The organism is Burkholderia sp. Se-20373 (assembly GCF_017104705.1).
Classification (GTDB): domain Bacteria; phylum Pseudomonadota; class Gammaproteobacteria; order Burkholderiales; family Burkholderiaceae; genus Burkholderia.
In genome coordinates, this window is the sequence record NZ_JAAGPH010000004.1 from 1 (window position 1) to 56,767 (window position 56,767).

Annotated in this window: 54 protein-coding genes (1 of these 54 cut by a window edge); 36 read left to right on the forward strand and 18 right to left on the reverse strand. The window is 67.0% G+C overall.

Annotated elements, in window-relative coordinates:
• Positions 1-386 (reverse strand): GntR family transcriptional regulator (locus tag G3N96_RS02010; RefSeq protein WP_241022423.1); only part of this gene is annotated, 386 nt, incomplete at its 3' end.
• A 204-nt stretch (positions 387-590) separates the two neighbouring features.
• Between G3N96_RS02010 and G3N96_RS02015 the strand changes: the two genes are divergently transcribed.
• From G3N96_RS02015 to G3N96_RS02035, 5 genes are all read left to right on the forward strand, one after another.
• Positions 591-1,334 carry an SDR family oxidoreductase gene (locus tag G3N96_RS02015; RefSeq protein WP_206136056.1) on the forward strand — a complete coding sequence of 248 codons (744 nt, stop codon included), beginning with the start codon at positions 591-593 and terminating at the stop codon, positions 1,332-1,334.
• Positions 1,335-1,414: 80 nt separating this feature from the next.
• Complete coding sequence (locus tag G3N96_RS02020) at positions 1,415-2,452, forward strand: LysR family transcriptional regulator (protein WP_124579487.1); 1,038 nt, start codon at positions 1,415-1,417, stop codon at positions 2,450-2,452.
• 42 nt (positions 2,453-2,494) lie between these two features.
• Positions 2,495-2,686 (forward strand): hypothetical protein, encoded by a 192-nt coding sequence (locus G3N96_RS02025; protein WP_206136057.1) that lies wholly within the window; start codon positions 2,495-2,497, stop codon positions 2,684-2,686.
• Between the two features lie 244 nt (positions 2,687-2,930).
• Entirely contained in the window at positions 2,931-3,641 is a 711-nt protein-coding gene (locus G3N96_RS02030) for a lytic polysaccharide monooxygenase auxiliary activity family 9 protein (RefSeq protein ID WP_241022424.1), read from the forward strand.
• 524 nt (positions 3,642-4,165) lie between these two features.
• A complete protein-coding gene (locus G3N96_RS02035) occupies positions 4,166-5,290 on the forward strand; it encodes a chitinase (protein WP_241022425.1) in 1,125 nt (374 codons plus the stop codon).
• A 164-nt stretch (positions 5,291-5,454) separates the two neighbouring features.
• On the opposite strand, the gene G3N96_RS02040 is transcribed toward G3N96_RS02035, so the two are convergent.
• The gene (locus G3N96_RS02040; RefSeq protein WP_206136058.1) at positions 5,455-6,456 is read right to left on the reverse strand and encodes a fatty acid desaturase; all 1,002 of its coding nucleotides are present in this window, start codon (positions 6,454-6,456) and stop codon (positions 5,455-5,457) included.
• Positions 6,457-6,512: 56 nt separating this feature from the next.
• Positions 6,513-7,472: a hypothetical protein gene (locus G3N96_RS02045; RefSeq protein ID WP_346778866.1), complete on the reverse strand. Its 960-nt coding sequence runs from the start codon at positions 7,470-7,472 to the stop codon at positions 6,513-6,515.
• 770 nt (positions 7,473-8,242) lie between these two features.
• On the opposite strand from G3N96_RS02045, the gene G3N96_RS02050 reads away from it, so the two are divergent.
• From G3N96_RS02050 to G3N96_RS02080, 7 genes are all read left to right on the forward strand, one after another.
• Positions 8,243-9,124 carry an endo alpha-1,4 polygalactosaminidase gene (locus tag G3N96_RS02050; protein ID WP_206136060.1) on the forward strand — a complete coding sequence of 294 codons (882 nt, stop codon included), beginning with the start codon at positions 8,243-8,245 and terminating at the stop codon, positions 9,122-9,124.
• Positions 9,125-9,452: 328 nt separating this feature from the next.
• On the forward strand, positions 9,453-9,926 hold the full coding sequence (locus G3N96_RS02055) for a hypothetical protein (protein WP_206136061.1): 474 nt from the start codon (positions 9,453-9,455) through the stop codon (positions 9,924-9,926).
• Positions 9,927-10,069: 143 nt separating this feature from the next.
• Positions 10,070-10,540, forward strand: a complete 471-nt coding sequence (locus G3N96_RS02060; protein WP_206136062.1) for a universal stress protein — start codon at positions 10,070-10,072, stop codon at positions 10,538-10,540.
• Between the two features lie 65 nt (positions 10,541-10,605).
• A complete protein-coding gene (locus tag G3N96_RS02065) occupies positions 10,606-10,881 on the forward strand; it encodes a DUF1488 domain-containing protein (protein ID WP_124579476.1) in 276 nt (91 codons plus the stop codon).
• 180 nt (positions 10,882-11,061) lie between these two features.
• Complete coding sequence (locus G3N96_RS02070; RefSeq protein WP_206136063.1) at positions 11,062-11,496, forward strand: Hsp20/alpha crystallin family protein; 435 nt, start codon at positions 11,062-11,064, stop codon at positions 11,494-11,496.
• A 257-nt stretch (positions 11,497-11,753) separates the two neighbouring features.
• Positions 11,754-12,404, forward strand: coding sequence for a BON domain-containing protein (locus G3N96_RS02075; RefSeq protein ID WP_039353456.1), 651 nt, complete (start codon positions 11,754-11,756; stop codon positions 12,402-12,404).
• A gap of 50 nt (positions 12,405-12,454) precedes the next feature.
• Positions 12,455-12,694, forward strand: a complete 240-nt coding sequence (locus tag G3N96_RS02080) for a hypothetical protein (protein WP_206136064.1) — start codon at positions 12,455-12,457, stop codon at positions 12,692-12,694.
• A gap of 98 nt (positions 12,695-12,792) precedes the next feature.
• On the opposite strand, the gene G3N96_RS02085 is transcribed toward G3N96_RS02080, so the two are convergent.
• The 4 genes from G3N96_RS02085 to G3N96_RS02100 are packed head-to-tail and all read right to left on the reverse strand — an operon-like array spanning position 12,793 to position 16,989.
• Positions 12,793-14,559, reverse strand: a complete 1,767-nt coding sequence (locus tag G3N96_RS02085) for a SulP family inorganic anion transporter (RefSeq protein ID WP_206136065.1) — start codon at positions 14,557-14,559, stop codon at positions 12,793-12,795.
• On the reverse strand, positions 14,556-15,584 hold the full coding sequence (locus G3N96_RS02090) for a TIGR00730 family Rossman fold protein (RefSeq protein WP_206136066.1): 1,029 nt from the start codon (positions 15,582-15,584) through the stop codon (positions 14,556-14,558). Before G3N96_RS02090 ends, G3N96_RS02085 begins: the two co-directional genes overlap by 4 nt.
• Positions 15,585-15,606: 22 nt before the next feature.
• Positions 15,607-15,942: a c-type cytochrome gene (locus G3N96_RS02095; RefSeq protein WP_124579468.1), complete on the reverse strand. Its 336-nt coding sequence runs from the start codon at positions 15,940-15,942 to the stop codon at positions 15,607-15,609.
• Between the two features lie 45 nt (positions 15,943-15,987).
• Positions 15,988-16,989, reverse strand: coding sequence for a nitroreductase family protein (locus tag G3N96_RS02100; protein WP_206136067.1), 1,002 nt, complete (start codon positions 16,987-16,989; stop codon positions 15,988-15,990).
• A gap of 175 nt (positions 16,990-17,164) precedes the next feature.
• Between G3N96_RS02100 and G3N96_RS02105 the strand changes: the two genes are divergently transcribed.
• On the forward strand, positions 17,165-18,154 hold the full coding sequence (locus G3N96_RS02105) for a zinc-dependent alcohol dehydrogenase family protein (RefSeq protein WP_206136068.1): 990 nt from the start codon (positions 17,165-17,167) through the stop codon (positions 18,152-18,154).
• A 23-nt stretch (positions 18,155-18,177) separates the two neighbouring features.
• Here the strand turns inward: G3N96_RS02105 and fnr are convergent, their stop codons facing one another.
• On the reverse strand, positions 18,178-18,951 hold the full coding sequence (fnr, locus tag G3N96_RS02110; RefSeq protein WP_124579462.1) for a fumarate/nitrate reduction transcriptional regulator Fnr: 774 nt from the start codon (positions 18,949-18,951) through the stop codon (positions 18,178-18,180).
• A 337-nt stretch (positions 18,952-19,288) separates the two neighbouring features.
• Positions 19,289-19,936: a response regulator transcription factor gene (locus G3N96_RS02115; protein WP_206136069.1), complete on the reverse strand. Its 648-nt coding sequence runs from the start codon at positions 19,934-19,936 to the stop codon at positions 19,289-19,291.
• 322 nt (positions 19,937-20,258) lie between these two features.
• Here G3N96_RS02115 and G3N96_RS02120 point away from each other — a divergent pair, with 322 nt between their 5' ends.
• The gene (locus G3N96_RS02120; RefSeq protein ID WP_206136070.1) at positions 20,259-20,729 is read left to right on the forward strand and encodes a universal stress protein; all 471 of its coding nucleotides are present in this window, start codon (positions 20,259-20,261) and stop codon (positions 20,727-20,729) included.
• Positions 20,730-20,777: 48 nt separating this feature from the next.
• Here the strand turns inward: G3N96_RS02120 and G3N96_RS02125 are convergent, their stop codons facing one another.
• The 4 genes from G3N96_RS02125 to G3N96_RS02140 all read right to left on the reverse strand — a co-directional run bounded on the left by G3N96_RS02125 (position 20,778) and on the right by G3N96_RS02140 (position 24,228).
• On the reverse strand, positions 20,778-21,611 hold the full coding sequence (locus tag G3N96_RS02125) for a universal stress protein (RefSeq protein WP_124579450.1): 834 nt from the start codon (positions 21,609-21,611) through the stop codon (positions 20,778-20,780).
• On the reverse strand, positions 21,608-22,111 hold the full coding sequence (locus tag G3N96_RS02130; RefSeq protein WP_206136071.1) for a universal stress protein: 504 nt from the start codon (positions 22,109-22,111) through the stop codon (positions 21,608-21,610). The genes G3N96_RS02125 and G3N96_RS02130 overlap by 4 nt, the downstream gene beginning before the upstream one ends.
• 69 nt (positions 22,112-22,180) lie before the next feature.
• Positions 22,181-23,380 (reverse strand): acetate/propionate family kinase, encoded by a 1,200-nt coding sequence (locus G3N96_RS02135; RefSeq protein ID WP_206136072.1) that lies wholly within the window; start codon positions 23,378-23,380, stop codon positions 22,181-22,183.
• A gap of 8 nt (positions 23,381-23,388) precedes the next feature.
• A complete protein-coding gene (locus G3N96_RS02140; protein ID WP_206136073.1) occupies positions 23,389-24,228 on the reverse strand; it encodes a universal stress protein in 840 nt (279 codons plus the stop codon).
• Between the two features lie 153 nt (positions 24,229-24,381).
• On the opposite strand from G3N96_RS02140, the gene G3N96_RS02145 reads away from it, so the two are divergent.
• The 5 genes from G3N96_RS02145 to G3N96_RS02165 are packed head-to-tail and all read left to right on the forward strand — an operon-like array spanning position 24,382 to position 29,539.
• Positions 24,382-24,918 (forward strand): hypothetical protein, encoded by a 537-nt coding sequence (locus G3N96_RS02145; RefSeq protein ID WP_206136074.1) that lies wholly within the window; start codon positions 24,382-24,384, stop codon positions 24,916-24,918.
• On the forward strand, positions 24,908-25,654 hold the full coding sequence (locus tag G3N96_RS02150; protein WP_046546572.1) for a beta-ketoacyl-ACP reductase: 747 nt from the start codon (positions 24,908-24,910) through the stop codon (positions 25,652-25,654). Before G3N96_RS02145 ends, G3N96_RS02150 begins: the two co-directional genes overlap by 11 nt.
• Entirely contained in the window at positions 25,651-27,468 is a 1,818-nt protein-coding gene (locus tag G3N96_RS02155; protein WP_206136075.1) for an alpha/beta fold hydrolase, read from the forward strand. Before G3N96_RS02150 ends, G3N96_RS02155 begins: the two co-directional genes overlap by 4 nt.
• The gene (locus tag G3N96_RS02160; protein ID WP_206136076.1) at positions 27,465-28,457 is read left to right on the forward strand and encodes a bifunctional enoyl-CoA hydratase/phosphate acetyltransferase; all 993 of its coding nucleotides are present in this window, start codon (positions 27,465-27,467) and stop codon (positions 28,455-28,457) included. The genes G3N96_RS02155 and G3N96_RS02160 overlap by 4 nt, the downstream gene beginning before the upstream one ends.
• Positions 28,458-28,498: 41 nt before the next feature.
• On the forward strand, positions 28,499-29,539 hold the full coding sequence (locus tag G3N96_RS02165; RefSeq protein ID WP_206136077.1) for a zinc-dependent alcohol dehydrogenase family protein: 1,041 nt from the start codon (positions 28,499-28,501) through the stop codon (positions 29,537-29,539).
• A 71-nt stretch (positions 29,540-29,610) separates the two neighbouring features.
• On the opposite strand, the gene G3N96_RS02170 is transcribed toward G3N96_RS02165, so the two are convergent.
• Positions 29,611-31,014 carry an MBL fold metallo-hydrolase gene (locus G3N96_RS02170; protein ID WP_206136078.1) on the reverse strand — a complete coding sequence of 468 codons (1,404 nt, stop codon included), beginning with the start codon at positions 31,012-31,014 and terminating at the stop codon, positions 29,611-29,613.
• Positions 31,015-31,542: 528 nt separating this feature from the next.
• Here G3N96_RS02170 and G3N96_RS02175 point away from each other — a divergent pair.
• The 9 genes from G3N96_RS02175 (at position 31,543) to hutC (ending at position 41,538) form a co-directional block, all read left to right on the forward strand.
• Entirely contained in the window at positions 31,543-32,190 is a 648-nt protein-coding gene (locus tag G3N96_RS02175) for a BON domain-containing protein (RefSeq protein WP_206136079.1), read from the forward strand.
• A 43-nt stretch (positions 32,191-32,233) separates the two neighbouring features.
• Positions 32,234-34,147 (forward strand): ATP-dependent zinc metalloprotease FtsH, encoded by a 1,914-nt coding sequence (gene ftsH / locus G3N96_RS02180; RefSeq protein WP_206136080.1) that lies wholly within the window; start codon positions 32,234-32,236, stop codon positions 34,145-34,147.
• Between the two features lie 265 nt (positions 34,148-34,412).
• Positions 34,413-35,546 carry a TIGR03364 family FAD-dependent oxidoreductase gene (locus G3N96_RS02185; protein WP_346778867.1) on the forward strand — a complete coding sequence of 378 codons (1,134 nt, stop codon included), beginning with the start codon at positions 34,413-34,415 and terminating at the stop codon, positions 35,544-35,546.
• Between the two features lie 427 nt (positions 35,547-35,973).
• Positions 35,974-36,834: a transporter substrate-binding domain-containing protein gene (locus tag G3N96_RS02190; protein WP_124579758.1), complete on the forward strand. Its 861-nt coding sequence runs from the start codon at positions 35,974-35,976 to the stop codon at positions 36,832-36,834.
• 92 nt (positions 36,835-36,926) lie between these two features.
• Positions 36,927-37,649 (forward strand): ABC transporter permease subunit, encoded by a 723-nt coding sequence (locus G3N96_RS02195; protein ID WP_039353368.1) that lies wholly within the window; start codon positions 36,927-36,929, stop codon positions 37,647-37,649.
• A 10-nt stretch (positions 37,650-37,659) separates the two neighbouring features.
• On the forward strand, positions 37,660-38,406 hold the full coding sequence (locus tag G3N96_RS02200) for an ABC transporter permease subunit (RefSeq protein WP_206136082.1): 747 nt from the start codon (positions 37,660-37,662) through the stop codon (positions 38,404-38,406).
• Positions 38,407-38,433: 27 nt separating this feature from the next.
• Positions 38,434-39,225, forward strand: coding sequence for an ATP-binding cassette domain-containing protein (locus G3N96_RS02205; protein WP_206136083.1), 792 nt, complete (start codon positions 38,434-38,436; stop codon positions 39,223-39,225).
• A 7-nt stretch (positions 39,226-39,232) separates the two neighbouring features.
• On the forward strand, positions 39,233-40,726 hold the full coding sequence (gene hutH, locus G3N96_RS02210; protein ID WP_206136084.1) for a histidine ammonia-lyase: 1,494 nt from the start codon (positions 39,233-39,235) through the stop codon (positions 40,724-40,726).
• Between the two features lie 56 nt (positions 40,727-40,782).
• Positions 40,783-41,538, forward strand: coding sequence for a histidine utilization repressor (gene hutC / locus G3N96_RS02215; RefSeq protein ID WP_206136085.1), 756 nt, complete (start codon positions 40,783-40,785; stop codon positions 41,536-41,538).
• Positions 41,539-41,858: 320 nt separating this feature from the next.
• On the opposite strand, the gene G3N96_RS02220 is transcribed toward hutC, so the two are convergent.
• From G3N96_RS02220 to G3N96_RS02235, 4 genes are all read right to left on the reverse strand, one after another.
• A complete protein-coding gene (locus tag G3N96_RS02220) occupies positions 41,859-43,046 on the reverse strand; it encodes a DUF883 domain-containing protein (RefSeq protein ID WP_206136086.1) in 1,188 nt (395 codons plus the stop codon).
• Positions 43,047-43,075: 29 nt separating this feature from the next.
• A complete protein-coding gene (locus G3N96_RS02225; RefSeq protein ID WP_241022426.1) occupies positions 43,076-43,759 on the reverse strand; it encodes a hypothetical protein in 684 nt (227 codons plus the stop codon).
• Between the two features lie 19 nt (positions 43,760-43,778).
• Complete coding sequence (locus G3N96_RS02230) at positions 43,779-44,924, reverse strand: hypothetical protein (protein WP_241022427.1); 1,146 nt, start codon at positions 44,922-44,924, stop codon at positions 43,779-43,781.
• A gap of 693 nt (positions 44,925-45,617) precedes the next feature.
• Positions 45,618-46,322, reverse strand: a complete 705-nt coding sequence (locus G3N96_RS02235) for a hypothetical protein (RefSeq protein ID WP_206136089.1) — start codon at positions 46,320-46,322, stop codon at positions 45,618-45,620.
• Between the two features lie 118 nt (positions 46,323-46,440).
• On the opposite strand from G3N96_RS02235, the gene G3N96_RS02240 reads away from it, so the two are divergent.
• The 8 genes from G3N96_RS02240 to G3N96_RS02275 all read left to right on the forward strand — a co-directional run.
• Positions 46,441-46,836 carry a hypothetical protein gene (locus G3N96_RS02240; RefSeq protein ID WP_241022428.1) on the forward strand — a complete coding sequence of 132 codons (396 nt, stop codon included), beginning with the start codon at positions 46,441-46,443 and terminating at the stop codon, positions 46,834-46,836.
• A 609-nt stretch (positions 46,837-47,445) separates the two neighbouring features.
• Positions 47,446-48,939 carry an NAD-dependent succinate-semialdehyde dehydrogenase gene (locus tag G3N96_RS02245; RefSeq protein WP_241022436.1) on the forward strand — a complete coding sequence of 498 codons (1,494 nt, stop codon included), beginning with the start codon at positions 47,446-47,448 and terminating at the stop codon, positions 48,937-48,939.
• A gap of 29 nt (positions 48,940-48,968) precedes the next feature.
• Entirely contained in the window at positions 48,969-50,135 is a 1,167-nt protein-coding gene (locus tag G3N96_RS02250; RefSeq protein WP_206136090.1) for an iron-containing alcohol dehydrogenase, read from the forward strand.
• Between the two features lie 52 nt (positions 50,136-50,187).
• Entirely contained in the window at positions 50,188-51,651 is a 1,464-nt protein-coding gene (locus G3N96_RS02255) for an NAD(P)/FAD-dependent oxidoreductase (RefSeq protein ID WP_206136091.1), read from the forward strand.
• Between the two features lie 12 nt (positions 51,652-51,663).
• Entirely contained in the window at positions 51,664-52,647 is a 984-nt protein-coding gene (locus G3N96_RS02260) for an alpha/beta hydrolase (protein WP_124579408.1), read from the forward strand.
• A gap of 339 nt (positions 52,648-52,986) precedes the next feature.
• Positions 52,987-54,477, forward strand: coding sequence for an NAD(P)/FAD-dependent oxidoreductase (locus tag G3N96_RS02265; RefSeq protein WP_206136092.1), 1,491 nt, complete (start codon positions 52,987-52,989; stop codon positions 54,475-54,477).
• A 32-nt stretch (positions 54,478-54,509) separates the two neighbouring features.
• Positions 54,510-55,460: an alpha/beta hydrolase gene (locus tag G3N96_RS02270; protein ID WP_206136093.1), complete on the forward strand. Its 951-nt coding sequence runs from the start codon at positions 54,510-54,512 to the stop codon at positions 55,458-55,460.
• Positions 55,461-55,682: 222 nt separating this feature from the next.
• Positions 55,683-56,767: the 5' portion of a choline dehydrogenase gene (locus tag G3N96_RS02275; protein ID WP_206136094.1), read on the forward strand. It continues 544 nt past the right edge of the window; the window shows 1,085 of its 1,629 coding nt (coding positions 1-1,085); it begins with the start codon at positions 55,683-55,685; its stop codon lies off the right edge, out of view.

Here is a 56,767-nt window from a genome sequence, read left to right on the forward strand (position 1 = left end):
GGGATCGACGGGGCGGAAGGGGCCGAAGGGGCCGGGGGCGACGCCCGAGGCGGGGGCGCCGGTTCGCCGGGCCGGTTCGGCGGTGTACCGGTGCGCGGAGGCGACGCCCGGGTCAGCGCGATCGGCAAGGACGGCGAGACGAACGTGCCTGCCGCGCCGCGCATCTGCAGATAGCCCTCGTCGACCAGGATCGTGTAGGCCTGTTCGACGGTGCCGCGCGCCGTGTTCAGTTGCGTCGCCAGGCCGCGCAGCGCGGGTACGCGGTCGCCGGGGCGCAGGTGGCCGGCCGCGATCGCGGCCCGGAACCGCTCGCAAATCTGCAGATAGAGCGGCAACTGGTGCTGCCGATCGATTTCGATGGTCAGTGCAAGGGTGGGTTCAGACATCACGGCCTCTCGGGTAACGCAGCAGGGACGGGATCGGATCCAGCTTGGACTAGTCCGATCGCCGATTCTTGGCACTGATGGATAGGACATGATTCTTCCACAATTGCGTCACGCGATGCGACGGACATGGCCGCCTTCTCCGGATCCGGCACCCGTCATGCCCGGTCGCATTCCCGTCAAATCCAATCGTCAGGAGATTGTGCGATGAAAATCGTTGTCATCGGTGGTTCGGGCCTGATCGGCTCGCGTGTCGTCACGCTGCTCGCCGAAGCGGGTCATCAGGCGCTGGCCGCCTCGCCGCGCACCGGCGTCAATACCGTCACGGGAGAGGGGCTGACCGATGCATTGACGGACGCCGATGTGGTCGTGGACGTGGCGAACGCGCCGTCGTGGGAGCCGCAGGCGGTACTGGACTTCTTCCGCACCTCGGCACGCAATCTCGGCAAGGCCGAAGTGGCCGCGGGCGTGCGCCATCACGTCGCGCTGTCGATCGTCGGCTGCGACCGGATGCCGGAGAACGGCTATTTCCTGGCCAAGGTCGCGCAGGAACAGGCAATCGAAGCGGCGGGCGTGCCGTACACGATCGTGCGCGCGACGCAATTCATGGAATTCATCGGCGGCATTGCGGACTTCAGCACGCAAGACGGCACGGTCCGCATCGGCGATGGCCTGTTTCAGCCGATCGCCGCGGAAGACGTGTCGGCGCTCGTCGCGCAGATCGCGCTCGCCGGGCCGCAGAACGGCACGGTCGAGATCGCGGGCCCGGATCGCGCGCCGTTCGCGGAGATCGTCGCGCGCTACCTGAAATCGGTCGGCGATCCCCGCGCGGTGGTGACCGATCGCGAGGCCCGCTACTACGGCGGCCGCGTCGAGGAAACCTCGCTGGTGCCGCTCGGGGATGCGCGACTCGGCCGCATCGGCCTCGACGCGTGGCTGGCGCGAGGCTGATTCGCGTTCGCACATGTGACGGTTCGCAGGCGCCCGCGGATCGCGGGCAATCGGGATGATTGGCATGGGGGCAGCGGAAAATGAATCATTCGGAACCATCGGAGTACGGCGTGCGGCGCGACCTGGCCGGTCGCGCCAATGCCCTGTCGGCGAGCTTTGGTGCGAGCTATGCGGGCATCCTGGCATTCGTTGCCGTGGCGAGCGAGGGCAGCTTCACCAAGGCCGCCGAACGGCTCGGCGTCGGGCGGCCGGCCGTGAGCCGGAACGTCCAGAAGCTGGAGGCGCAACTGAGCACGCGGCTGTTCCAGCGGACCACGCGCACGACCGAACTGACGTGCGAGGGCCGGCGATTCTACGAGAACTGCCATCAGGGCGTGGCGCAGATCGTGGAAGCCATGAACGACATGCTCGAGTTGCGGCAGGGGCCGCCGCGCGGCCTCATTCGCATCAGCTCGGCCGTGGGCTTCGGCAGGAAGATCGTGGCGCCGCTGCTGGCCAGATTCACGGACGCGTACCCGGACATCGACATCGACCTGCTGCTCGACGACCGGCCGATCGACCTGGTGTCCGAGCGGATCGACGTGTCGTTCCGCAACGGGCGCATCGAGGATTCCAGCATCATCGCGCGCCAGTTGATTCCGATGCAGATGGCGCTCTGCGCGGCGCCGTCGTACGTGGCGACGCACGGGCTGCCGCAGAGCCTGGACGACCTCGACCGGCACGCGTGCATCAATTTCAGGTTCGCGAGCGGACGCCTGTTCGAATGGGAGTTCAATGTCGACGGCCGCCCGCGGAAGTACCTGCCGACCTCGCGCCTCACGTTCAACGACGCGGACCTGGTATTGCGCGCGGTGCTGAACGGAGCGGGCATCGCACAGTTGGCGGGCTACCAGATCCGCGACCATCTCGCATCGAAGGCGCTCGTCGTCGCGCTGGCGAAGCATGTGCCGGAAGATCGCGGCCACTACATCTGCTATCTGAGCCGGCAACACCTGCCGACGCGCATCCGGATCTTCGTCGATTTCATGACCGAGCAGATTCGCGCGCTCGACCTGAACTGCATGACGCAGTTCAACCGGGATCTCACGGTTGCTGCGTCGACGGGATTGGCTGCTTGAAGCATAAAGGGCGGTGAGGAAGCGGGCGGCCCGTCGGCTTCCATGGACCTCTTCCACTGGCCGCGTTTTTTCATCGGTCGCAGCAACGACGCGCGACGAACGGCGAGTCCGGCGCGCAAAGCCGCCCGCCGGATGATCGATAACTGCGTTTTAATGAATGGGCGGTTTATTCAATATCGCGCAATTGAAGTCGAGCTAAAACAGGTTGAAATGAAAAACGAATCGGGCGTTTGATTAAAATTAAAAAACGATCAATACGGAACGTTTATTTTTCCGGGTTTAGCGGATAAGGTTCGGTTCGGTGAAAGTGATTTGTCAGAAAGCGCGGCGCTTCATCATCGCGTGCCGCGGTTTCATCTGGTTTGCCGCTTTTGCCGATCAGTGTGCGCGACGACGTGTCGACAGGAACCCCTGCCGGGGATCCCGCGGCATGCCCGATACGCGCATATCCGTTCCGACATCGACGTCATGAGGGCTCATGAACAAGATCATCCGCAGATACGTTGCTTCCGTGGTGCCATGCGCGTTGACCGGCGTGGCACTGCTGGTCGCGGCGGCCGGTGCTCACGCGCACGGCCGTTTGACCGAACCGCCTTCGCGTATCGTGCTGTGCACGCAAGGGCAGAATCCGAACTGCCAGGTCGACGCCTGGCACGCGAACGCGATGGAGAACGGCAAGTTCTTCCCCGCGACGCAAAGCGGCCTGTCCGATCCGTTCGCGCCGGCCGACGCGAAGAATGCCGCACCGCCGCCGGACGGCGAAATCGCCGGCGCCAGCACGAACGGCCCGCTGCCCGTGCTGAACGAGCAGTCGCCGAGCCGCTGGCAGAAGATCCCGCTGCGGCCGGGCGCGTTGCAGAATTTCAAATGGGAATTCAGCGCCGTGCACAAGACGCGTCGCTGGAACTACTTCGTGACGCGCGCCGACTGGAACCCGTCGGAAAAGCTCACGCGCGCGCAGTTCGAGCCCACGCCGTTCTGCACGATCCAGAATCCCGGCCAGCCTTACTGGGACCCGAACGCGAACCTGGTGCCCCAGCAGCCGACCATTCATCAATGCCGGTTGCCGGTGCGTAGCGGGTACCACGTCATCCTCGCGGTGTGGGAAGTCGCGGATACGGCGATGGCGTTCTATCAGGTCGTCGACGCGACGTTCACCAACGGCGATACGACACGCAGCCCGTTCTGATACCGCTGCAACCTGACACGCCCGGCGATGCCCGGGCGTCATGAACGGAAGCACACCGCTCAAGCGCGCGGATGCGCTCGCCGACCGACCGGGCCGTGTCCCGCTCGGCTTGCCGAAGCAGCACCATCATTGCCCCTCCACCCACCCGCGCGACGCCGTCGTACGGCCGGATCGCATCGCCTGAATTTCGTCGCTTTGAACAATCGGTCGGATGGCTGCGAGCTATCCGTTTGAATGATCGAATCGCGACAATTGCAATATTGCGACGCGATCGCGTGAATATTTCGGGGTTCGATATTGATGGAAATAATCGATTCCAGGGTTGATGCCTGATGATTATGTAGTATAACAAATCGAAGTGCCGGCGCTGAATTGAAGGATCACTACATCGGCCGTCGAATTGTTTTCCGTCGTTGAGATAAAGACGGAATCAATATCGGAATTTGTCTTCAAGCGGCAATTTGTCAGGTTGATTTCTTTTGAATTCGACCTGGGCGGAGCGTTGTCAATCGAAAGGGGAAATCATGGACCAGACCGGAATCGAGGGCATGAAAATGAAGCGCAACCCGCACACCGGAATCATGCGGCGATCGACCTTGAAGGGCGCGCTGGCGCTTCTGTTGGCAGGGTCGTTTTTAGGCGCCGGCGCGGCCGCGGCGGGCGGGACGGGTACCGGCACGGCGCCGGCATTCGTCTATAGCCCGTACAAGGACGCGACGATTTCGATGAACTGGAACACCAACGTCATCTCGACGAACGTCACGGGGCAGTTGAGCCCCGTGCTGTCGGTGCTGCCAACCGGTGTCCGTACGATGACGCTCGCGTTCGCGACCGGTGAATGCGGCAGCGAGAACTGGGCAGGCGTCGACGGCGGCGCGATGGCGGCTGCCAATGTGCCGCTGTTCACCGCGGCCAACGTGAATTACGTGATTTCCACCGGCGGCGCGGCCGGCATGTTCACGTGCGGGACGGATGCGGGCATGGCGGCCTTCATCGATCGTTATGCATCGAGCAACCTGATCGGGATCGATTTCGATATCGAGGGCGGGCAGACGCAACAGGTGATCAACGATCTCGTCCAGCGCGTGGCCGTCGCCCAGCGGAAATATCCCGGCCTGCGCTTCAGCTTTACGCTCGCGACGCTGGCCCCTTCCCAGCAGGGCGCGACCACGGCCAGCTCGTGGGGCGCCAGCGCCCCCGACAGCTTCAACATCTACGGCGACTGGGTCATGCAGGCGATCCAGGCGGCCGGCCTGAAGAACTACACCATCGACCTGATGACGATGGACTACGGGTCGGCTAGCGCGGGGAACTGCGTGGTCGCGAACGGCACCTGCCAGATGGGACAGTCGGCGATCCAGGCGGCGATGAACCTGCACGATCACTGGGGCGTCCCGTACAGCCAGATCGAGCTGACGCCGATGATCGGCGGCAACGATGTGGTCGGCGAAACCTTTACGCCGGCGGACGCGGACACCGTCGCGCAGTTCGTGAAACAGAATGGTCTCGCGGGTGTCCACTTCTGGTCGTTCGACCGTGACGTCGATTGCCCGCCCGGCGCCGCATCGTCGACGTGCAACTCGATCGGCGGTGTCGGGACGCTCGGTTATACGAACCGGTTTGCCAACGGCCTGGCGCCTGGCCGGTGAACGACGCCGCGCCACGGAGGAGACCATGCGGGGCCGTCCGCATCAGCAGCATCGGGATGACGTTTCCCGTGGTCTCCGATTGCCGCGACCGGCAACCGGAGGCGCCGCTGCCGTCGAGGGCCGTGCCGGCGGCGCTCGACGGATGCGCTCGCCGGGGCGGAGCGTCAGCGTCCGCCCTGGGACGACGCGCCACGCTTGTCGAAGAAGTGCCCCATCAGTTCGAGCAGCGGCCGGCGTCGCTTGGTCACGGCGAATGCCCACTCGTGGGTCTGGCGCGGCGCGTCGGCCGTCGAGACGGCATCGAGCAGCCGTTGTGCGCGCGGCAGGTCGTACCACGGCAACCAGGGGTACGCATGATGGGCGACGTGAAGGTTGAAGTTCAGGATCACCCAGCGTGACCAGAACGGAACGTTGGCGCAGCTATGCGACACCACGTCCTGCTCCCAGAGCGGCGGGCGTGCCGCGTCGTCGGCCAGCAGCGGGATCTCGGCGTGATGCGGAAGGTTGAGCAGTTCGACGGCCATCAGCAACACGATCCACAGGATCGTCGAGAACGCGAAGAGGCTGCCGAGCACGCCCGCTCGATACGCCAGCGCGCCGACCGCCGCGTAGCCGGCCAGGTAGAGCGCGCTGAATGCGATCTCGGTATTCGATTTCGCGCGATGCGCGGGCGTGTCGCGGTGCAGGAACGGTGCGATCCAGTGGCTGAGGAAATGATTGAACGCCATCATCGGGATCCAGTGCCGCCAGATGAATTCGAGCGTACGCGCGCCGCTTTCCGTCATCACGGAAAACTTCTGGATCATCTTGCGATTCTCCGGATCCCGTGTCGGATGCGCGGTCCACGCGTGGTGGCCCAGATGCGATCTGCGCCGCGGCAGATACGGCAACCCGATGATCCATCCGCAGAGATGGCCGATGGCCTCGTTGCAGGCGCGCGTACGCGATGCGGCGTTGTGCAGTGCCTCGTGCAAGATCAGATAGAGGTGAATCAGCGCGAGCGTGGCGAGGACGAGCGCTGCGATGCGTCCGGGCCCGCCGGCGAGCCAGAGCACCCACGCAGCGGCAAGCAATGCGACATCGGCGAACCAGAGCGCGAGCGTCAGGTGTCCGGTGGGTCCGTTCGGCAATGTCGCCTTGACCGAGCGCCATTCGTCTTGGGTCATGTGCTACCTCGATTGAGTGGATTGATGGGGGGCGCGGCGCGTGGCCGGCGCGGATGTCAGGTGGACAGGATGCGTTGGCCGATCTCGCGGTAGGCGGCATCGAGCACGTCGATGTGTGCGTCGAGGCCGTTCTTGCTCGCGAAGCCGTTGTCGCGCCGGGCGAGCAGCAGGCAGTCGTAGCGCGCGCCGCGGCTCCAGTGCCACGCCGGCAAATAGGCCGTGATGCGGAATCCGGCTTCGAGCATCGCCTTGACCAGGGTCAGCTTGTCGGCGAGCACGATCGCGCCGACATAGGTCGTCGCGCCGCGCCGTTTCAGGAAACGCAGCAGGTCGGCCGTGACGTCGCGCTCGGTCATGAACGGGCCGCCTGCGTGCTGGCAGAGATAGATCGCATCGGCCCGCTCGTCGACACGAAACGTGAAGTCGTCCGCGCACTCGTACCCATGCCCCCAGAAACAGGTATCGGGATAGGGTGCCGGCATCCCGGCGACACCGAGCGGTTCGAAGATCGCGCTGCGCAGAACGTCGGACTCGCGGAAGATCGGCGAGAGTGGCAGGCAATGTTTGAAGCGCGGCGAGCGGAATGTCTCGAGCGCGATGACGTGATGTTCACGCACGCCATGCGTGCTGTCGGGCGACCCGTCGTGTCCGACCACGACGCCATCGAGATGACGCAGCAACGCGCGCAGCGCGATATCGGTGCGGGCAATCGCGAATGCCAGGTCGTGATCCGCGGCCGGCAACGTGTCGATCGCGGATTGCATCAGCGCCGACAGGACGCCCAGGTGACGATGGTGCCGGGAAATCATCGCGCGGCCGTACTCCCACGAGCGATTCTGCGCGTTGTAGCTGACGCTCATGCAACCGATCGTGGCGTGCGTCTCCTCTTCGGCGACAAACCACAGTTCCGACTTGTTCGAGACGGCGCGCCTCACGTAGCCCGCATCGAGACAGGGGTGCGACGAGTCGCCGTATTCCCGTTCGAACAGCGTGCAGATTCCCGATGTGTCCGACACCGTTCCGCGGCGTATCCGGAGTGGCCGGTGGCGGGCGCCGTTGGGCTCGACGCCGTTCCCGGCCGCGGTGCTGCCATCAATTGAATTCATCGCCTTGCTTGCCCGGGTGAGGGTGGGTGGTGGCGCGAATCGAGAGGTGACCCGCGCATCGTCGGCGACGACTTTAATTATCCTTACGTTTGATTGTCAAACAAATTCAATCGATTTATTCATTGTTGATTTCATTTGAATGATGAGGGTGATGGTTGTCTAAAATGAGCGTGACGTCTTGAAGAGAATGGCAGACATCGGCTTGTGTGGCGGGTCTCCTGGGGGGTATCGCGTCGCCTGAAAATGGATTGAAGAGATGAAGGCGGTATCCGCAAATCTTCTTCAGGAATTGAATAATTCGTCGGAGTGGTTGAATTGCTGCAAATAAAAATATCGTGACATCGGTTCCTTTTTTTGTTCCTAAAAACAAGGTTGTTTTATTTTTGCTTTTGATGCGTTATAGGTTTCCAATGTAAAAGCTCCGATTTCGCCGGCTGCGGTCGCCGCGCGTCGGCGGTGCTCGACCAGCACGAGGTTGACGGCTTGCCGGCGCCCACCCTGCCCACAAAAATCGACAAATCGGAACAGATGGGCGCAGTGTTCCCGCCTACCATCCGCACGTACCTCACGCATTCGCGCACCACCGCAGTATCGGCAGAGGCATCGCCCGCATTCCGCCGCACGTGTCTCCCTCGCACCCTCGCATCCTGACAAGCCGTCCAACAGGCAAAGGATTCGCCATGTCCGCAAGATCGTTCGCTTCATTCGTGCTGATGCTGCTGCTCGCGGCGTGCGGCGGCGACTCGGATTCGTCCGCGCCCGGCAGCGCATTCGCGGCCACCGCCGTGCGCGCATCGCAGGCCGCCGCGTGGAAACCGCTTGTGCCGGGCACGAGCTGGCAATGGCAGATCGACGGCAACCGGATCAACGAGACGGTGCTGGACGGCGTGAACAACCCGCGCAAGATGTTCGACGTCGACATGGAGCTGACCGATGCCGGCACGATCCAGCGCCTGAAGGCGAAGGGCATCTATGTCGTCTGCTACATGGAGGTGGGCGGGCGCGAGGACACCCGTGGCGACGCCGGCAAGTTTCCGGACAGCGTGCTCGGCAATCCCGTCGAAGGATACGAGGATCACGAACGCTGGCTGGACATCCGCCAGACCACGATCCTGATGCCGCTGATGCTGGCGCGCCTCGACCAGGCGAAGAAGAAGGGCTGCGACGGCATCGAGCCGGATCTCGACGACAGCTATCGCCAGGAAACCGGCTTTCCGCTGACGCGTGACGACCAACTGCGGTACAACACGGCGCTGATCGCCGCCGCGCACGATCGCGGGATGTCGATGGGCCTCAAGAACGGCTCGGGTATCGCTGCCGCGATGGCGAAAGTGGCCGATTGGGCGCTCAACGAGCAATGCAACAGATTCCACGAGTGCGGTGACTACGCGAGCTTCGTCGCGCTGAACAAGGCCGTGTTCAATGTCGAGTACACGCGCCCGGACGGCATGACGCTCGCGGATTTCTGCCCGGCGGACAACCAGGCCAATTTCGACGGCATCCTGAAACTGTCGAGTGACACGCTGGCGGCGCTGCCGCGTGCGGCCTGCCGGTTCGAGTGAGCGGCGGCGCGCGTCGTCGAGTGCGATCGCATCGGCCGCGATGACGACGCGGGCATCGCGACTGCGCGCACGGACGGGTGCGTGCGCCCAGGCATCGGTGCGGCATCGACAGCATTCCGGTTCGCGGCCCGCGTCGCCCGGGCCGGCCATTGACGCAGGTCAACCGCATTCCCCACGCAGGCCATACAGTCGAGTCGAGCGCTCGCGCGATGCCGCACGCCACTGTGCGCCGCATGCGGGATGGCGGCGGCGACCGGGCCGGATTCGCGCCGGGCGTGTTCATGCCGCCCGCTGGCGGGCGGAACGCGATGCGTTGCGGGGCAGGCTGATGAACCAACGGTTATGGGCGCTCGGCGTGCTGCTTGCATTGGCCGCGTGCGCCGGTGCGGAACGGAACACGGCCTTCCGCGCGACGGAAACGCAATTGTTCGCGACGCGCCAGGCCGCGGTGCTGCAGTGTTCGACACCTGCCGAATGCGACCGCGCGTGGCACTTCGCACGCCGCTACGTCGAAGCGCATTCGTCGACCCGGATCACGCGCGCCGATGCGGACACGATCGAAACGGCGGCGCCGATTCTGGCCGGAGAAGTGTATCTGTGGGCCTCCCGAACGACGTCGGGCGGCGCGTCGATGATCCGGCTCAAGGCGATGTGCAAGGGCATGTACGCCAGCGACGGCGGCCCGGGCTGGCGGTACGACGCGTGCGCGACGAAGATCCTCGACATCGAGCGAGGCTTCCGGTCATACGGGAACCCGGCGGGTTCGTCCGACGCGCCGACGGCGCCGGTCGTGCCGCGATGATCCGGCGTCTCGCGTCCGCTCGCGTGCCGGTTTCCGCGTGATTCCGAACCGTTGACCTCCGTCAACGCCCGCTTCCGGCGAACGCCGATGATGAAAACCATGCCGAACGCCGCCGGCGCGTCGGTTCATCCAGCGAGGTCGGTATGTACACGAACATCATGGTCGCCGTGGACGGCAGTCCTTCATCGCGACGCGCGCTCGACGAGGGCTTGAAGGTGGCGCGCTCGTGCGGTGCCCGCCTGTTCGCCGTTTTCGTCGTCGACAAATCGCTGCTGATCACTTACAGCGGGCGCCTGGACCCGGATGCATTGCTCGCCGAGATCCGGCGCGACGGCGCGTCGGTCCTGCGACAAGCGGAACGAACCATCGCGCACGCGGCGGTCAACGGCGAGACGGAACTCGTCGAGACGGAGCTGGGCGAGAGTATCGCCGAACGGCTGCAGCGCTACGTCGCCGAGCGGTCGATCGATCTCGCGGTGGTCGGCACCCACGGGCGGCGCGGGGTCCGGCGGCTGTTCCTCGGCAGCGTCGCCGAACGGTTCCTGCGCGGATCGAGCTGCCCGGTGCTGCTCATGCGCGGCAGCGACGCCGCACCGGCCGCGGCGGCGGCGTAGGGCCGCCATGCACGGGGCGCCGCCAGCCGGCGCCTGCCCGCGCGCAACCTGCCGAGGTGACCATCATGCAGATCTCCTTTCCGTCCGAACATCCGACCTATTGCGGCCTGGATCCGGCACTGACCTTTCCGGCGCTGGTCGAGGGCCGCCGCGTGCACTGCGCGATCACCGCGGCAGCGCTGGAGGATCACTTCCGCGCGGCGTCGCCGCGCGAGCAGGATCTCGTGAAGGCGTTCGCCCGCCACCGTCCCGCGATCGAGCGCGCCGCACGCTGCCTGCTCGAGGAGATGGGCGGCCGGCCGATCCTGCTCCACAGCGGCTATTTCCGGTTCTGCACGTGAGCGCCCGCAGTCGTTGACGCGCATCAAGCGCGTGCCGATACGGGCACTTACGCTGGAATCCTGATGATCGTTCGTCCGTTGTGCGGCACACGGTGCCGCGCCAATCCGGTCTTCATCATGGCGTCGCGCGGGCGGGACGAACGCGCGGGCCGCCTGTCTATCGTTCAAGGAGTACGAACCATGAGCAATGTCACGCGTTACGATCCGTTTTCGATCGAACCCGTCGCCGACCTGTTTCAGGGGCTGTTCAGGCCGCTGCGCGGGATGACGCTTGCGGACGAGCCCGACCTGGCTTCGATGAAGATCGACGTGACGGAAAGCGACGAGGCGTACAAGGTCAACGCGGAACTACCGGGCGTCGCCAAGGACGACATCGACGTCCAGGTGACGGGCAGCACCGTATCGATCCGCGCGAAGATCGAGCGCAACCAGGAGCAGAAGGAGGGCGAACGCGTGATCCGGCGCGAGCGCTACAGCGGTGCGATCAGCCGCTCGTTCTCGCTGTCGGGCGAGATCGACGACGCGAATGCAACGGCGACTTACCAGGACGGCGTGCTGTCGCTGACGCTCCCGAAGAAAGCGCCGGTCGCGCAGAAGAAGCTGGCCATCAGCTGATCGGAGAGCAGGCAGCGGGCGATGCGGGCACGCGTCGTCCGAACGGAGATACCGGCGCGCGGAGCGATCCGCGCGCCGTTTCATTGTGGCGGTCGCGCGAACGCCTGCGCATTCGATCCGGTGCCGCCGGCGCGGGAGCGCTGCGTCTGCGCGTCGGGCGGCGTCCGTTGACCTGCATCAGCGATCCCCGGCCGCGCGTGTGCAACTCTGGAGATGTGCGGCGGACTGGCGCGCCGCGGCTCACAGGAGTGCAGGCGATGAAGACCGACAAGCAGTTGAAGCAGGACGTTCAGGACGAACTGGAGTCCGACCCGGCGATCGACGCGACACGTATCGGTGTCGAGGTGGTCAACCGGATCGTGACGCTCTCGGGTCATCCGCCGAGCTATGCGGAGAAGCTGGCGATCGAGCGGGCGGCGAACCGCGTGGCCGGCGTCAAGGCGCTCGTCGTCGACATGACCGTGCATCTGCCGGACGACGACGTCCGCACCGACGAGGACATCGCGAACGCGGTGCGTTCGGTGCTGCACTGGACGGTCGGGCTGCACGACGACGCGGTGAAGGTGCAGGTCGAACACGGCTGGATCACGCTGTCCGGCAGGGTCGAATGGGCGTACCAGAGCCACCTCGCCGTGCGGGCGATCTCGCAGATGCGCAGCGTGACCGGCGTGACCGACCATATCGCGGTGCAGGGGACGATCGGTTCGGCCGACATCGGCGGCAACATCAAGCGCGCGATCATGCGCCATGCGGAGCGCGAGGCGAAGCACATCGCGATCGAGGTGCGCGACGGCACGGTGCGGCTGTCCGGCAAGGTCGGCTCGTTCTCCGAGCGCAAGGCCGTGCGCGGGGCGGCATGGTCGGCGCGCGGCGTGCGTGCCGTCGTCGACGACCTGGTCGTCGAATAACGCCGGCGAGCGGCAACCGGATGCGCGGTCCGCGCGGAAGGAGGAGTCAAATGACACTGTCAGGCGAGGTGCACGACGCGGACTGGTCGGTGGCGATCGAGACGATCGCCGCCGGAACGGGCGGCTACCGTTGCAGGATCCACGTGACGCTGGTGTCGCCGGAGGGCGCGTGCGAGCGTACGTTCGCGCACAGCCGGGCCCACGACACCGAGCGCGAAGCCGCGATCGACGGGCTGCGCGCCGGGATGACGTGGGTCGAGATGATGAGGTCGAACACGTTCACGGTTTGAGGTCGCGGCACCCGTGCGCATGTCGCACGGGCGCCGGCGTTTCGTTCGCCACGCGACGCAACCGGCGTCGCATCGCGTGTGCATCGACATCGACGTGCCTAGCCGTCCGACCGATCACGGGTGGCACGCGGCGGCGCGGCGCGCGGGACCGGTTCGTCGTCGCGCGCATGCCTGCGTTGCCGCCCGACATGATGCGCGACGGCGTCGGTCACGGTCGGGAAGAAACTGGCACGACCGAACACGTCGAACAGCCCGTAGGCGCGCAGGCGATCCTTCACCGGGCCCTTCATTTCCGCGAAGTCCAGCGCGATCCTCCGTTCCCGGAGTTCCTCGCTCAGCATCACGAGCCGGTCCGCGGCGCTGATGTCGATATCGGTGACGGGCTCGGCCGCGATGACGACGCGCGCAACCGGTGGCGCGGACTTCGCGATCGCCGCGTGCAGATGCTCGCAGAAAATCTCGACGTTCGCGTAGAAGAGCGGCGCATCCCAGCGGAACAGCAGGAGCCCCGGTATCGGCACGGCGTCCGGATGCCGCGCGACGTCGTGATAGCCGCGCACGCCGGCGAGCCGGCCCAGCACCGCATCGTACGGATGCCATGCGCGCCACACGAACGACAGCAGCGACAGCGCGCTGGCGAGCAGGATGCCGGGCACGACGCCCATGCCGATCACGCCGGCGAAGCACAGCACCGAAATCAGGCATTCGCCGCGGCGCATCCGGTACAGCCGCACGACGCTGCGGACGTCCGCGATGCCGAACGCCGCGTAGATCACGACGGCGGCCAGCGCCGCGCGCGGCACGAGGGTCAGCAGCGCCGGGGCGGCGGCGAGCAGGAGCGCGATGCAGGCTGCCGCGACCAGATTCGTGACCTGGCTTTGCGCGCCGGCGGCGATCGCGACGGGCGTACGCGATGCGCTGCTGCTGACCGCGCACCCTTGCATCACGCCGGCCAGCAGATTGGCGGCGCCCAGTGCGAGCAGTTCCTGGTTGCGGTCCGGCGTATCGCCCGCGCGAGTGGACAGTGCGCGCGACAGCATGCTGATGTCGGCGAACGACACCAGCGCGACCGCGATCGCGCCGGACGCAAGCGCGACCAGGTCGGCGACGGAGACGGCCGGCAGATGCGGCACGGGCGCACCGGCAGGCAGGGCGCCGATCGTGGCCACGCCGTGCAACGGCGGCACCTGCGCGATGGCGGTTGCCGCCAGCACCGCGATCAAGACGCCGGGCGCACGCGGCATCATGCGTTTCATCAAAAAAATGGCGGTGAGCGTACCGATGCCGAGCGCGGTCGCGGCAATGGAAAACCGGTGTGCGTTGAGCGCCTGCACGATGCGCGGCACGCTGGCGAACACGTCGCTGCCCGATACCGGCATGCCCAGCAGTTCCGGCAACCGGCCGATCGCGAGCGCAATGGCGATGCCGTTCAGGTAGCCGTACTGGATCGGACGCGACAGCAGATCGGTGACGAAGCCGAGGCGGAGCGCGCCGAGCAGGATGCAGATCGTGCCGGCCGACAGCGCCAGCGCGCCGGCGAGCGCGATGGCGCGCTGCGGATCGTGCCCGGCGAGCGGGGCGATGGCGCCGGCGATCAGCGCGGCCAGTGCCGAATCCGGGCCGAGGACGAGGATCCGGCTCGGGCCGAGCAGCGCATACGCGAGCAACGCGGCGATCGACGCATGGAGCCCCGTGATGGCGGGCAGGCCGGCCGCCTCGGCATAGCTCATGCCGACGGGCACCAGCACGGCCGACAGCGCGATGCCCGCATAGAGATCGCGCGAGAACCATGCGCGCCGGTAGTTCGCGAGCATGGTGAAGCCCGGGAACAGGTGGGCAACGCGGGCGGAAAGCGGCCGGTTCATTGCGGCTTCGGCTTCGGCGTCGTGCGGCGGCGCGCCGGCCGCGCCGTGCGCCGCCGCGCATACCAGCCGCCGATCGCGCGCCAGATGTCCGGGGCGGATTCGCAGTACGTGAACAGGTCGAGATCGGCGCGAGCGATCATCCCTTCGTCGGCGAGGAAGGCCAGGTCCACCGCGCGGCGCCAGTGCGCTTCGCCGACGAGGATGACCGGCAGCGGCGGGATCTTGCGCGTCTGCAGCAGCGTCAGGACTTCGAACAGCTCGTCGAACGTGCCGTAGCCGCCGGGGAAGAATACCGCCGCCTTCGCGCGTTCGAGCAGGTGCAGCTTGCGGATCGCGAAATAGTGAAACCGGAAGCAAAGACCGGGCGTGATGTACGGATTCGGTGCCTGTTCGCGCGGCAGCTCGATGTTGAAGCCGATGCTCGGCGCGCCGCGCTCGTATGCGCCGCGATTGGCGGCCTCCATGATGCCGGGGCCGCCGCCGGTGACGATGGCGAGCCGCGCGGCGCGCGTGCACCGGTCGGCGTGGCCGACGATGCGCCCGAATTCGCGCGCGACGCGGTAATACACGCTGTGCTCGACGAGCCGGCTCGCCGCCGCGACCGCGTGACGCCGGCCCGCATCGTGCGGCCGCGCCGCGAGCAGGCGATGGGCTTCGTTCAGCCGCGCGTTCGCGACGGCCGGGGCAACGATGCGCGTGCTGCCGTAGATCACGACGGCATGGCCGATGCGTTCGTTCTGCAGGCGTTCCTCGGCCTTCCAGTAGTCGAGTTGCAGCCGGATGCCGCGCATGCCCGCGCGCTGCAGGAGGGTGGCATCGTCGTCGGCGGGCGTGCAGTCCGGGCGGTTGGCGAGACGCGGCGCGCGATGCGGGATGCGCTGGACGCGGTCGTTGCCGACGATCGCATCGGGCCGTGTGCGAGCGCGTTTGCCGGGCGCGGCCGCCGACGTCAGGGAGGCTGCGGCACGGCGGCGCACTCCACCTCGCGCGGTACCGACGGGAACGCGTTTGACGACGGTCGACATGAGCGGCTGGCTGGCGGGCCGGTTACTGGCTCAGCACCCATTGCACGAGCTGGTGCGCGTCGTCGGCGGACAGCGGGCCGCCGCGATCCTCGGCGGATGGCATCGGCGTGTCGCCCCAGTGCACGCGGCCGCCGACGCGCAGCTTGCGTTCCAGTTCAGGCGCGGCCGCCGGATCGCCGCGGTAGCGCTGCGCGATGTCGTGGAACGACGGCCCGAGGAACGTCATGTCGGATGTATGGCAGAACATGCAGTGCTGCGCATTGACGAGATCGGTCGGTTCGGGCACGGCCGTCTGCGCGGTGGCAAGGCGAGCCGCCGTGACGGTCACGCAGAAGGCGGCATAACGCAGAAAGCTCATGATTTTTCCTCGTCCGGATCAGAAAGGCAGCGCCGCCGGGCGCGCTCACGAAACGACTTCGTCGAGCGGGCGGCGCGGCGAGTGCGGCGTCTGCGGGCCGCGCCCGACCCGCAGCAGCAACTGCGGTTCGCCGTGCAGCCCGAGCATGTGACGCAGGTGGGCGCGCAGCCCGGCCGTCTCGATCGGCTGGTTCAGGTACGACGCGGTATAGCCTGCGCGCGTCGCGACGAGCAGGACGCGCTCCAGCGCCTGTCCGGCGGCGAGCCACGCGTCGCGATCGTCGCGCACGGTCGAAATGCATACGACGAGCGGCGACGCGCCGACGAGCTGGTGATGCAGCGCGGCCAGCCCGTTGCCGAGATCGAAGGTCCGTACCGCCATCGTCACGACGGGCGCCGCGAAATCCAGCAGCGTCGGCACGCCGGCCGCGAACGCCGGCATGCCGTCGGCGTGCCGGCGCGGATCGATCCAGCTCGCCAGTTCGCGGCGAAAGCGCGGGTCGGCGAACTGCTGCTGATCGGCCTCCGCGACCAGCTCGGCCACCCGAGCGCGATGCGCGATCGAGTCGATGCAGGTGATCTCGGCGCCTTCCGCGACGCCGGCCGCGATCAGCTCGCGCTGAAGGTCGTCCGGCACGGCCGTCGATTCGAACGGCGCGCGCGTCGTGACGCGCTCCGGGATCGCATCGAACAGCGCGCCGAGCGACGCGTCGGAATAGCCGTCGTCGCACACCCGGACCATCGCGAGCAGATCGGGATCGATGTCGGACGGGAACGTGCTGATCGTGTGAGCGAGCCCGGCGTGATCGAGCGCGACGCGCAGGTTGAGCAGGGCCGCCCCACAGCTGATGATCAGCTCGCGATCGAACGGATCGATGACGGGCAACGCACGGACACGATCCGCGCAGACCGCGATCGTGGGGCCGTCGACGATGAACCGCCACGGCTGCGAGTTGTGGCTGGACGGGGCCAGCACCGCGTAGGCCAGCAGCGACTTCAGATGCACTTCGGGGTGGGCGCTTGCGGCTAGTGGGGGAACGGATACCATTCGATCATCTCCTGGTCGCCACACGTCGGGCGTGATGCCCCTTCATCGTGTCAGCAACCGCCCGTCCGCCGTTGACCCACATCAAGCGCCCGTCACCGGGCCATGCGTTCGCGACGCGGAGCGGCTAGCGTGGAGAGGTGAAGCGTACGCACCGGCGTGCGCAGGGGAGGCGAGCATGCTTGCGATGATGTTTGACGGCACGACACCGCATTTGCGCGAGGCGCGCGTGCCGGATCCGTTGCCGGCGGCGGGCCAGTTGCTGATCGACGTACACGCATGCGGCGTATGCCGGACGGATCTCCACGTCGTCGACGGCGAGCTCGCGCATCCGAAGCTGCCGCTGATCCCGGGGCACGAAATCGTCGGTACGGTGCGCGCGCTCGGCGCGGGCGTGACGGGCTTCGCCGCGGGCGACCGCGTCGGTGTGCCATGGCTCGGCTCGACGTGCGGCCATTGCGCGTACTGCGCGACCGGCCGCGAAAATCTGTGCGACAGCCCGGGATTCACCGGCTATACGATCGACGGCGGCTATGCGGAGCGCACCGTCGCCGACCACCGCTACTGCGTGCATCTGCCGCGGCGCTACACCGATCTCGAAGCCGCGCCGCTGCTGTGCGCGGGCCTGATCGGTTATCGAACCTTGCGCATGGCGGGCGATGCGCGGCGCATCGGCATCTACGGCTTCGGCGCGGCGGCGCATCTCGTCGCGCAGGTCGCGCATGCCGAGGGGCGGAAGGTGTTTGCGCTGACGAAGCCCGGCGATACCGTGGCGCAGCAGCTGGCGCGTTCACTCGGTGCCGCGTGGGCCGGCGGCAGCAACGAAGCGCCGCCGGAGGCGCTCGACGCCGCGCTGATCTTCGCGCCGGTGGGTGCGCTGGTGCCGGCCGCGCTCCGCGCGGTCGACAAGGGCGGGATCGTCGTGTGCGGCGGCATTCACATGAGCGATATCCCGGGCTTTCCGTACGCGTGGCTGTGGGGCGAGCGCCGCATCGTGTCGGTCGCCAACCTGACACGTGCGGACGCGCTCGAATTCATGCGGGTCGCCGACGCGATGCCGCTGCGGGTCGAGGCCGTGCGCTACGCGCTGACCGATGCGAATCGCGCACTCGACGATCTGCGCACGGGCCGTTTGTCCGGGGCGGCGGTACTCGCCATGCGCGGCTGATGCGCGGGCCGCGCGCGGCGAGGTCAGATTCGCCCGAGGCCTTCCGGATCGACGATGCGGATCTGCTTGCCTTGCGCGGCGACGAGCCCCTTGTGCTGGAATTTCGACATCATGCGGCTGACCGTTTCGAGCTTCATCCCGAGATATTCGCCGATCTCGTCGCGCGTCATCCGCAGCACGAATTCGGCGGCCGAGTAGCCGCGCGCCTTGAAGCGCGTGGAAAGGTTCAGCAGGAACGCGGCCACGCGCTGTTCGGCGGTCATCGTGCCGAGCAGCAGCATCAGCGCGGATTCGCGCACGATTTCGCCGCTCATCATCTGGTACACGTGATGCTGCATCGGCCGCACTTCGCGACACATCTGCTCGAGCTGACCGAACGGAATGATGCAGACGGTACTGTCCTCGAGCGCGATCGCGTCGCCGTTGTGGTGCCCGGTGTGCACGCCGTCGAGCCCGAGCGATTCGCCGACGATCTGGAAGCCGGTGATCTGCTCGTCGCCGTCGCGATGCATCACGATGGTCTTGAACGATCCGGTTCGGACTGCATAGATGCTGTTGAACGCATCCCCCGCGCGAAACAGCGTTTCGCCGCGCCTGACGTGCCGCGTCGTGCAGATCATCGCGTCGACGCGCGCGAATTCGTCAGGAGAAAGGTCGGCCGGCATGCAGACGGTACGCAACGCGCACGTCGAGCAACGGGACGCGGCGCGCTTCGGTTGCTCCGCCCGTTCGACGGGGTGCAACGGGATGAACGGGCGTAACGGCATGGTCGGCGAAACTTCGGCATGGCGCTGCATGATCGGCTCCAGTACGTTGAGGACAGCGACGAGCCGCCGTGGGCGGGATCGCGCGGGTAGTAGCGCCCGCGGCCCTGACGGTTGTCGCACTCATGGTGAAGAACCGCGCCGGACGAGCCGGGAGATCTGTCCCGACGGCGAGTGCCGACTTTGCGCCGCGACGCGCGTGCTTGTTTTTCTTGATCTGGAGTATGAATGTTGCGCGGCGTCAAGGAAATCAGCAGCGATTGAAGATGCAGTAGGTCACATGGAAGCGATGTAGGCGGTTTCCTACACGGGTGCGGCATTCTGTCCGGGCGCGACGCGCGGGCGCACCGGTCGGGCGCCGGCGCCGCCGTCAGAGTTCGTCCGGGTCGTCGAACAGCTTGTGGCGCATCGCATAGCGCACGAGCGCCGTGTCGTTCGGCATTTGCATCTTCTCGAGAATCCGCGTCTTGTAGGTGCTGACCGTCTTGACGCTGACACAGAGCGCCTGCGCGATTTCGGAGATCGACTCGCCGGTGGTGACGCGCCGGAACACGTCGAATTCACGGTCGGACAGGCGCTGGTGCGGCAGCAGATCGGTCGGCTCGTTCAGGCTCTGCGCGAACTGCTCGGCCATGGTCAGGCTGACGTAGACGCCGCCCGCCGCGATCTTGGTCAGCGCCGCGACCAGCTCGGCGCTCGCGCTCTCCTTGGTCATGTAGCCGGACGCACCGGCGCGGAACGCGCGCACCGCGTATTGCTGCTCGGCATGCATCGTCAGCACGAGGATATGCAAGGCCGGCTTCTCGTCCTTGATCTGCCTGATGAGTTCGACGCCGTTGCGGCCCGGCATCGACAGGTCGAGCACCAGCACATTCGCGGCGGTATCCCGCACGCGCGCGATCGTGGACGTGCTGTCGCATGCTTCGCCCGCGACCTCGAAGCCGCTGGCATTCTGCAGGATGTGCCGCAGGCCGTCCCGGACGAGGGTGTGGTCGTCGGCAATGAGTACCCGGATCATGACAATCCCTTCCTTGCCGGATCACGTGGCGCGGGCCACGCGGCGGCATGCGTCGATCATCGTCGCGAACCGGCGCGCTCGATCGTTCGATGATGGCCGACGCCGATGACCGGACGATGTCCATCGTCGTCGGGGCGGGATCGCACGGAGTGCCGGTTCGTCGATGTCCTGAAATTGTGCGCCGGTCGCCGGCGTTCGCCAATCGGGATCGATGCGCACTGCCGCCGTCGCGTGGACTTGACCCGCGTCAACCGGAAGACGTCGGTCGGGCCCAGACTGGTTCGGCAAGCCGGCCGAAACCGGGCAACGACAGGGAGGCATCATGTACGCACGGATCTTTGCAGCACTCGACGGCAGCCGCAGTTCGCGGCTGGCGCTCGACGAGGCGATCGCGCTCGCCCGCGATTCGGGCGGCCTGATCGTCGCCGTATGCGTGGTATCGAACGCGCCGCGATTGACGGACGTCGACAGCGGCTATATCGACCAGCGCGACTCGGCGCGGCTGGATGCGGACAAGGCCGCGATCGCGGTGGCGGACGCGGAGACCGCGTTTCGCCTGTGCGGCGTGCGCGGCACCGCGCAAACGATCGACGCGTGCGGCGAGGATGTGTCGTCCGTGCTGGCGCGAGCGGCCGCGGAATGCGACGCGGACTTGATCGTGATGGGCACGCACGGACGCCACGGCGTGCGGCGCGCGGTGCTTGGCAGCGTCGCCGAATCGCTGGTGCGCACCGCCGACCGGCCGGTGCTGGTCGTGCGTGAGGGGCGAGGCGCGTGTGCGGCCGTGTTGTGACGGAAGTGGGCAGCCGCAGGCGGCTGCCCTGTCGTCGTCGGTGCGGCGTCAGTGCGACAGCAGCACCGGTACCGTCATCGTCTCGAGGATGGTGCGCGTCGCACCGCCCAGCACGCGTTCGTGCATGCGCGCATGGCTGTACAGGCCCATCACCAGCAGATCCGCATGCAGGTCGGTCACCCGGTTCAGCAGCGTCGCGCCTACGCCGACCGACCGGTCGCGCGGCGTCGTCGAGAACGACGCGCGCACGCCATGCCGTTCGAGATACGCGGCGACGTCGACGCCCGCCGGCGTCTTGTCCGGGTCGGGCTGGCCGCGCACGACTGTCTCGACGTTGACGAAGCGCGCGCGGGCCAGCAGCGGCAGCGCATCGGCCATCACGCGGGCGGCTTCGCGCCCGCCGTCCCAGCCGATCAGCACGTTCTCGCCGATCGTTCGCACGTCGCCCGCATAGGGCACGACGATCGCCGGACGGCCGCTGCCCATCACGACATCCTCGACGAAATGGCGCGCCACGTAGGTCATGCGATCGTCCGGGTCTTCCTGGCCGAGGATCAGCAGGTCGGCGTGGCGCGCGTGCAGAATGGCGGCGGCGGTCGGGTCACCGGCCGGCGCCTGCCATTCGACGCTGCGTCCCGCGCGCTCGGCGGCCATCAGGAATTTCGCCTCGGCCTCCTTGCACCGCTGGTCGCACAGGCGTTCGTACACGGCCAGCTTCAGCGGTTCGTCAGGCCGCCGCAGCGGCTCGAAGAGATCCTGGCAGACCACGTAGAGGCCGATCAAATGCGCGTTCCAGCGCGCCGCGAGTTCGAGTGCGAGGTCGACGCGGGTCGCGCAGCGCTCGCTGTCGTCGAGATGAACGAGCAGGGTCTTGTAGCTCATGACGGCTCCTTTTCGGTGGATGCGGCGGTGGTCTCGGCAGGTTTTCCGGACGGGCAGCCCGCCGGAATCATCAGCACCGGGCACGTGGCCAGCCGCAGCACGCGCTCGGCCACGCTGCCGAGGAAGAGGCGCTGAACGCCGCGCCGGCCGTGCGTGCCCATGATGATCAGGTCGGCCTCGATTTCGTTGGCAAGACTGACGATCCGGTGCGGGATGTCTTCGCCCGCCGGCGCGACGTTGGAAATCTGCGGCGTGCCGGCCACGTCGCGCGCCTTCAGGCGTCGCGCCGCGTCCTCGGTGACGCGCAGCCCTTCTTCACGAAAGGCATCGACCAGGATCGACGGATCGTAGCCGTACATGTCGTAGGCCGGCACCAGGAAATCGACGACGTAGACGGGAGTCAGCCGCGCACCCGTCTCCGACGCGATGGCCAGCGCGGCGTCGAGTGCACGGGACGACGTGTCGCTGCCGTCGAGCGCAACCAGAATGTTCGAGTACATGGCATGTCCCTTGAACGGAGGTGGATGAGATCATCATCGGCGCGTGCTCGCCGGTCGCGCTGATCTGGATCAAGCGTCGCGGTTGGCGCGCAGTACCCCGACCGCGGCGCGCGCGGCGATCCACGCTTCGTTGGTCGGCTCGACGACAACCGTGACCGCGCTCAACGCGGACGACACGACCGGCGCATGGTCCGCGTTCGCGCCCACGTCGATGTCGATGCCGAGCCAGGCGAGCGCCGCGCAGATCCGCTCGCGCAACACGGCCGAGTGCTCGCCGATGCCGGCCGTGAAGACCAGCATGTCGAGGCCGCCGAGCAGCGCGACGAGCGCACCGGCTTCGCGCACGATGCGGTGGACGTAGAGTGTCAGCGCATCGCCGGCGAATGCATCACCGGCGGCTTCGCACGCCAGCAGCACGCGCGGATCGCCGGAAGCGCCCGACACGCCCTTGAGGCCCGACTCGTGATAGAGCATGTGGCCCAATGCGTCGGTGGACAGCTTGCCGGCCTCGAGCAGGTGCAGCACCACGCCGGGATCGAGGGTTCCGCAGCGCGTGCTCATCATCAGCCCGTCGAGCGCCGAGAAGCCCATCGTCGTCGCGACGCTGCGGCAGTCGCGCATCGCGCACAGGCTGGCACCGCTGCCGAGATGGGCGGCGATCACGCGGCCGTGCGCACGCGCGCCGAACCGCTCGTCGAGCGCGACGGCCAGGTATTCGTACGACAGACCATGGAACCCGTAGCGGCGCACGCCCTGGTCGAACCATGCATGCGGCAGCGGCAGCAATTGCTCGGCGCGCGGCAGTGTGTGATGAAACGCGGTATCGAACACGGCCACCTGCGGCACGTCGGGAAACGCGTCGCGCAGCGCGTCGATCGCATCGAGGCTGTGCGGTTGATGCAACGGCGCGAGCGGCGTCAGCGTGCGAAGCGCGTCGAGCACCGCGTCGTCGACGACGACCGGGTCGACGTACCGGGCACCGCCATGCACGACACGGTGTGCAATGGCGCCCAGCGCGATATGCGGCAGCTTCACGCGGATCCACATCGCGACCTGCGCGAGCACCGCGCGGTATGGATCGCCCGTGCGCAGCGGCAGCGTGCCGCCCGGGGCGGCGTCGAAGCGGATCGACACGCCGGTGCCGGTTTCGATCGCTTCACCCTCGTGCAACGGCCGCCGCGCGGGATCCCCGTGCGGCGGATACGCGAACACCGCGAATTTCACGCTCGACGAACCGGCATTGACGACGAGCAGCGCGAGCGTACGCATCGATCGATTCAGTGCGACATCAGCACCGGGAGCGTCATCGACGCGAGCACCGTGCGCGTGGCGCCTCCCATGATCAGTTCATGCCAGCGCGGATGCCCGTACGCGCCCATGACCAGCAGGTCGGAACCCGTTTCGTAAGCGCGCGACAGCAGCGTGTCGCCGACCGACGCGCCGGTACCGGTGTCGATATCGAGCACGTTCACGTCGCGCGCATGGCGCGCCAGCATCAGCGCGGCGTCGGCGGCCGGAATGCGTGTGGTCGCCGCTTCGGAATCGCCGTCGACCACGGCGGCGACCGTCGTGCGCTTCGCATGCTCGAGGAACGGGAGCGCGTCGTGCGCGGCGCGGGCCGCTTCGCGGCTGCCGTCCCAGGCGACGAACACCCGTTCGCCGATCGACGGGAATTCGCCGGTGTATGGCCAGAACAGCACCGGGCGCCCGGCGGACAACACGAGGTTCTCCAGAAACTGGTCGTCGATGTAGGTTTCGGGATCGTTCGGGTCGCTCTGGCCCGCAATCACGAGGTCGGCAAGACGGGCGGCACGCGGCACGGCCACATTCGCGCGCTCGTCCGCGCGAACCCAGGTGGCCGGCACTTTTGCCCGCGCGGTTTCCGCATGGAACAGGCGCTCCAGTGCGCCGAGCCGCTCGTCGCGTTGCTCGCGGTGCGCGCGGAAATAGTCTGCGGAACCGGCCATCACGTAGAACGAATGCGGCTCCGGCGTGTAGACCGCGAACAGCCCGGTGAGATGCGCACCGAAGCGCCGGGCAAGACGCAACGCCAGCTCGAGACGCGAATGCGCGCGGGCGCTCGTATCGAGGTGCACGACTAGGCTTTTGTAGCTCATCGGAATCGCTCCATCGACGGGTGATCCGCCGGTGCAATCCAGTCTACGAAGCAGGGTTTCCGCGTGCTTGACTCAGATCAACGGGTGCCGTGCGCCACGGCCGCACAGTGAAATGGACGCCCATTCACCGACCGGATCGAAGGAGGGAAGACGATGAGCCCCCAGGCTTTGACCACACCGAACGACGCTTGCCGCGCGGGTTGCGATCTCGCGTTGCGCATGGCCGTGCTGGCTCGCGACTGGCAGCACGAATGGCACGCGCTGGCAGGGCGGCGCATCGAGCGGGACCGCGACGCGGTGCGCGGCCTGCAGCAGGCGCTGACCGCGACGACCGAGTGGACGGCGTTCGGCGAGGCGGCCCGGCATGTGATGCGCGACTACACGATCGCGACCGTCGCGATCTGGCAGGACGCCACCGAGCTGTGCATGCGCGGGCAGTTCGAGAGCGCGAGTGCGTGGCGCACGTGGCTGCGCGATTACGGCACCGGCGCGCTGTCGCGCTACCAGACCGACTGGTGGCCCGATCTCGGGCGGCTGGCCGTGGTCAACGAGGCGAGCATGCCGTGGCGCGACTGGATGGCCGCGTTCGAGCTCGGCATCACGGAAACCGTCGATGCGGGTGACGGGGCCGCGGACGTCCGGCGTCTCGATGGCCGCCATGCGGCGCAGGAGCACGATCATGCGCGCTGAACGGGTTGCGTTCGTCACCGGCGGGATGGGCGGCCTCGGTGCCGCGATCAGCCGCCGCCTGCACGAGGCCGGCATGACGGTGGCGGTGTCGCACACCGAACGCAACGACCACGTCGCGACGTGGCTCACGCAGGAGCGGGAGGCGGGCCGCACGTTTCATGCGTACGAGGTCGACGTGGCCGACTACGACTCGTGCCAGCACTGCGCGGCGCGCGTGCTGGCGGAGTTCGGGCGCGTCGACGTGCTCGTCAACAACGCGGGCATCACGCACGATGCCACCTTCGTGAAGATGACCAAGAGCATGTGGGATGCGGTGCTGCGCACCAATCTCGACGGCCTGTTCAACATGACGAAGCCGTTCGTGCCCGGGATGATCGATGCCGGCTTCGGCCGGATCGTGAACATCGGGTCCGTGAACGGGGAGCGCGGCGCGTACGGGCAGGCGAACTACGCGGCCGCGAAAGCCGGCATTCACGGTTTCACGAAATCGCTGGCGCTCGAACTCGCGCGGCACGGCATCACGGTCAACACGGTGGCCCCGGGCTACCTGGCCACCGCGATGCTCGAGTCGGTACCGAAGGAAGTGCTCGACACGAAGATCCTGCCGCAGATTCCGGCCGGCCGCCTCGGCGACCCCGACGAAATCGCCGCGCTCGTCGCCTTCCTGTGTTCCGATGCGGGGGCGTTCGCAACCGGTGCGGAATTCGACGTCAACGGCGGCATGTACATGCGATGAAAGCGTCCGTCATCCGTGTGCCGCTCCCGCGCGAATCGAGGCAGTCGCCGGCTCGGGACGAGCAGGAGCCGGACCGGCCCGAATGCACCGCCGCCGAGGCGACCCCCGCCGAACAATGGAACCGCGCCGCGCATGCCAACGTCGCCGCGATGACCTTCGGGCTGTCGCCCGTGTCGTTGGCGCTGGCCGTGGTCGACTGGGGCGCTCACCTGGCGGTGTCGCCGGGCAAGTGCTTCGAACTCGCGACGCAGGCGTGGCTCGCGGCCGCGCCCGCGGCGGCGGCGGAGAAAGGCGCGGCGGACGATGCCGACACGGACGGCCTGGCCGTGCATGCGGGGCACGCCGATCCGCGCTTCGCCGCGCCCGCCTGGTCGGGCTGGCCGTTTCGCACGTATCGCGACGGCTTCCTGTCGGTCCAGCGCTGGTGGCGCGAAGCGACGCGCGGCGTGCCGGGTGTCGAACGGCACCATGAGGAGCTGGTCGGCTTCGTCGCGCGTCAATGGCTCGACGCGTGCTCGCCCGGCAACTTTCTGGCGACCAATCCCGTCGCGCTCGACGCGACGATGCGCAGCGGCGGCGCGAACCTCGCGGCGGGGGCGCGGCACTGGCTCGACGATGCGAGCGCGTGGCTCGATCGCGCCGGCGGCACGCGTGGCCGCGACCCGCGGGCGTACCTGCCGGGGCGCGACGTGGCGATTACGCCGGGCCGGGTCGTGTGGCGCAACGCATTGTGCGAACTGCTGCAATACGACCCGACGACACCGCGCGTCGCGCGCGAGCCGATCCTGATCGTGCCGTCGTGGATCATGAAGTACTACATCCTCGATCTGCAGCCGCACGATTCGCTGATCCGTTTCCTGGTCGATGCGGGCTACACCGTGTTCGCGGTGTCGTGGCGCAATCCGGACGCGCAAGCGCGCGATCTCGGGCTCGACGATTACCTGCGCGACGGGTGCCTGGCCGCGCTCGACGTCGTCCGGTCGATCTGCGGCGAGGCGGTCCACGCGGCCGGCTATTGCCTCGGCGGCACGCTGCTGGCAATCGGCGCGGCGGCGCTTGCTCGCGACGGGCGCCAACATGAAGCCCTGCGATCCGTCACGTTGCTCGCGGCCGAGACCGATTTCAGCGAACCCGGCGAACTCGGCCTGTTCATCGACGCGAGCGAGCTGTCCGCGCTCGACGCGCTGATGTGGCGGCAGGGCTACCTGGACGGCGCGCAGATGTCCGCCGCGTTCGAACTGCTGAACGCGCGCGACCTGATCTGGTCGCGGATGATGAGCGAATACCTGCTCGGCAGGCGCACGAAGCCCAACGACCTGATGTCGTGGAATGCGGACACCACGCGCATGCCGTACCGGATGCATTCGGAGTACCTGACCCGGCTGTTCCTCGACAACGATCTCGCGGCCGGCCGCTACTGTGTCGACGGGCGGCCGGTCGCGCTGTCGGATCTCGACGTGCCGACGTTCGTAGTCGGCACCGAGCGCGATCACGTGTCGCCGTGGCGCTCGGTCTACAAGCTTCATCTGCTGACGCACCACGCATTGACCTTCGTGCTGACGGCGGGCGGACACAACGCTGGCATCGTGTCGGAACCCGGTCATCCGGGCCGCCATTACCGCTGCGCGACCCGCGAACCCGGCGCGCCTTACCGCAGCCCGCGCGACTTCATGCGCGACACGCCCGCGGTCGACGGATCGTGGTCGACCTGCTGGCGCGACTGGCTGCATGCGCGCTCGTCGGGTGACGTGCCGGCCCGCACGCCGGCCGCCGGGCTCGCGGCGGCGCCGGGCGCCTACGTGCTCCAGACATGAACGGGCATCGGCATCCGGATCCGTGCGGCGGCGCGTGCCTGCCCGGCCTGCTGCCGCGCGCAGACGGCGCATGGCCCGGGCTGATCGCGCGGGCACGCAACGCAGCGCCGCTCGTCGTGGCCGTCGTGCATCCGTGCGATGCAACCAGTCTCGTCGCGCTGGTCGAACTCGCCGAGTCGCCGCTGGCGGCCGCGATCGAGCCGCTGATCGTCGCGCCGCGCGACAAGGTGCTGCGTGTCGCGCACGATGCGGGCGTCGATCTGTCGCCGTGGACGATCGAGGACGTGCCGCACAGCCATGCGGCGGCGGCCCGCGCGGTGGAACTCGCGGCGGCGGGCCGTGCCGGCGCGCTGATGAAGGGCAGCCTGCATACGGACGAGCTGATGGGCGCGGTCGTCGCGGCCGAATCGGGGCTGCGCACCGACAAGCGCATGTCCCACTGTTTCCTGATCGAGGCACCGGCGTATCCGCGTCCGTTCATCCTGACCGACGCGGCGGTGAACATCGCGCCGGACCTCGCGCAGAAGGCGGCCATCACGCAGAACGCGATCGACGTCGCGCATGCGCTGGGCGTGGCGTGCCCGCGCGTGGCCGTGCTGTGCGCGGTCGAGACCGTCAATCCGGCGATGCGCTCGACGCTCGACGCGGCGGCGCTCGCGAAGATGGCCGAGCGCGGCCAGCTCACCGGCGCGATCGTCGACGGCCCGCTCGCGTTCGACAACGCGATCTCGCTGCGGGCGGCGCACGACAAGGGGATCGATTCGCCGGTCGCCGGCTGCGCCGACATCCTGGTCGTGCCCGATATCGAAGCGGGCAACCTGCTCGCGAAGCAGCTCGAATACCTGGGCGGTGCCGTCAGCGCGGGCATCGTCGTGGGCGCGCGCGTGCCGATCGTGCTGACGAGCCGCGCCGACGGCGCTGCCGTCCGGGTCGCGTCGTGCGCCCTCGCGATGGTGCTGGCACAGGCGCGGCATGCGCCGCAGTCCTGATCAACGTACCCGCAACCCTTTCTTTCGATGGAGGAACCCCGATGAAAGCACTCGTCTACCACGGGCCCGGGCGCAAGGCGCTCGAGGAGCGGCCGATGCCGGAACTGCAGTCGCCCACCGACGCGCTCGTGCGCGTGACGCGCACGACGATCTGCGGCACCGATCTGCACATTCTCAAGGGAGACGTACCGACTTGCGAACCCGGCCGCATTCTCGGCCACGAAGGGGTCGGGATCGTCGAGCAGGTCGGCACCGCCGTCGATGCGCTGAAGCCGGGCGATCATGTGCTGATTTCCTGCATTTCGTCGTGCGGCCGCTGCGAATATTGCCGGCGCGGCCTGTATTCGCATTGCACGACCGGCGGCTGGATCCTCGGCAACCGGATCGACGGCACGCAGGCCGAGTACGTGCGCATCCCGCATGCGCAGACGAGCCTCTACCGGATTCCGCCGGGCGCGGACGAGGAGGCGCTCGTGATGCTGTCGGACATCCTGCCGACCGGGTTCGAATGCGGTGTGCTCAACGGCAAGGTGCAGCCGGGCTGCTCGGTGGCGATCGTCGGCGCGGGCCCGATCGGGCTGGCGGCGCTGCTGACCGCGCAGTTCTACTCGCCCGCGCGGATCATCATGATCGACCCCGACAGCAACCGGCTGGACGTGGCGCAGCGCTTCGGCGCGACCGACTGCATCGACGGCCGCACCGGCGACCCGGTGGCGGAAGTGATGAAGCTGACCGACGGCGTCGGCGTCGATTGCGCGATCGAGGCGGTCGGGATTCCGGCGACGTTCGAGATGTGCACGTCACTGGTGGCGCCGGGCGGCGTGGTCGCGAACGTCGGTGTGCACGGGGTCAAGGCCGACCTGCACCTCGAGAAGCTGTGGGATCGCAACATCTCGATCACGACCCGGCTGGTCGACACGGTCAGCACGCCGATGCTGCTGAAGACCGTGCGCGCCGGGCGCCTCGATCCGAAACGCCTGATCACGCACCGGTTCTCGCTCGACGACGTCGAGCGCGCGTACGACACGTTCGGCCGCGCCGCGCAAACCCATGCGCTGAAGGTCATCATCGAAGTCGGTTGATGGCCGGGTAGCGCAGGGCGGGAACCGGCAGGCGACACCCGGTTCCCGCCACCGCACGGCGGGTCACGCCGTCAGGAGGACAGCGCGGCCGGCGCGTGCGTGTCGCCGGATTCGACCGCATCGAGATCGACGCACTGCGCATACACCGGCACCTCGCACGGCCAGTGCAGCCGCTCCGCGATGCGCCGCCGCATCGCGTCGGCCGCGGCCGGCTCGCCATGCGTGACGAAGGTCCGCACGGGCGCGCGCTGCATCGTGCCGAGCCAGCGGAGGATCTCCGCGTAGTCGGCATGCGCGGAGAGCGTCGTGATCGAATCGACCTGTGCGCGCACGCGCACGTACTCGCCGTGGATCTTCAATGTCGGCTCGTGCGCGGCCAGCGCCGCGCCGCGCGTGCCGGCCGCCTGGTAGCCGACCAGCGCGATCGTGTTGCGCGCATCGGGCGCGTAGCGGCTCAGGTGGTGCAGCACGCGGCCGCCCGTCGCCATCCCGCTGCCGGCGATGATGACCATCGGGCCCTGATGGTCGGCAATCGCCTTCGACTGCTCGACCGAGCGGATCATCGTGGCCGCATGGCCGAGCGCGTTCGCGTCGGAAGGCGTCAGCCGGTGTTCGAGGATATGGTGACGATAGATCTCGGTTACGTCGGTGGCCATCGGGCTGTCGACGAATACCGGCACGCGCGCCATCCGGCCGGACGCCTTCAGGCGCGCGATGGTGTGCAGGATCTCCTGCGCGCGGCCGACCGTGAAGCACGGCATCACGACCACGCCGCCGCGCGCGAAGGTCTTGTCGAACAGCGCGGCGAGTTCGTTCTCGGGGTCCGATTCCGGATGCAGGCGGTCGCCGTACGTCGATTCGACGACCAGGTAGTCCGCATGCGCGGGCGCCAACGGCGGCTGCATGATCGGGTCGTGATAGCGGCCGAGGTCGCCCGAGAAGGCCAGCACCTTGTGATCCCAGTGCATCACGACGCTCGCCGCGCCGAGAATGTGGCCGGCCTGCAGCAGGCGGAACGCCAGCCCGCCGCCGAGCCCGGTGCATTCGTCGAACGCGACGGGCTTCAGCAGGTGCAGCGCGCGCTGCGCATCGTCCAGCGTGTAGAGCGGTTGTGCCGGATGATGCTTCGAATAGCCGTGGCGGTTCGCGAAGTCGGCTTCTTCCTCCTGCAGCCGCGCGCTGTCGCGCAGCATGATGTCGCAGAGTTCGGCCGTGGCCGCCGTGCAATACACCGGCCCGCGGAACCCTTCGCGCGCCAGCACCGGAAGATAGCCGGTATGGTCGATATGCGCGTGCGTGAGCACGACCGCGTCGAGCGTGTCGGGCGCGACCGGCAACGGGCTCCAGTTGCGCAGCCGCAGGTTCTTGGTGCCCTGGAACAGGCCGCAGTCGACCAGCACGCGCCGGTTGCCGTGCTCGACCAGGTATTTCGAGCCGGTCACGGTTTCGGTCGCACCGAGAAAAGTCAGTTTCATGGATCGCCTCACGGGAGTGGACGGAGCAGTGAGTCGATTACAGCGCGGATGCGCGCGAAGCGATTGATGGAAATCAGGGATTGCCGTATCCGTGCTCGGCTCGGCTCGGCTCGGCTCGGGCGAGGTTCGCCGTTCGGCCGTTGCGGCTCCGGGTTGACGTCAATCAACGTCCGGGCAGGACGGCGGCACCGCCGCGTGTCAGCCCGCGTCGCTCCGGCCGTCGAGTGCGACAATCCTCAGCAGCACGGGAACGTGAGGCCGGCGGTCAGCGCGGGGAACGTGCTGTCACGCGCGGGGTGTCGCGGGTTTCGCCGCGTCCGGCGTCGTGATCGTGTCGCGCTTTGCCGCGTGGTTGATCTGCATCAATGGACGCATCCGGCATTCGCGCACCCGGCGGCGACGGCCGCCGGCACGTCGTTGGTTGATCCTCGTCAAGCCACTGCCGCCACCGTGCGCGATGCTGAAGCCGGTGCAGCCCCATCGCCGATCGCGAATGTCGCGACCGTTACGGGGCGACGGGAGACCGACATGAAGTCCGATGCAGCACTCAAGCAGGATGTCGAGCAGGCGCTGTTCTGGAATCCGGCGATCGACGCGCGACGGATCGACGTCGACGTGCGCGACCGGGTCGTGACGCTGCGCGGCACGGTCGACAGCTGGGCCCAGAAGCTCGAGGCGCAGAAAACGGCGCTGCATGTCGAGGATGCGCGCGCGCTCGTGCTCGAACTGAACGTCACGCCGCCCGCGAACGCGTGCGCGGATCAGGAACTGGCGATCGCGATCACGTTCGCACTCGGCTGGCAGGAGGCGCTGCGCGATCACAGGATTCGCGTCGAGGTCGATCACGGTTGCGTGACGCTCGACGGCGAAGTCGATCATGCATACCAGAGTCGGGCGGCGGAAAAGATGGTGAGCCGGATGATCGGCGTCGTCGGCGTCGCGAATCGCATCCGGGTGCGAACGGACCACACGGTGCCGGACGTCGGCACCCGGATTGCCGAAGCGCTCGCGCGCCGCGCGCAGCGCGAATCCTCCGGGATCTCGATTGCCGCCGACGACGGCGTCATCACGCTGACGGGCAAGGTCGCGTCGCTCGCCGAAAGGCGCGCCGCGTGCGGTGCGGCCGCGTCGGTCAGGGGCGTACGCGAGGTCGTCGACCGATTGACCGTTGCATGACGATGCACGAGCGGGCAAGCGCCCGCCATGTCGGCCTGATGCCATGAAAAAAACATTCGATTACTCCGCACTGCTGATCCCGTTCGCGTTTGCCGTGCTGGTGGCGTATCAGCTGCTGATGGCCCAGCCGGCCACGACGTCGATCTCGTACAGCGACTTTCACCACCTGGTCGACGCGCGGCTCGTCGACGATCTGGACATCGGCCCGTCGTCGATTTCGGGCGTGCTGCGCATGCCGCAGGCCGGTGCGAACCTGCCGGCCTCCGACGCGGCCGCCGTGAAGAAGGCGGGCCCGCCGTGGCGCTTCACGACCAACCGGGTCGCTGACGATCGTCTCGTCGCCGAACTCACGGCCGCCGGCATCCGCTATCGCGGCGCGCCGGATTCGGGCTGGCTCGAAACGCTTGCCGGATGGATGTTGCCGGTGATCGTCCTCGTGACGTTCTGGAGCTTCATGATGCGCAGGCCGGGCGGGGTCCGTGACCTGAGCGGCATGGGCAAGAGCCAGGCGCGCGGGTACGTGCAGCAGGAAACCGGCATCACGTTCGACGACATCGCCGGCATCGACGAGGCGAAGGCCGAGCTGCAGCAGATCGTCGCGTTCCTGCGCAATCCTGAACGCTACCAGCGGCTCGGCGGCAAGATCCCGAAAGGCGTGCTGATCGTCGGTGCGCCCGGCACCGGCAAGACGCTGCTCGCGCGTGCGGTGGCCGGCGAGGCGGCCGTGCCGTTCTTCACGATCAGCGGCTCGGCGTTCGTCGAGATGTTCGTCGGCGTCGGCGCGGCACGCGTGCGCGACCTGTTCGAGCAGGCAAAGCAGAAGGCGCCGTGCATCGTGTTCATCGACGAACTCGATGCGCTTGGCAAGGCGCGCGGCGTCGGCCTGATGTCCGGCAACGACGAGCGCGAGCAGACCCTCAACCAGCTGCTCGTCGAGATGGACGGCTTCCAGGCCAATTCGGGCGTGATCATCATGGCCGCGACGAACCGGCCCGAGATCCTCGATCCCGCGCTGCTGCGGCCCGGGCGCTTCGACCGCCACATCGCGATCGACCGGCCCGACCTGAACGGCCGCAAGCAGATCCTGGCCGTGCACACGAAGCGCGTGAAGCTGGCCCCGGAAGTCGACCTCGCCGAGCTGGCGCAGCGCACGCCGGGCTTCGTCGGCGCGGATCTCGCGAACGTCGTCAACGAGGCCGCGCTGCACGCGGCCGAACTCGGCAAGCCGGCGATCGGCATGGCCGACTTCGACGAAGCGATCGACCGCGCGATGACGGGCATGGAGCGCAAGAGCCGCGTGATGAACGACGAGGAAAAGCGGACCATCGCGTACCACGAGGCGGGGCACGCGCTCGTCGCGCAGAGCCGCGTGCATTGCGATCCGGTGAAGAAGGTGTCGATCATCCCGCGCGGCATCGCGGCGCTCGGCTATACGCAGCAGGTGCCGACCGAGGATCGCTACGTGCTGCGCCGAAGCGAGCTGCTCGACCGGCTCGACGTGCTGCTCGGTGGCCGGGTAGCCGAGGAGATCGCGTTCGGCGACGTGTCGACCGGCGCGCAGAACGATCTGGAACGTGCGACCGCGCTGGCGCGCCACATGGTCATGCAGTACGGCATGAGCGAGAAGCTCGGTCTCGCGACGCTCGACGATGCGGCACCGCAGGGCGGTTCGCCCGGCGTGTGGACGCCGGGTGACGGCCGGTGCAGCGAACACACCGCGCAGTTGATCGACGAGGAGGTGCGCGCGCTGCTCGAAGACGCGCACGTGCGGGTCGCGGCGACGCTCGGCGAGCATCGCGACGCGCTCGAACGGATCGCGCGGTGCCTGCTGCAGCACGAATCGGTCGATCACGACACACTGGTGGCGCTCATGACTCCGCCTGACGATCTTGGCGCGGCGCCCGAGCCGGCGCGAGCCGATGCGGAGCCGGTAACGGCGGCGGACACGTCGGCCTGATCCGCCACCGGCGACCGTTTACCGGTGCTCGTCGTTTCGTTAAGTGGCAAATTCTGCCAATTCATGCCTTTTTGTGGCTTTTCATCCGAATGTCATCCCGCTTCGCGATAGTGCGGAATCGTGCGCCGGTCCCGGTAACGAACGACGCGAGCCGGCCCTTTCGCCTCGCACGCGGGAATATGTCCATGGGACGCGGCAAACAGCAACCGATACGCTCGCCCTGAAAGGGCGGCGCGTGTCATCTCGACAGAAGGAACATGCAATCGTGAACGCCATCGCAGCGGCAGACGCTTATGACGTGATCATCGTCGGCGCCGGCATCGTCGGCCTCGCCCATGCCTATACGGCGGCACGCAAGGGGTTGCGCGTCTGCGTGATCGAACGCGATGCCGCATGCGTGGGCGCGTCGATCCGCAATTTCGGCTTCGTCACCGTCACCGGGCAGCACGCCGGACACAGCTGGCGGCGTGCGCGGGCGAGCCGCGAGGTCTGGGCGGGCGTCGCGCCGCAAGCCGGCATCGACGTGCTTCACCATGGCCTCCACCTGATCGCGCGTCGCCCCGAGGCGATGCACCTGATCGACGCGTTCATGCAGACCGGCATGGCGGACGGCTGCCGGGTCATGATGCCCGGCGAGGCAAAGGCCGTCGCGCCGGAACTGCGGCTGGACGGTGCGCAAGGCGTGCTGCACAGCCCGCATGAACTGCGCATCGAGCCGCGTACCGCGATCGCGTTGCTGGCGTCCTGGCTGGCGGAACGCTTCGACGTGCGGTTTCGTTACGACGAGATGGTGCACGAGGTGCGCACGCCGGCCGTGCGTACGTCGCGCGGCGTGCTGCACGCGGAGCGCGTGATCGTCTGCGGCAATGCGGACAGCCGTCACTTGGTCGGCGGCTGGTTCGCGCGGCACGCGGTGCGGCTGTGCCAGTTGCAGATGCTGCGCGTGCGGCCGCGCCGCCCGCTGGCGCTGCGCGCCGCGGTGATGAGCGACCTGAGCCTGCTGCGTTACGCGGGTTTCGCGGCGCTACCCGCCGCCGACGCATTGCGCACGCGCCTCAAGGCGGAGGAACCCGAATGCCTCGGTTACGGCATCCACCTGATCGCGGTGCAGAGCGCGGACGGCAGCCTCGTGGTGGGCGATTCGCACGAATACGGCGCCGCACCGCTGCCGTTCGCGACGCAGGAAATCGATGCGCAGATCCTGCGCCTGCTGCACGAGACACTCGATGCGCCGGAACTGGACATCGTCGAACGCTGGACCGGCAGCTATCCGTCGGCGGCTGATGCCGATTGCGTGATCGAGGCGCCGGACGACGGCACGCGCGTCGTCGTCGTGACGAGCGGCGCCGGGATGAGCACGGGCTTCGGGATCGCGCAGGACGTGTTTGCCGCGTGGTGAGGGCGAGGGCCTGCGCGTTGCGCCGTCGCCGGCTTGACCGGGACGCTCGCAAGCGGCGCTGACCGGCGGCGCACGCTGCTGCCGCGAATGCCCGAATGAATCCGAGATGCTCGTGCGAGCGATACGCCTGCCGGCATGACTGCAGGATTCGATCGGTGATTTTAGTGTGTTTAGCGAAACAGGCGAATCATGAATTTGTCTAGTCATCCTGATCTAAAGATCGGATGAAATGCACCATGTCCGTGCCGCGAATCCCCACCACGAGGCACGTCGGAGCCCCGGAATTAGGGGATTTCCCGCGTTTTCCCGGTTTTTTTTGATCAACGCTTGTCGCTCCATTTTTCTTCTTGCATGCTTGTATAGACAAATTCCTGAGGCCGCTTGCATGACCGAAGGGATGACGATCTTCAACGCAAGGAGAAAACTCGTGAACGGCAAGCGCATCAAGTGGGCAGTCAGGACGATCGGCATCATCGCAGCGGCAGCGGCCACGCTTTCCGCGCCGGTGCAGGCGAAGGAATGGAAGACGGTGACGGTGGCGCTCGAAGGCGGCTACGCGCCGTGGAACCTCACGCTGCCGGGCGGCAAGCTCGGCGGCTTCGAGCCCGAATTGCTCGCCAACGTGTGCGAGCGGATCAAGGTGCAGTGCAACATGGTCGCGCAGGACTGGGACGGGATGATTCCGGGGCTGCAGGCCGGCAAGTTCGATGTCCTGATGGATGCGATCTCGATCACGCCGGAGCGCGAGAAGATCCTGCTGTTCTCGCGTCCTTATGCGGCCACGCCCGCGACGTTCGCCGTCACCGATACCAAGATCCTGCCGAAGGCGGCGCCGGGCGCGCCGATCGTCAAGCTGTCGGGCGACGCGAATGCCGACAAGCCCACCGTCGACGCACTGCGCAAGCAACTGAAGGGCAAGACCATCGGCATCCAGTCGGGCACCGTCTACACGAAGTTCATCAACGACAGCTTCAAGGACATCGCGTCGATCCGCGTGTACAAGACTTCGCCCGAGCGCGATCTCGACCTCGTCGCCGGCCGCATCGACGCGTCGTTCGACGACGTCACGTACTACGCGGCGAACAACACGAAGAAGGACACCGCCTCGATCGTGCTCGCGGGCCCGAAGCTCGGCGGCCCGATCTGGGGGCCGGGCGAAGGGCTCGCGTTCCGCAAGCAGGATGCCGACCTGAAGACGAAGTTCGATACGGCGATCGGCGCCGCGCTCGCGGACGGCACCGTGAAGAAGCTTGCCGACAAGTGGTTCAAGACCGACGTCACGCCGTAAGCGCACGTCCGGCCGCCGCCGCGCAAGCGGCATGAGCCGCGCGCGGCGGCGCGCATCCTGCCGATCCTATCAACGCTTGCCGGGAGGCACGCATGGCGATCCTTGAAATGCTGGGCTTCGGAACCGAAGGCTGGGGCGGCGTGCTGCTGCTCGCCGCACTGATGACGGTGGCGCTGACGCTTGCCGCGCTCGCGGTCGGCGCCGTGATCGGCGCGGGCATCGCGGCCGCGAAGCTGTCGCGCTATCGCAGCGCCCGCCTGCTCGGCGACCTGTATACGACGGTGTTTCGCGGCGTGCCCGAACTGCTCGTCATCTACCTGTTCTATTTCGGCGGCTCGACGCTCGTCACGGCCGTGGGCCAGTGGTTCGGCGCGGAAGGCTTCATCGGCGTGCCGCCGTTCGTGATCGGCGCGCTCGCGGTGGGAATGATTTCCGGCGCGTACCAGGCCGAGGTGTATCGCGCGGCCGTGCTCGCGGTGTCGAAGGGCGAGCTCGAAGCGGCGCGCTCGATCGGCATGCCGCGCAGCATGGTCCTGCGGCGCATCCTGATTCCGCAGGTCCTGCGCTTCGCGTTGCCCGGCATCGGCAACGTGTGGCAGCTGAGCCTGAAGGATTCGGCGCTGATCTCGGTCACCGGGCTCGCCGAGCTGCTGCGCACGAGCCAGATCGCCGCGAATTCGACCCACCAGTATTTCGTGTTCTTCGTCGCGGGCGGCGCGCTCTACCTGGTCATGACGGGGCTGTCGAACCGCGTGTTCAACCGGGCTGAAGCGATCGTCGGCCGGTCGTTCCGCCGCAACTTCGCACGCAACTGACGGAGCGCCCATGTCACTCGATTTCGATTTCCTGTTCGACACGCTGCGCCAGCTGCTCGCGGCGGTACCGACCACGCTCGGCCTGTTCTTCGCGTCGCTGGTGCTCGGCGGCCTGCTGTCGCTCGTGATCGTCACGATGCGCGTGTCGCCGCGCTGGCTGCCGAACCGCTTCGCGCGGGCGTACATCCTGGTGTTTCGCGGCTCGCCGCTGCTGATCCAGATGTTTCTCGTGTACTACGGGCTCGGCCAGTTCGGCGTGATCCGCGAGAGCTTCATGTGGCCGCTGCTGCGCGAGCCGTACGTGTGCGCGGTGCTGTCGCTCGCGCTGTGTACGGCCGGCTACACGGCCGAGATCCTGCGCGGCGGGCTGATGGCCGTGCCGGTCGGGCAGATCGAGGCCGGCTATTCGATCGGCCTGTCGGGCTTCGCGCTGCTGCGCCGCGTGATCGGCCCGATCGCGCTGCGCCAGTGCCTGCCCGCGTATTCGACCGAAGCCGTGCTGCTGGTGAAGTCCACCGCGCTCGCCAGCCTCGTGACCGTGTGGGAGGTGACGGGCGTCGCGCAGCAGATCATCCAGCAGACCTACCGGACGACCGAGGTGTTCGTGTGTGCGGCCCTCATCTACCTCGGCCTGAACTTCATCGTCGTCCGCCTGCTCGGCGCGCTCGAATGGCGGCTGTCGGGCCACCTGCGCGCGCCGAAGCCGTCCGGCGCACCCGCGGCCGACGCACGCCATGCGCGGCGTGTCGCATCCTGACCGCGTCCTTCCTTCCCGGAGAAATCGATGAACTCTGCTGCTCCCGTCGCCCTGTCGGTCAGGAACATCCACAAGTCGTTCGGCGATCACCACGTGCTGAAGGGCATTTCGCTCGACGCGCACGAAGGCGACGTCATCTCGATCCTTGGTGCGAGCGGCTCGGGCAAGAGCACCTTCCTGCGCTGCCTGAACCTGCTCGAAACGCCCGACGACGGCTCGGTCGCGCTCGCCGGCGAGGAACTGAAGATGAAACGCGCGCGCGACGGCAAGCTGCATCCGGGCGACCGGCGCCAGGTGGACCGCATCCGCTCGCAGCTCGGGATGGTGTTCCAGAACTTCAACCTGTGGTCGCACATGACCGTGCTCGACAATCTCGTCGAAGGGCCGCTGCGCGTGCAGAAGCGCAGTCGCGCGGAGGCGGTCGAGGAGGCCGAGGCGCTGCTCGCGCGCGTCGGCCTCGTGGACAAGCGCGGCTACTATCCGGCCCATCTGTCGGGCGGCCAGCAGCAGCGGGTCGCGATCGCACGCGCGCTCGCGATGCATCCGAAGGTGATGCTGTTCGACGAACCGACGTCGGCGCTCGATCCGGAGCTGGTCGGCGAAGTGCTGCGCGTGATGCGCTCGCTCGCGGAGGAAGGGCGCACGATGCTGGTCGTCACGCACGAAATGGGCTTCGCCCGGCATGTGTCGAATCGCGTGATGTTCCTGCATCAGGGGGAGGTCGATGCGGACGGCACGCCCGGCGAACTGTTCGGCGGCCAATGCTCCGAACGCTTCCGCCAGTTCGTGTCGAGCCATCATGACCGCGCCGCGAACTGAGGCCGCCATGACCGTATTCCGTTCGGCCCGGCCGCTCGACTGGCGGCAGATCGCGGCGGTGGCGGCCGGCGCGCCGCTCGCGTTGACCGACGACGCGCGCGGGCGTGTCGTCGCGGCGCGCGAACTCGTCGACGCAATCGTCGCGCGCGGCATTCGCGCGTATGGCGTCAACACGGGCGTCGGTGCGCTATGCGACGTGATCGTGTCGCCCGCGCAGCAGGGTACGCTGTCGCGCAACATCCTGATGAGTCACGCCGTTGGTGTCGGCGCGCCGCTCGGGGCGGCGGAGACGCGCGCGATCATCGCGGCCGCGATCAACAACTACGCGCACGGGCATTCCGGTGTGCGGGCCGACATCGTCGACCAGCTGGTCGCGCTGCTCGAACACGATTGCCTGCCGGAAGTGCCCGCGCACGGGTCGGTCGGCTACCTGACCCACATGGCGCACGTCGCGCTCGTCTGTATCGGTCACGGCCACGCGCGTCATCGCGGCGAACGTGTGCGCGGCGACGAAGCGTTGCGCCGCATCGGCCGCGAGCCGCTGGCGCTCGGCGCCAAGGAGGGGCTGAGCCTGGTCAACGGCACGCCGTGCGTGACGGGGCTCGCCGCGCTCGCGCTCGCCCGCGCGGAGCGGCTGCTCGACTGGGCCGACTGGATCGCGGCGACGAGTTTCGAGAATCTCGGCGGCCAGCTCGCCGCGTTCGATCCGGCGTCGTTGGCGCTGCGCATTTCGCCGGGCATCGGGCACGTCGGCGCACGCCTGCGCGCGATGCTCGCCGACAGCGCGATGCTCGCCGCGGCGAACGGGCGGCATACGCAGGACCCGCTCAGCCTGCGCACGATTCCGCACGTGCACGGCGCGGCGCGCGACGTGCTGGCGGTCACGGCGGAAGTCGTCGACCGCGAGCTCGCGTCCGTGACCGACAATCCGATCGTCGCGGGCACGCGCGACGCGCCGACCGTCCATTCGCAGGCGCATGCGGTCGGCGCGGGCATCGCGCTCGCGATGGACAGCCTCGCGGCCGCGATGGCGCAGGTCGCGGCGATTGCCGAACGGCGGCTCGACCGGCTCGTCAATCCGCTCGTGAGCGGGCTGCCGGCGTTTCTCGCGGCGCCGGGCGGCACGTGTTCCGGTTTCATGATCGCGCAGTACACGGCGGTCGCGCTGGTGGCGCAGAACCAGCGGCTTGCCGCGCCCGCGAGCCTCGACGGCGGCATCACGTCGGGCCTGCAGGAGGATCACCTGTGCCATGCGACGCCGGCCGCGCTGAAGGCGCTCGACATCATCGAGAACACCACGCGCGTGCTCGCGATCGAGTTGCTGGCCGCCGCGCAGGCGTACGATCTGCAGGAGAACGACGCATCGCGGGCGGCGCCGACCGACGCGCTGTTGCGTTACGTGCGCGAACGCGTGCCGGCGTATCACGACGACCGGCCGCTCGCGGACGACATCGCGAGCGCGGCCGCCATCGTCGCGGGCGTTCCGCCGTCGCTGGCGTGACGCAGCGGCGGGGCGGCGGTCGGCAGGTCATCCCATCTTCATTCGATCGAGGGCGCATGAACGAAGCGGAACGATACACGGCTGCCCGGCCGGGGGCCGGACCGGGCGACGACGTGCCGGCGCGCGCGCTGCCGGCCTACCAGCAGATCAAGCGCTACGTGGTGGAGCGGATCGCGAACGGGGACTGGAAGCCCGGCGGCGCGATTCCGACCGAGGCCGAACTGGTCAAGGAGTTCGGCGTGGCGCGGATGACGGTGTCGCGTGCGCTGCGCGAGCTGACCGCCGAGCGTGTGCTGACCCGCATCCAGGGCGCCGGCACCTTCGTCGAGCGCCGTCATTACGAATCGACCGTGCTCGAGATCCGCAACATCGCGGACGAGATCGCCGAGCGCGGCCATCGGCATAGTGCGCGCGTGATGACGCTCGAAAGCAGTGAGGATCCCGAGGCGATCGAAGCGCTCGGGCTGCGCACGGGGCCGGTGTTTCATTCGCGCATCGTGCATTGCGAGGAGGGCGAGCCGATCCAGTTCGAGGATCGCTACGTCAATCCGGCGCTGTTTCCCGCGTATCTCGAGCAGGATTTCACGGTCGAGACGCCGAACCACTACATGGTGCGGCTCGCGCCGATCCAGCGTGCGGAATTCCGCATCTACGCGCAGAAGCCCGATGCGCAGGTGCGCCGGCACCTCGTGATGGAAATCGGCGAACCGTGCCTGCTGCTGCGGCGGCGCACGTGGGTCGGCGGGCAGGTCGCGACGTCGGTGCAGCTGTGGCATCCGGCGTCACGGTTCCATCTGGCGGGGCGGGTGTAGGCAGGGTCGTGCGCTGCGGCGTTCGCTGTCACTGTTGCGAAGGCGAGCGTCGGGTCACGCTGCCGGCTTGCCGTTGCGCAAGCCACGTGCGGCCGGCGTTCCAGCCGCTTGCGCGGGCCGGTTGACCGGGTACGCGAGCGCGGGATGTTCGCGCAGCGTCGCGCCTTCGTCATCGCGCAGGTAGACGCGACGTGTTGCGCGAACCGATCAAATGCGTTCAGGAAACCGGCCGCCGATACGTGCCGGTTGTTTGCCCGAAACCCGCGACCCGCGCCGATACCTGGCCGCGGGCCGCGCTTCGATGCGCGATCACGCTGCCGTCAAGCGTGACGGCGCGCACCGCATTCGCCGCAGAACAGGTCGTCGGCGGCCATCGGCTTGTGGCACTGCGCGCAGGCCGAGGCATCGTCCGCGGCAGGCGATTCCGTAGCCGACGTCGGCAGCGATGCCGTCCCCGCTGCGCCCGCCGCGCTGGCGGTGTGCGAGTCGCGTGCTTTCGCGAGGCGATCGGCGGCACGCTCGCGTGCCTGTTCGGCATGGCGTTTCGCGTCCGCGACGTGCTGGCTCAGCTTCTCCTCCGTCTCGGAAAAATCGACGCCGCTGACCGTCTGCAGATAGATGAGGCACGTGCCGTTGACGAACGTCAGGAATGGAATCACGAGACCGATCGCGATCAGCAGGCCGTTGCCGAAGCCGTACGCGCCCAGGTAGGCCATGCTGCGGTAGTCGAATCCGCCTCCTGCCGCATCCATGCCGAGGCCGTAGGTGCTGGCGTGCCGGCCGAGGCCGCTCATGCCCATCAGGCCGCCCAGCGGGCTGGTGCCGGTTGCCGCCGAGATCGACGATGCGATCGCGGCGCCGGTGCCGAGAATGCCGAACACGATGGCGGACAGGACGCCGACGAGCAGCAGCAGCCCGAACATCCGGACGATCACGCCGAGCAGCTGGCGGCGGCCGATCTGCAGCAGGCGCGCGGCGGTCTGCAGCGTCGAGTTGCCTTGCCAGATGGCGGGCGCGGCGAGCGGATAGCCGACGTACCCCATGCCCGCGACGATCGCGCCCGCGGCGATCGCCGCGACCGGATACGCGATCGCGTACAGCAGCGGGCCGACGCCCGGGAGCTTGCAGATCAGGAACACGATCAGCAGTGCGAGCAGCAGCAGGATCCAGCCGACCACGAGCAGCACGCCGATACCGAGGAGGCGGTGGACGCTGAACGTCGCCTGCAGCAGCGCATCGACGAATCCGACCGACTCACCCTGTGCATCGCGCATCAGCACGATGCCGACCGCGGAATAGCCGATCAGCGAGATCGCGAGCGTCGCGATGACGAACAGCAGGCCGAGCACGGGGCTGTGACCGATCACCTGGATCGTGAGCATGACCATCAGCATGCTCGCGACGATTGCAAACGCGCACGTCGCGAGTGCGCGCCAGTTCGTGACGGCCTCGGCGGCGCGCAGCAGTCCGAACTTCCCCGACACGGGGGCTTGATCGAGCGTTGACATCGTTGAATCTCCTTGGAGGTGCGGGCCGGTCAGTACGCGGCGGGGGCGTCGAGGAGCGCGACGACGGCGACGCCGTCGACCTGCGCGAGCTGGATGCTGGATTGGCGGGTCGAGCCCGGCTTGCCGTTCAGGTAGACCTGGCTTTTCAGCGTGTACGTGCCTTGCGGCGCACCCGACGGCAGTTTCAGCGTGAAGCTGTTGTCGAATTCGCCGCTGCCCGGCGTCGCGTTGACGATCTTCTCGCCGCGCTTGAACTGCTCGCCTGACGGTGCGTAGACCGTTACGACTTCCTTCACTTCCTGGACGGGCTCGTTCGTGCCGGACACCGCGCGAATCTGCGAGGCCAGCTTGATCGGCTCGCCGGCCTTGACCGCCGAGCGCGGCGTTACAACCGTGGTGTAGGCGTCGATCTTCGCGTACGGCGGCAGGTTGTTGCGGTTGTTCGCGCGGTAATCGCGATCGACTTCGGCCGCCGTCTTCGTCTGCCGCGTCGCCACTTCGATCACGGCGCACGCGGCGAGCCCGGCAACCGCGCCGCCGATCGCGCCCTTGGTGCCGCCGATCAGCGCACCGACCAGCGCGCCGCCGGCGCCGAGCGCGGTACAGCGCAGCACGGATTCGGACGAAATCCCGCCGGTGCCGTTCTGGGTGGCGCAGCCGCTGGCGAGCAAGGTGACCGCGCAGGCCGCGGCGAGGGTCTTCTGGATTGTCATGTCGGTTTTCTCCGGCGCTTCATTCAAGTGTGCTGTTGTTGCGCAGTGCATCCATCTGCCGCGCCTTCGCCTTGGCGATCAACGTCTTCGCCGGGCGGTTGCCCGGCTCGATCGCCAGGACGCTTTCCGCTGTCGCGATCGCCTTGTCGTACTGGCCGCGCGACAGGTCGCCCTGCGCGCGTTTCAGCAGGCCGTCGACGGCGGGTGCGGCAGGGGTGGCCGCAGCGGACGGGCGGGCCGGCGGTGTCGGGTGCGGCTTGTTGCGCGGCGCCTCCGCAACGGGGGCGGGTGCGGACAGGGCGGGTGTGTCGTTCTCCAGCTTTGCGAAGGGCGACGACTGTTGCGCATTCACGGATGCCGGCGGGGCGTTCGGCGCGGGCGGTGTCGCGGGCACCGAAGCCGTCGCGACATTCGTGACGACGGCCGGGCCCGACGCAGGCGCGGTCATGGCGGCGGCTGTATCGGTCGGCGCGGACGCCGGGGCGTCCGACGGTGTCGTCGCAGCAGCGGTGCCGGTGGTGGCGGAACCGGGTCCCGCGATGTCCGATGCAGGCGAGGCCGTGAACGCAGGGACCGTGGATGCAGCGGCCGGTTCGGGCGTTGCAGGTGCGCTCGCCTGGCGGCCGTGCCACCAGAACGCGCCACCCCCGCAGGCGACGGCGACGGCGACGCCGGCTGCGACGATCTTGAGTCTTGCCGACGTAGCGTCGTTCGTCGTCGGGGGCTGCGGTATCGGCGGGGGCACGACACCGGATGCCGGACGCATGGGTTCGGTCGACGCCGACGTTACATCGGCGTCCGATACGTTGTGAGGCTTGGCAGCCGCATCGACCCCGTCTGTTTCGTCGTCGGCGAGTGCCGCTGCGGTATTCGCCGATACGCCCGCAGGCGTGGATTGCGCATCCGTGACGAGCGGTGAGGCAAGCGACGCAGCGACCGCGCCGCCCCGATGGTCTGCCGCTGCGATGGGCGTGGCAGTGGCCGCGGCGTCGTGCGATTGCAGCGGCGCGTTCGCACGATCCGCTACCGGATCGGCGGTGTTCGCGACGTGCGCGAGGTCGTTCAATGCAGTGCTCGCCACCATCGATTCGACGCGGATGTGCGCCGGCATATCTTGCGCGTCGACGGTGACGTATGCAGATTCGTGAGCGGATTCCGCGGCCACGTGAGCGGGTTGCAGTGCGGGCTCGGCCGGCGGCGCGGGCACTTCCGCGTCGATCGCACCGGCGTCATTGACCGATGCGACGGGTGTCCCGCACTTGTTGCAGAAACGCTGGTTCGGCGTCAGCGCGGCATGGCAGTTCCGGCACGGTGCGCAGGCCGCGTCGGTCCGGATGGCCGCAACCGGGGTTCCGCATTGCTTGCAGAACTTGAGACCGCCGGGCAGATCGGTTCCGCAGTGGGTACACGCAGTCATAATTCAGTAATCCTCTTCTTTTGATCGATCGACGTGACGACGCCGTGCGGGCATGCGCACGTTTGTCCGAATCGCGGGATGGCGGCGTACCGGCCGCGTGCTACGAAGGCGAGCGACGCGGAACGGGCCGTTCAGCGCGCGATATCAGTCGGAATGGGGTCGGCCGCGCGGAAAGTGCGGCGTAGAGAAGAAGAGATCCGGCCGACGTGAACTGGCACGGACGGCCCAACGGATCCGGATGCACCGGTATTGAATGGCGAGTTCAAGCTTTCCCCGTATCAGTCGCCGGATTGAATCCGGCTGACTGTTTTCATTATTTCGATTGATAATACAAATGGTCTTCTGCAGCGGATATTACACTGAAATTACGCGGTTTTGCCATCCGTCAGGCACGTGACGGAGCGTGTATTCGCGTGCAAAGCCGAGGTGTGCCCCGAACAATCAGTCAACCCGATACCAGCGGCCAGATTCCGGACACACAGCGGCTGGTGCGCCGTTCGACCAGACTTGCTCCTCATCCAGGTGCAGCGAAGTCGAAGGGGCGATGTCGAAGACGACCTTCAGTGCTTGCCCGACATGGGGATCTTCGATGGGAAGCTCCCAAGTCAGGAATATCTGGATGCAATCCTGGTCCGTCGCGAAGTCGGCCGCATTAAAGCCGCTGCTGCGGCGCTGAATGACGCCATGAGGCTGGCCGGTATCGAATATCACAGCTGTCCCCCGGGTCAGGGGAATGCGATGGCCCGTAGACGGAAAATGCAAGTCCAGCCCCCGGTCCTCGCTCAGGAATAGATTGCAGAAAGCCGCACCGCCATATTGCGCACCGTCATGGTGGTACTTCGCGCCACGACAGGCCATGAGGGCTACGTCGCTGGAGGCAAGCACGTTGGGCAGTCCTAGCGCGCACGTCCAGTCGGACATGGCCTGCACGCAGCGCTTATAGTCCGGCCAGCGCGCTTGCGTTCGCGCCAAAGGCATAGCCTCGACGTCCCCGGGTTCCAGGACGAGCCGCGACGATGTTTCTCTTTCCCAGTCTGCAAGCACGCGTGCGGAGGGAACGGGCACGTCGACCGTGCCTGATAGAACGATGTCACTTACGCGTCGACTGCGGATGGCGTCGCCGCTCCAGAAATAGGAAGTCAGCATGTCTCGAATTCGACGCTGTCGAAGGGGGCGTCTGGGCGATTGTAACGATTCAGCCTGATCACGTCGGCGAAAATCGGCCATGAGCGATCAGTCGACAGCGAGGTCAGGATTGTCCGCAATGTCCGTCCAGTATTGGATCATGCGCAGCTGGACGTCTAAAGAACGTCGTTTCCAGGGCGATAATCGACATATCGCCGTAATCAATTCCCTATCTACGATGCCGTCAACCTTAATGATCCATCCGACCATGCCGGAGCAGCGCGTGAAGCTCGGTTTCAACTGGTCTGCCCTGATATTCGGCACAATCTGGGCATACTCCGAAAGATTGGTTGTTCAAGGAGGGCGGATGGCCGCTGTCGATGCTGCCTCCGGTCTCCTCTGTTCCTCCGGCCGTCCGGCCCTTTTGATTGCGGCTTTAATACTCTTCGTGGCAAAGAATATCTACAGTGCTCGCCATGGCAGCACCTGGATACGTCAGCGATTGCTGAATCAAGGCTACCGAGCGCTCCAATAATCATACATTCGACGTGCGGCGACGAGCCCTGATTTGAAGCTCCGTCCGGGGTGGTCGAAATTGTCCGATTCGGGTCGATGAGAGCCGCTCGACCGTGCAGCCGCAGCCGCCATTCCGTGACCTGATTCACCTGCGCATCGAGTTGCCGTCAGGTAGGGCAAATATGCCCGTGCCGTTGACGGCACGTGGCGTCGCATTGGCTTGATACGCCGCCGAGTGCATCTGCCGGATCTCCTTGCCATTGCAGTCACCGAGCGACTCCCCGGCCTCGCGTCGTCATCTCCCAACGAGTCACCGAAGGCCCGTGCAACTACTGAGTTGCCGCAAAAAATGGTTTATGGTCAAATGACCATGTCAGGTGACCCATATGCATGTTTCATCCCCAATTGGCAGCCGCCGCTCGATCGCGGATTGTCCAGACGTGGGCAACATTTTGCGAAGGCGTCCGAGTGGCGTAGCAATTGGCGCGCATCGGCCACCGGAAGGTTGGCGAAATCCCGGGAGATGAAGCAGGCGTCCGCGTATCGACGCCTGGGCAGCTTTCGCCCGTCGGCTGAAAGCGCCAGGGTTGAAAAACAAGAATTTCTGGAGACATTGCTCGTGAACGAAATGCACAGCAGGACGAACCACGCGATTGACCCTTCGGCGCTACGCGCCCAACTGCGAGACGGCGCGTTGCTGGAGACGCGTGCGTGGCTGGCGTCGGGATGGGCGGAGGGCACGGACGGCCGATCGTTTCCCGTCACGAATCCGGCCACGGGCGACATCCTGGCGCGCGTGGCCAGCCTCGGCGCCGCGGCGGTCGAGCAGGCCATTGCCTCGTCGGCGCTTGCCCAACAAGCCTGGCAGAAGCGGACCAGCCACGAGCGCGCGAAGATCCTGCGCGCCTGGTACGACCTGATCGTGGCCAATGCCGACGATCTCGCACTGATCATGACGTCGGAGCAGGGCAAGCCGCTGGCGGAGGCCCGCGGTGAAATCATGTATGCGGCTTCTTTCGTGGAGTGGTTCGCCGAAGAAGCAAAGCGTGTCTACGGCGACGTCATCCCTCACCCGCAAGGCGACAAGCGCATCGTCGTCATTCGTCAGCCGATCGGCGTGTGTGCCGCGATCACGCCGTGGAATTTTCCTGCCGCGATGATCACGCGCAAGGTCGCGCCGGCACTGGCTGCAGGCTGCTCCATCATCGTGCGCCCCGCGGACCTGACGCCGCTCACGGCGCTTGCGCTTGCCGTGCTGGCCGAGCGCGCGGGCATTCCGGCCGGTGTCCTTCAAGTGGTGTGCGGCCCGTCGCGCGAGATCGGCGCGGTGCTCACGGCCAGCCCGGTCGTGCGCAAGCTTTCGTTCACCGGCTCGACCGAAGTCGGCCGCGTGCTCATGAGCCAGTCGTCCGCGACGATCAAGCGACTCTCTCTCGAGCTCGGCGGCAACGCACCTTTCATCGTGTTCGACGACGCGGATCTCGACGCGGCGATTGAAGGTGCGATGGCGTCGAAGTACCGGAACAGCGGCCAGACCTGTGTGTGCGCGAATCGCTTTCTCGTCCAGGCCGGCATTCATGACCGCTTCGTCGACGCGCTTACCCGGCGAGTCCAGGCGCTCAAGGTCGGAAACGGCATCGAACCGGGGGTGCAGCAGGGGCCGCTGATCCAGCAGTCCGCCTGCGACCACCTGAATCAACTGATCGACGACGCGGTAAGCAAAGGCGCACGCATCGTCACCGGCGGAAAAGGCCATCCGCTCGGCGGCACGTTTTTCGAGCCGACCGTCATTGCCGATGCAACGTCGGGCATGCGCGTCGCGCGCGAGGAACTCTTCGGGCCCGTCGGCACGGTGTTCCGCTTCGAGGATGAAGCGGAAGCGATCGCGATGGCCAACGACACCGAGTACGGGCTTGCCGCCTATCTCTATACACGCGACCACGGCCGCATCTGGCGTGTGGGTGAGGCGCTCGAGTACGGCATGGTCGGCCTGAATACCGGCGTGATTTCCAACGAGGTCGCGCCGTTCGGCGGGGTCAAGCAATCGGGCCTGGGCCGTGAGGGTTCCCGTTACGGCATCGAGGAATACCTGGAAATCAAGTACCTGTGCACCCAGGTCTAACGGCCACCGTCCGCATCAAGGAAACGTCAATGGAAATGCTCCCGCAGTCGATGCTCTTCGAAACTGTTCCGTCCATTCTCCAGGAATGGGGTTGTGCGCGCCGCCTGGGTCAGGTGATGGCGGCATGGACGGAGCGCCGCCATGTCCTGATCGTGACCGACGCCGGGCTGCACGAGGCCGGTGTGCTGGAACCGGCGAAAGCGTCGCTGGCAGCCGCGGGATTCCGCGTGGCGGTGTTTGACGAGGTCGTGGCCGATCCGCCGGAAAACGTGGTGTTGCGCTGCGTCGAGTTCGCGCGCGGTGCCGAGGCGGACGTCGTCATTGGCCTGGGCGGCGGCTCGTCGATGGACATCGCAAAACTGGCCGCCGTGCTCACCGTGTCGCGGCAATCGATCGCGGAAATGTACGGAATCGGCAACGTTCAGGGCGCGCGCCTGCCGCTGGTGCAGATCCCGACGACGGCGGGTACCGGGTCGGAAGTCACCAACATTTCGATCGTTTCGGTTAACGAAACAACCAAGATGGGCATCGTTGCACGTCAGCTGTATGCCGACAAGGTGATCCTGGATGCCGAATTGACGGTCGGCCTGCCACGCAGCCATACCGCTGCGACGGGTATCGACGCGATGGTTCACGCCATCGAGGCCTATACCAGCAAGCACAAGAAGAACGCCATCTCCGACGCGCTCGCGCGCGAGGCGCTGCGATTGCTGGTGAGCCACCTGATCCCGGCTTGCGAAAACGGCGCGGACCGGCGCGCACGTGAAGCCATGCTGCTCGGCGCGACGCTGGCGGGCCAAGCGTTCGCCAACGCCCCGGTGGCCGCGGTCCATGCGCTGGCGTATCCGTTGGGGGGGCATTTCCATATCCCGCACGGCTTGTCCAACGCGTTGATGCTGGCGCCCGTGCTGCGTTTCAACGCCGACGCGGCGGCTTCGCACTATGCGGAACTGGCGGACGTCGTCGGCGCGGGGGGAACGGGCGACGCCACGGCGCGCACGGCGGCGTTCATCGCCTTCCTGGCAGACCTGATGGACCGATCCGGCGCGCCGCGGCGTTTGCGCGACGTGGGTGTCACGCAATCGAGCCTGCCGACCCTCGCGGCCGATGCGATGAAGCAGCAGCGCTTGCTGTTGAACAATCCGGTCGTCGTCACCGAGTCGGATGCATTGCGCCTGTACGAACAGGCCTACTGAACCGACGCCGGCCAATCCGCAGTCGCCGTAACGTTAATAGAGAGAATGCACCGTGAACAATGTAGAAAGGATTGAGCACCACGAGATCGTTATCCTGGGTGCAGGCTTCGGAGGCCTCGGCATGGCCGCCCGCATGAAAGTCGCGGGCATCGACGACTTCGTCGTGCTGGAGAAACGTCCCGATCTCGGTGGCGTGTGGCTGGACAATTCGTATCCCGGCGCGGCGTGCGATACCGAATCGCACCTGTACTGCTACAGCTTCCATCCGCATTTGCGCGTGAGCGCGATGTATGCCGGCCGCAACGAGCTGCTGCACTATCTGAAATCGCTCGCCGCGCGGTTCGACCTGACGGAACACCTGCGATTCAACCTCGAGATTCGCAGTGCCGAATGGGATGCCGGTGCCAGCCTCTGGCGGTTCGCGCTGAGTGACGGCTCCCGGATGACCTCACGGTTCTTCGTGCCGGCATGGGGGCAACTGAACCGCCCGATGATCCCCGCGGTTCGCGGCCTGGCCGATTTCAACGGCGAGTATTTCCACTCCGCCGAGTGGCGGCACGACGTGGACTTGAGCGGCAAGCGGGTGGCAAGCATCGGCAACGCCGCCAGCGCCGTGCAGTATGTGCCGTTCATCGCGCCGAAGGTCGACCACCTGACGGTATTCCAGCGAAGCGCGAACTGGATCATGCCGCGCAACCAGATCGTCTTCTCGGCGGAACAGCTCGATGCCTACGAGCGCGAGCCCCATCTGTTCGAAGAAAGCCGGAAATCGCTGCACGCGTTCCGCGAGTCCGGGTTCGAGCGTACCCGGATCGGGACCAGCGCGCAGCAGGAAGGCAAGAGTCTCGCGTTGGCGCACCTGCATCGCCAGGTGCCCGACCCGGTCCTGCGCGAGCAACTGACGCCGGACTATGAATACGCATGCAAACGGATTCTGCGATCGGACGACTACTATCCGGCGCTCATGCGCGACAACGTCGCGCTGGAGACGGCGGGAGTGGAATCGTTCGTCGACGAGGGCATCGTGACCCGGGACGGCCGCCTGCTTCCGTTCGACGTGGTCGTGTTCGGAACCGGCTTCGAGAGTCAGGCTTTCCAGGGCAGCCTGCAGGTTCGCGGCACGGACCGCACGTTGGCCCAGGCATGGGCGGACGGCCCGGAAGCCTATCTGGGCATGACCGTGCCGGGCTTTCCGAACATGTTCATGTTGTATGGGCCGAATACGAACCTGAACCACAACTCCATCGTGTCGATGCTCGAGATCCAGCAGAACTACATCATCGACGCGATCGGCGGCATGGCTTCGGCCGGCGTGAAGGCGGTCGACGTCGATCGGGCCGTGTTCGACGAATACAACGGCAAGCTGCAATCGGCGATGGCCGGCTCGGCGTTTTCGGCAGGCTGCTCGAGCTGGTACAAGAACGCGCAAGGCAAGGTGATCAACAACTGGCCCGGCACGGTCGACGAATACCGCGCCGTGACGCGATGGGATCAAAGCGTGTTCGCTGCGATCTGAGCGGGGATACCCATGACATCGGTGCACTGGTTGCCGCTGACCGAGGTGGCTGACGATGCGCGGGACGCCGTTCGGGCGTTCCGCGAACTGGGCGGGCGACACTACGGCAGCTTTTCCGTCGACCAGTCGCGCGTGAACTTCGTGCGGGCCTGCGAATTGAACGGCCTCGCCGCCGACGAAGCGGTTGCCCACGACGATATCGACGTGCCCGTCGCGGACGGCAGCATTCGGGTACGGCTCTATCGTCCGCCCGCCGGGGAGCGCGTCGAGCGCAAACCACTGATCGTCTTCATTCACGGCGGCGGGTGGGTGATCGGCAGCGTGGACACGCATGACGGCATCTGCCGTCATCTCGCACGGCACGGCGGGTGTGCTGTCGCTTCCGTGGAGTACCGGCTAGCGCCGGAGCACCGGTGGCCGGTCCCGCTCGAAGACTGCGAGCGGGCATTGGACTACCTCGCGGCCAACGCTGCCGCGCTCGCCATCAACGCGTCTCGGATGATCCTGGCGGGCGACAGCGCCGGCGGCAACATGGCGACCCTCATCGCCAATGCGGCACCGGCGGCGGGACCCGCGATCATCGGGCAGATCCTGTTCTATCCCGTGACGGACCTGACGGCGGCGCTTTCGTCCTATCAGCGCATTCAAGGCGGATTTCCGCTGGTCGCCGAGTCGATGCGCTGGTTCCGGGAACACTACGTGCCGGCCGGCACGCCGTTCGATCTTCCCCGCCTGTCCCCGCTGCTGCATGCGGAAGGCCGGCGGCAGCCGCCGATGTTCATTGCCACGGTGGGGCTGGATCCGCTGTGTGACGAAGGCATTGCCTACGCGTCATGCGCGGCCCGCGCGGGGAGCACGGTCGAGCACCTCCATCTACCCGGGCATCATCACGGCATCATTACCGCAGCGCGCACGATCCCGGCAGCGAGATACCTGCTGGATCGCGCCGCTTCCTTTGTCCGGCGGCTTGCCGAAGCAGACGGCTTCGAGGTTTGACGCGTCGATCGTCGCGCGGGCCGGCGCATTCGGCCCGCGCGACCGATCGTGTAATGGAAACTCCCGATTCAAATTGTCCTTCGACTGCATAGACTGGGAACCGTAGAACTTGGTCAATTGATCATGTTCGGGGTGACCGGTCAAACCGGGATGCACACCTCAATGATCCGCGTGCGTGTCCGGCCGGGTGCATGGGGGGGTGTCGCGTACCGGCTTGAAACGTCGTCGCCGGCATGCACGTACGAGCGTCTTTTTCTTTCGTAGTCACATGACCAAGTCTATTGATCTAGTCGTGCGGCGTTACGGATATTTTCAATAACGGGTCATCGGAGGGATCTCATGACTAAGAATCAAGCAGATTCGGGTTTGCCTGAGCACATAGAGGTACTAATCATTGGGGCGGGGATCTCGGGGCTCGATGCCGCTTGTCATCTTCGCATGAACTTGCCGGACCGCTCGTTCGCCATCCTGGAAGCCATGGATGGATTCGGCGGTACGTGGTGGACCCATCGCTACCCCGGCGCGCGTTCCGACAGCGACCTGTACACGTACGCGTTCGGATTCCGCCCGTGGCAGGGCCGCTCGATCGCGACGGCGGAGGAGATCCACAGCTATCTGGGCGATGTCATCAAGGAATACGACCTCGGTTCGAAGATCCGCTACGGGCATCGTGTTCAAACGGTGAGCTGGTCGAGCGAGCAGAAGCGCTGGACGGTCGAGGTGTCGCGCAAGGATACGGGCGAACACTTCACGATCACCACCGACTTCCTGTGGCTCGGGGCGGGGTACTACGACCATCGGCAGGGCTTTACGCCGAAGTGGAACGGGTTCGACCGCTACAAGGGAACGGTCGTGCATCCGCAGCACTGGCCGGAAGACCTCGACTATGCCGGCAAGCGGGTGGTCGTGATCGGCTCGGGCGCGACCGCCGCGACGCTGATTCCGGCGATGGCCGGCACCGCGGCGCATGTGACGATGCTGCAACGGTCGCCGACGTTCTTCACGGCGGTTCCCTGGACCCACCAGCTGGACGCGACGCTTCGCGAACTGAGCCTGCCCGAGGCGTGGCGCTCCGAGATTCTGCGGCGTGCGCACCTGAAGCAGACGTTCGACCTGATCAACCTGTCCGCCGCGAACCCGGACGCCGTTCGCGACTGGCTGATCAACGAGACCCGGCAACAGCTGCCGGAAGGCTTCGACGTCGACAAGCACTTCAATCCCAGCTATCGCCCGTGGCAGCAGCGCGTGGCGGCGGTGCCCGAGGGCGACCTCTTCACGGCGATCCGGGAGGGCAAGGCGTCCGTCGTGACGGACACCATCGAATCGTTCGACGAAAGCGGCATCGTGCTGGCATCGGGCGAGCACCTGCAGGCGGACATCGTCGTGACGGCGACGGGCTTCGACATGAGCGCTTTCGGCCAGATCGCGTTCCACCTCGACGGCGAACCGGTCGACATGTCGAAGCGGGTCTCGTATCGGGGAATGATGATCGAGGGTATCCCGAACATGGCGTTCATCTACGGCTATTACCGGTCGAGCTGGACGTTGCGCGCCGATCTCGTGTGCGAATTCACCTGCCGCGTCCTCGCGCATATGGACAAGGTGGGCGCGAAGACGGTGGAGCCGTGCCTGCGCGCCGAAGACGCCGACATGCAGCGGCTGCCGTGGACCGACCCGAACAACTTCAATGCCGGGTACGTGATGCGCTCGCAACACCAGATGCACTTGCGTGGAGATCGCATGCCGTGGCAGCACCACTTCGAGTACGAGGAGGAGCGCCAGACCATTCCGGAATTGAGCCCGGATGCCGAAGTCCTCGTGTATCGCTGATTTCCGCGCAACGTTCGAATAAAGGTGAAGTTATGGCACTCGATTTGCACCTCGCTGGTTTTCTCGAATCCCTTGCCGGGTCCGGCGCGAAACCGCTGTCGCAGTCCAGCCCGGAAGAGGCGCGCGGATTGATGCAGCATCTGGCGCGCGCCGTTCGCGTACCGGAGGCCGTGGTCGACGTTCACGGCGTGGAAGACATGACCGTTCCCGGCGCGACCGGATCGCTGCGGGCGCGGCTGTACCGTCCGACCCAGGAGCGCAATCTGCCGACGGTCGTCTATCTCCATGGCGGCGGATTCGTGATCGGCGATCTGGATACCCACGACAACATGTGCCGGGAGCTGGCGCGCGGCGCCAACGCGGTCGTCGTCTCGGTGGATTACCGGCTGGCGCCCGAGCATCCGTATCCGGCCGCGGCGGACGACGCGATCGCCGCCACCAAATGGGTGATCGCGAACGCGGGTGAGCTGGGCGGCAGCGACGTCGTGGCGGTGGCCGGAGACAGCGCCGGCGGCAATCTGGCCGCGGTCGTGACCCAGCAACTGCACGCCGACGGCATTGCGCTGTCCGCGCAGTTCCTGATCTACCCCGCGGTCGCACAGGATCGCGCCGGCTTTCCTTCGTTCAAGGAAAACGGCGAAGGCTACTTTCTCGATCTCGAGACGATCGCCTGGTTCGAGCGACATTACGTGCCCGACGGGACCGACCGTGAGGATCCGCGACTGGCGCCGATCCGTGCGAAGGACCTTGCCGGGTTGCCGCCTGCGGTCATCCTGACCGCCGAATTCGATCCGCTGCGCGATGAGGGCGAGGCCTATGGCCGCGTGCTCCACGCAAGCGGCGTGAAGGTCGACACGATCCGGTGCGACGGCATGATTCACGGGTTCTTCGACATGGGGGCGGTCTCCCCGGGCGCCCAGGCGTGGATCGAGAAGGGCATCGCGAGTTTTCGAACGTTGCTCGGCGCCGCACAGCACCATTGATACGTCGGCGGAAGCGACCTGATTTCGCTTCTCGCCATTTCGTGGCCGCACGCGGTGCGATGGATGACCGCCAACGTTGCCGATGCGGCCACGCAGTGCTGATGCATGACGGCATGAAGCCGATCGCGCGGCGGCTCGCTGAGGCCGCGACGCGCGTGGCGGAATCGATGCATCAGGTAGTTGCCTGTGAAGCGCTCAGGCATCTATCGAGGACACAGACCCGTGAAGAACTCATTCGATTATCTTGTTGTAGGCGGCGGCTCGGCAGGCAGCGTGCTGGCTTCGCGTTTGACCGAAGATCCCGACGTGACGCTGTGCCTCTTCGAAGCAGGCGGCACCGGCGATGGATGGCCCGTCACCGTGCCGGCCGCCCTGGTGCTGATGATCCCGTCCAAGCTGAACAACTGGGCGTTCGAGACGGTGCCCCAGAAGGGGCTGCAGGGGCGACGCGGCTACCAGCCGCGTGGCAAGGCGTTGGGCGGATCGTCCGCGATCAATGCGATGGTGTACACGCGCGGGCATCATGCCGACTACGACGATTGGGCTGCGCTCGGCAACGAGGGTTGGGGCTGGAACGACGTCTTCCCGTATTTCAAGCGAAGCGAGCACAACGAGCGGCTCGGCAATGAATGGCACGGGCGCGGCGGCCCGCTGTGGGTCAGCGACCTGAGGACGGACAATCCATTCCAGGCGCGCTGGCTGGACGCCGCGCGAGAGTGCGGCCTGCCCGTCACGGACGATTTCAACGGTGCGGAGCAGGAAGGCGTCGGCATCTACCAGGTGACCCAGAAGAATGGCGAGCGCTGGAGCGCGGCACGCGCGTACCTTTTTCCGCACCTGAAGACGCGCGGCAACCTGACGGTGGAGACGGGCGCGCAGGTCAGGCGCATCGTGTTCGACGGCAAGCGGGCCGTGGGCGTCGAGGTCACGCGTGGAGGGAATGTCGAGACGGTCTGGGCGAAGAAAGAGGTGATCCTTGCCGCGGGCGCGCTTCAATCTCCGCAGTTGCTGATGTTGTCCGGCGTCGGGCCGAAGGACGAACTCGAGCGTCACGGCATCCCGGTCGTCGCCGATCTCCCGGGCGTGGGAGAGAACCTGCAGGATCATCCGGACGTCGTCGTCAGCTACAAGACGAACAGCCTGGATGCGCTCGGCGTATCGGTACGCGGCGCGATCAAGACGCTGCGCGACATCCGGCAATACCGGAACGCGCGAACCGGTACCCTGACCACCAACTTCGCCGAAGGCGGCGCGTTCCTGAAGACGCGTCCCGACCTCGATCGACCGGACGTTCAGATGCACTTCGT

What these genes read in the sequence shown, in the direction of transcription:
- G3N96_RS02170 (WP_206136078.1), bottom strand. Translation starts at nt 31,014, where the DNA reads ATGAAACTGACTTTTCTCGGTGCGACCGAAACCGTGACCGGCTCGAAA.
- G3N96_RS02085 (WP_206136065.1), bottom strand. Translation starts at nt 14,559, where the DNA reads ATGAACCGGCCGCTTTCCGCCCGCGTTGCCCACCTGTTCCCGGGCTTC.
- G3N96_RS02245 (WP_241022436.1), top strand. Translation starts at nt 47,446, where the DNA reads ATGCACAGCAGGACGAACCACGCGATTGACCCTTCGGCGCTACGCGCC.
- G3N96_RS02220 (WP_206136086.1), bottom strand. Translation starts at nt 43,046, where the DNA reads ATGTCAACGCTCGATCAAGCCCCCGTGTCGGGGAAGTTCGGACTGCTG.
- G3N96_RS02240 (WP_241022428.1), top strand. Translation starts at nt 46,441, where the DNA reads ATGTCCGTCCAGTATTGGATCATGCGCAGCTGGACGTCTAAAGAACGT.
- G3N96_RS02150 (WP_046546572.1), top strand. Translation starts at nt 24,908, where the DNA reads ATGCGCGCTGAACGGGTTGCGTTCGTCACCGGCGGGATGGGCGGCCTC.
- G3N96_RS02195 (WP_039353368.1), top strand. Translation starts at nt 36,927, where the DNA reads ATGGCGATCCTTGAAATGCTGGGCTTCGGAACCGAAGGCTGGGGCGGC.
- G3N96_RS02055 (WP_206136061.1), top strand. Translation starts at nt 9,453, where the DNA reads ATGAACCAACGGTTATGGGCGCTCGGCGTGCTGCTTGCATTGGCCGCG.
- G3N96_RS02235 (WP_206136089.1), bottom strand. Translation starts at nt 46,322, where the DNA reads ATGCTGACTTCCTATTTCTGGAGCGGCGACGCCATCCGCAGTCGACGC.
- G3N96_RS02145 (WP_206136074.1), top strand. Translation starts at nt 24,382, where the DNA reads ATGAGCCCCCAGGCTTTGACCACACCGAACGACGCTTGCCGCGCGGGT.
- G3N96_RS02175 (WP_206136079.1), top strand. Translation starts at nt 31,543, where the DNA reads ATGAAGTCCGATGCAGCACTCAAGCAGGATGTCGAGCAGGCGCTGTTC.
- G3N96_RS02115 (WP_206136069.1), bottom strand. Translation starts at nt 19,936, where the DNA reads ATGATCCGGGTACTCATTGCCGACGACCACACCCTCGTCCGGGACGGC.
- G3N96_RS02130 (WP_206136071.1), bottom strand. Translation starts at nt 22,111, where the DNA reads ATGTACTCGAACATTCTGGTTGCGCTCGACGGCAGCGACACGTCGTCC.
- G3N96_RS02155 (WP_206136075.1), top strand. Translation starts at nt 25,651, where the DNA reads ATGAAAGCGTCCGTCATCCGTGTGCCGCTCCCGCGCGAATCGAGGCAG.
- G3N96_RS02050 (WP_206136060.1), top strand. Translation starts at nt 8,243, where the DNA reads ATGTCCGCAAGATCGTTCGCTTCATTCGTGCTGATGCTGCTGCTCGCG.
- G3N96_RS02125 (WP_124579450.1), bottom strand. Translation starts at nt 21,611, where the DNA reads ATGAGCTACAAGACCCTGCTCGTTCATCTCGACGACAGCGAGCGCTGC.
- G3N96_RS02225 (WP_241022426.1), bottom strand. Translation starts at nt 43,759, where the DNA reads ATGACAATCCAGAAGACCCTCGCCGCGGCCTGCGCGGTCACCTTGCTC.
- G3N96_RS02030 (WP_241022424.1), top strand. Translation starts at nt 2,931, where the DNA reads ATGAACAAGATCATCCGCAGATACGTTGCTTCCGTGGTGCCATGCGCG.
- G3N96_RS02090 (WP_206136066.1), bottom strand. Translation starts at nt 15,584, where the DNA reads ATGTCGACCGTCGTCAAACGCGTTCCCGTCGGTACCGCGCGAGGTGGA.
- G3N96_RS02020 (WP_124579487.1), top strand. Translation starts at nt 1,415, where the DNA reads ATGAATCATTCGGAACCATCGGAGTACGGCGTGCGGCGCGACCTGGCC.
- fnr (WP_124579462.1), bottom strand. Translation starts at nt 18,951, where the DNA reads ATGCAGCGCCATGCCGAAGTTTCGCCGACCATGCCGTTACGCCCGTTC.
- G3N96_RS02065 (WP_124579476.1), top strand. Translation starts at nt 10,606, where the DNA reads ATGCAGATCTCCTTTCCGTCCGAACATCCGACCTATTGCGGCCTGGAT.
- G3N96_RS02080 (WP_206136064.1), top strand. Translation starts at nt 12,455, where the DNA reads ATGACACTGTCAGGCGAGGTGCACGACGCGGACTGGTCGGTGGCGATC.
- G3N96_RS02025 (WP_206136057.1), top strand. Translation starts at nt 2,495, where the DNA reads ATGGACCTCTTCCACTGGCCGCGTTTTTTCATCGGTCGCAGCAACGAC.
- G3N96_RS02060 (WP_206136062.1), top strand. Translation starts at nt 10,070, where the DNA reads ATGTACACGAACATCATGGTCGCCGTGGACGGCAGTCCTTCATCGCGA.
- G3N96_RS02105 (WP_206136068.1), top strand. Translation starts at nt 17,165, where the DNA reads ATGCTTGCGATGATGTTTGACGGCACGACACCGCATTTGCGCGAGGCG.
- G3N96_RS02040 (WP_206136058.1), bottom strand. Translation starts at nt 6,456, where the DNA reads ATGACCCAAGACGAATGGCGCTCGGTCAAGGCGACATTGCCGAACGGA.
- G3N96_RS02200 (WP_206136082.1), top strand. Translation starts at nt 37,660, where the DNA reads ATGTCACTCGATTTCGATTTCCTGTTCGACACGCTGCGCCAGCTGCTC.
- G3N96_RS02205 (WP_206136083.1), top strand. Translation starts at nt 38,434, where the DNA reads ATGAACTCTGCTGCTCCCGTCGCCCTGTCGGTCAGGAACATCCACAAG.
- G3N96_RS02160 (WP_206136076.1), top strand. Translation starts at nt 27,465, where the DNA reads ATGAACGGGCATCGGCATCCGGATCCGTGCGGCGGCGCGTGCCTGCCC.
- G3N96_RS02265 (WP_206136092.1), top strand. Translation starts at nt 52,987, where the DNA reads ATGACTAAGAATCAAGCAGATTCGGGTTTGCCTGAGCACATAGAGGTA.
- G3N96_RS02075 (WP_039353456.1), top strand. Translation starts at nt 11,754, where the DNA reads ATGAAGACCGACAAGCAGTTGAAGCAGGACGTTCAGGACGAACTGGAG.
- G3N96_RS02120 (WP_206136070.1), top strand. Translation starts at nt 20,259, where the DNA reads ATGTACGCACGGATCTTTGCAGCACTCGACGGCAGCCGCAGTTCGCGG.
- G3N96_RS02015 (WP_206136056.1), top strand. Translation starts at nt 591, where the DNA reads ATGAAAATCGTTGTCATCGGTGGTTCGGGCCTGATCGGCTCGCGTGTC.
- G3N96_RS02100 (WP_206136067.1), bottom strand. Translation starts at nt 16,989, where the DNA reads ATGGTATCCGTTCCCCCACTAGCCGCAAGCGCCCACCCCGAAGTGCAT.
- ftsH (WP_206136080.1), top strand. Translation starts at nt 32,234, where the DNA reads ATGAAAAAAACATTCGATTACTCCGCACTGCTGATCCCGTTCGCGTTT.
- G3N96_RS02135 (WP_206136072.1), bottom strand. Translation starts at nt 23,380, where the DNA reads ATGCGTACGCTCGCGCTGCTCGTCGTCAATGCCGGTTCGTCGAGCGTG.
- G3N96_RS02260 (WP_124579408.1), top strand. Translation starts at nt 51,664, where the DNA reads ATGACATCGGTGCACTGGTTGCCGCTGACCGAGGTGGCTGACGATGCG.
- G3N96_RS02035 (WP_241022425.1), top strand. Translation starts at nt 4,166, where the DNA reads ATGGACCAGACCGGAATCGAGGGCATGAAAATGAAGCGCAACCCGCAC.
- hutC (WP_206136085.1), top strand. Translation starts at nt 40,783, where the DNA reads ATGAACGAAGCGGAACGATACACGGCTGCCCGGCCGGGGGCCGGACCG.
- hutH (WP_206136084.1), top strand. Translation starts at nt 39,233, where the DNA reads ATGACCGTATTCCGTTCGGCCCGGCCGCTCGACTGGCGGCAGATCGCG.
- G3N96_RS02070 (WP_206136063.1), top strand. Translation starts at nt 11,062, where the DNA reads ATGAGCAATGTCACGCGTTACGATCCGTTTTCGATCGAACCCGTCGCC.
- G3N96_RS02095 (WP_124579468.1), bottom strand. Translation starts at nt 15,942, where the DNA reads ATGAGCTTTCTGCGTTATGCCGCCTTCTGCGTGACCGTCACGGCGGCT.
- G3N96_RS02250 (WP_206136090.1), top strand. Translation starts at nt 48,969, where the DNA reads ATGGAAATGCTCCCGCAGTCGATGCTCTTCGAAACTGTTCCGTCCATT.
- G3N96_RS02165 (WP_206136077.1), top strand. Translation starts at nt 28,499, where the DNA reads ATGAAAGCACTCGTCTACCACGGGCCCGGGCGCAAGGCGCTCGAGGAG.
- G3N96_RS02270 (WP_206136093.1), top strand. Translation starts at nt 54,510, where the DNA reads ATGGCACTCGATTTGCACCTCGCTGGTTTTCTCGAATCCCTTGCCGGG.
- G3N96_RS02140 (WP_206136073.1), bottom strand. Translation starts at nt 24,228, where the DNA reads ATGAGCTACAAAAGCCTAGTCGTGCACCTCGATACGAGCGCCCGCGCG.